Origin of the sequence: uncultured Tateyamaria sp. (assembly GCF_947488715.1) — a bacterium.
Lineage (GTDB): Bacteria > Pseudomonadota > Alphaproteobacteria > Rhodobacterales > Rhodobacteraceae > Tateyamaria.
Genome location: NZ_CANLAG010000004.1, coordinates 170,147 through 226,751 on the forward strand (window position 1 = coordinate 170,147; position 56,605 = coordinate 226,751).

General features: G+C 63.5%; 55 protein-coding genes, 1 tRNA gene and 1 other RNA gene (1 of these 57 only partly in view). 33 read left to right on the forward strand and 24 right to left on the reverse strand.

What is annotated here, in order from left to right; translation table 11 throughout:
* The 3 genes from Q0936_RS11280 to iolG all read left to right on the forward strand — a co-directional run.
* A protein-coding gene (locus Q0936_RS11280; RefSeq protein ID WP_299292659.1) for a 5-deoxy-glucuronate isomerase crosses the window boundary here: on the forward strand, nt 1-830 show its 3' portion. The gene continues 25 nt to the left of window position 1, outside the view; only the last 830 of its 855 coding nucleotides appear in the window; the start codon falls outside the window, past its left edge; its stop codon occupies nt 828-830.
* 135 nt (nt 831-965) lie between these two features.
* Nucleotides 966-1,793: a class II fructose-bisphosphate aldolase gene (locus Q0936_RS11285; protein WP_299292661.1), complete on the forward strand. Its 828-nt coding sequence runs from the start codon at nt 966-968 to the stop codon at nt 1,791-1,793.
* Nucleotides 1,794-1,797: 4 nt separating this feature from the next.
* Nucleotides 1,798-2,793, forward strand: a complete 996-nt coding sequence (iolG, locus tag Q0936_RS11290; protein ID WP_299292663.1) for an inositol 2-dehydrogenase — start codon at nt 1,798-1,800, stop codon at nt 2,791-2,793.
* Between the two features lie 3 nt (nt 2,794-2,796).
* Here the strand turns inward: iolG and hemN are convergent, their stop codons facing one another.
* The gene (gene hemN, locus Q0936_RS11295) at nt 2,797-4,149 is read right to left on the reverse strand and encodes an oxygen-independent coproporphyrinogen III oxidase (RefSeq protein WP_299292664.1); all 1,353 of its coding nucleotides are present in this window, start codon (nt 4,147-4,149) and stop codon (nt 2,797-2,799) included.
* A gap of 59 nt (nt 4,150-4,208) precedes the next feature.
* On the opposite strand from hemN, the gene fnrL reads away from it, so the two are divergent.
* From fnrL to Q0936_RS11375, 16 genes are all read left to right on the forward strand, one after another.
* Nucleotides 4,209-4,949, forward strand: a complete 741-nt coding sequence (gene fnrL / locus Q0936_RS11300) for a transcriptional regulator FnrL (protein ID WP_299292667.1) — start codon at nt 4,209-4,211, stop codon at nt 4,947-4,949.
* Between the two features lie 78 nt (nt 4,950-5,027).
* A complete protein-coding gene (locus Q0936_RS11305) occupies nt 5,028-5,435 on the forward strand; it encodes a universal stress protein (RefSeq protein WP_299292669.1) in 408 nt (135 codons plus the stop codon).
* A 153-nt stretch (nt 5,436-5,588) separates the two neighbouring features.
* The gene (gene ccoN, locus Q0936_RS11310; protein WP_299292671.1) at nt 5,589-7,190 is read left to right on the forward strand and encodes a cytochrome-c oxidase, cbb3-type subunit I; all 1,602 of its coding nucleotides are present in this window, start codon (nt 5,589-5,591) and stop codon (nt 7,188-7,190) included.
* A 12-nt stretch (nt 7,191-7,202) separates the two neighbouring features.
* Complete coding sequence (ccoO, locus tag Q0936_RS11315) at nt 7,203-7,928, forward strand: cytochrome-c oxidase, cbb3-type subunit II (protein WP_299292674.1); 726 nt, start codon at nt 7,203-7,205, stop codon at nt 7,926-7,928.
* A 9-nt stretch (nt 7,929-7,937) separates the two neighbouring features.
* A complete protein-coding gene (locus Q0936_RS11320; protein WP_299144378.1) occupies nt 7,938-8,129 on the forward strand; it encodes a cbb3-type cytochrome c oxidase subunit 3 in 192 nt (63 codons plus the stop codon).
* Complete coding sequence (gene ccoP / locus Q0936_RS11325; RefSeq protein WP_299292676.1) at nt 8,129-8,992, forward strand: cytochrome-c oxidase, cbb3-type subunit III; 864 nt, start codon at nt 8,129-8,131, stop codon at nt 8,990-8,992. Before Q0936_RS11320 ends, ccoP begins: the two co-directional genes overlap by 1 nt.
* Before the next feature lie 172 nt (nt 8,993-9,164).
* The gene (gene ccoG / locus Q0936_RS11330) at nt 9,165-10,595 is read left to right on the forward strand and encodes a cytochrome c oxidase accessory protein CcoG (RefSeq protein WP_299292678.1); all 1,431 of its coding nucleotides are present in this window, start codon (nt 9,165-9,167) and stop codon (nt 10,593-10,595) included.
* A 3-nt stretch (nt 10,596-10,598) separates the two neighbouring features.
* A complete protein-coding gene (locus Q0936_RS11335) occupies nt 10,599-11,054 on the forward strand; it encodes a FixH family protein (RefSeq protein ID WP_299292680.1) in 456 nt (151 codons plus the stop codon).
* On the forward strand, nt 11,051-13,174 hold the full coding sequence (locus Q0936_RS11340) for a heavy metal translocating P-type ATPase (RefSeq protein ID WP_299292682.1): 2,124 nt from the start codon (nt 11,051-11,053) through the stop codon (nt 13,172-13,174). The genes Q0936_RS11335 and Q0936_RS11340 overlap by 4 nt, the downstream gene beginning before the upstream one ends.
* Nucleotides 13,175-13,178: 4 nt before the next feature.
* On the forward strand, nt 13,179-13,454 hold the full coding sequence (gene ccoS, locus Q0936_RS20375) for a cbb3-type cytochrome oxidase assembly protein CcoS (RefSeq protein WP_363323267.1): 276 nt from the start codon (nt 13,179-13,181) through the stop codon (nt 13,452-13,454).
* A complete protein-coding gene (locus tag Q0936_RS11350; protein WP_299292684.1) occupies nt 13,427-13,807 on the forward strand; it encodes a VOC family protein in 381 nt (126 codons plus the stop codon). The genes ccoS and Q0936_RS11350 overlap by 28 nt, the downstream gene beginning before the upstream one ends.
* A gap of 74 nt (nt 13,808-13,881) precedes the next feature.
* Nucleotides 13,882-13,955: transfer RNA gene (locus tag Q0936_RS11355), tRNA-Gly, on the forward strand.
* Nucleotides 13,956-14,053: 98 nt separating this feature from the next.
* Nucleotides 14,054-15,865: an ABC transporter transmembrane domain-containing protein gene (locus Q0936_RS11360; RefSeq protein WP_299144401.1), complete on the forward strand. Its 1,812-nt coding sequence runs from the start codon at nt 14,054-14,056 to the stop codon at nt 15,863-15,865.
* Between the two features lie 69 nt (nt 15,866-15,934).
* Nucleotides 15,935-16,363 carry a peptidoglycan-binding protein LysM gene (lysM, locus tag Q0936_RS11365; protein WP_299144404.1) on the forward strand — a complete coding sequence of 143 codons (429 nt, stop codon included), beginning with the start codon at nt 15,935-15,937 and terminating at the stop codon, nt 16,361-16,363.
* 207 nt (nt 16,364-16,570) lie between these two features.
* On the forward strand, nt 16,571-18,469 hold the full coding sequence (locus tag Q0936_RS11370) for an acyl-CoA synthetase (RefSeq protein WP_299292686.1): 1,899 nt from the start codon (nt 16,571-16,573) through the stop codon (nt 18,467-18,469).
* 162 nt (nt 18,470-18,631) lie between these two features.
* Nucleotides 18,632-19,111, forward strand: coding sequence for a hypothetical protein (locus Q0936_RS11375; protein WP_299292688.1), 480 nt, complete (start codon nt 18,632-18,634; stop codon nt 19,109-19,111).
* 7 nt (nt 19,112-19,118) lie between these two features.
* Here the strand turns inward: Q0936_RS11375 and Q0936_RS11380 are convergent, their stop codons facing one another.
* The 7 genes from Q0936_RS11380 to Q0936_RS11410 form a co-directional block, all read right to left on the reverse strand.
* Nucleotides 19,119-19,955, reverse strand: coding sequence for an alkaline phosphatase family protein (locus Q0936_RS11380; RefSeq protein WP_299292690.1), 837 nt, complete (start codon nt 19,953-19,955; stop codon nt 19,119-19,121).
* Nucleotides 19,956-20,101: 146 nt separating this feature from the next.
* On the reverse strand, nt 20,102-21,736 hold the full coding sequence (locus tag Q0936_RS11385; protein WP_299292692.1) for an ABC transporter ATP-binding protein: 1,635 nt from the start codon (nt 21,734-21,736) through the stop codon (nt 20,102-20,104).
* A 70-nt stretch (nt 21,737-21,806) separates the two neighbouring features.
* Nucleotides 21,807-22,625 (reverse strand): ABC transporter permease, encoded by an 819-nt coding sequence (locus tag Q0936_RS11390; RefSeq protein ID WP_299292694.1) that lies wholly within the window; start codon nt 22,623-22,625, stop codon nt 21,807-21,809.
* A gap of 94 nt (nt 22,626-22,719) precedes the next feature.
* A complete protein-coding gene (locus Q0936_RS11395; protein WP_299165459.1) occupies nt 22,720-23,676 on the reverse strand; it encodes an ABC transporter permease in 957 nt (318 codons plus the stop codon).
* A 110-nt stretch (nt 23,677-23,786) separates the two neighbouring features.
* Nucleotides 23,787-25,382, reverse strand: coding sequence for an ABC transporter substrate-binding protein (locus Q0936_RS11400; RefSeq protein ID WP_299292696.1), 1,596 nt, complete (start codon nt 25,380-25,382; stop codon nt 23,787-23,789).
* 128 nt (nt 25,383-25,510) lie between these two features.
* Entirely contained in the window at nt 25,511-27,496 is a 1,986-nt protein-coding gene (locus Q0936_RS11405; protein WP_299292698.1) for a CocE/NonD family hydrolase, read from the reverse strand.
* Nucleotides 27,497-27,550: 54 nt separating this feature from the next.
* The gene (locus tag Q0936_RS11410) at nt 27,551-28,660 is read right to left on the reverse strand and encodes a DUF4147 domain-containing protein (RefSeq protein WP_299292700.1); all 1,110 of its coding nucleotides are present in this window, start codon (nt 28,658-28,660) and stop codon (nt 27,551-27,553) included.
* A 221-nt stretch (nt 28,661-28,881) separates the two neighbouring features.
* On the opposite strand from Q0936_RS11410, the gene Q0936_RS11415 reads away from it, so the two are divergent.
* From Q0936_RS11415 to Q0936_RS11430, 4 genes are all read left to right on the forward strand, one after another.
* Entirely contained in the window at nt 28,882-32,934 is a 4,053-nt protein-coding gene (locus Q0936_RS11415) for an Ig-like domain-containing protein (RefSeq protein ID WP_299292702.1), read from the forward strand.
* A 131-nt stretch (nt 32,935-33,065) separates the two neighbouring features.
* A complete protein-coding gene (locus Q0936_RS11420; RefSeq protein WP_299292704.1) occupies nt 33,066-34,418 on the forward strand; it encodes a TolC family protein in 1,353 nt (450 codons plus the stop codon).
* Entirely contained in the window at nt 34,415-36,649 is a 2,235-nt protein-coding gene (locus Q0936_RS11425) for an ATP-binding cassette domain-containing protein (RefSeq protein WP_299292706.1), read from the forward strand. Before Q0936_RS11420 ends, Q0936_RS11425 begins: the two co-directional genes overlap by 4 nt.
* Nucleotides 36,646-37,839, forward strand: coding sequence for an HlyD family type I secretion periplasmic adaptor subunit (locus Q0936_RS11430; protein ID WP_299292708.1), 1,194 nt, complete (start codon nt 36,646-36,648; stop codon nt 37,837-37,839). Before Q0936_RS11425 ends, Q0936_RS11430 begins: the two co-directional genes overlap by 4 nt.
* Nucleotides 37,840-37,903: 64 nt before the next feature.
* Here Q0936_RS11430 and dtd read toward each other — a convergent pair whose 3' ends face one another.
* The 11 genes from dtd to Q0936_RS11485 all read right to left on the reverse strand — a co-directional run bounded on the left by dtd (nt 37,904) and on the right by Q0936_RS11485 (nt 47,583).
* Nucleotides 37,904-38,350 carry a D-aminoacyl-tRNA deacylase gene (dtd, locus tag Q0936_RS11435; protein WP_299292710.1) on the reverse strand — a complete coding sequence of 149 codons (447 nt, stop codon included), beginning with the start codon at nt 38,348-38,350 and terminating at the stop codon, nt 37,904-37,906.
* Complete coding sequence (locus Q0936_RS11440) at nt 38,347-39,021, reverse strand: nitroreductase family protein (protein ID WP_299292712.1); 675 nt, start codon at nt 39,019-39,021, stop codon at nt 38,347-38,349. The genes dtd and Q0936_RS11440 overlap by 4 nt, the downstream gene beginning before the upstream one ends.
* Nucleotides 39,018-40,139 (reverse strand): TFIIB-type zinc finger domain-containing protein, encoded by a 1,122-nt coding sequence (locus Q0936_RS11445; protein ID WP_299292714.1) that lies wholly within the window; start codon nt 40,137-40,139, stop codon nt 39,018-39,020. The genes Q0936_RS11440 and Q0936_RS11445 overlap by 4 nt, the downstream gene beginning before the upstream one ends.
* The gene (locus tag Q0936_RS11450; protein ID WP_299144460.1) at nt 40,136-40,558 is read right to left on the reverse strand and encodes a hypothetical protein; all 423 of its coding nucleotides are present in this window, start codon (nt 40,556-40,558) and stop codon (nt 40,136-40,138) included. Before Q0936_RS11450 ends, Q0936_RS11445 begins: the two co-directional genes overlap by 4 nt.
* A gap of 42 nt (nt 40,559-40,600) precedes the next feature.
* Nucleotides 40,601-41,392, reverse strand: coding sequence for a ChbG/HpnK family deacetylase (locus Q0936_RS11455; protein WP_299144463.1), 792 nt, complete (start codon nt 41,390-41,392; stop codon nt 40,601-40,603).
* A gap of 99 nt (nt 41,393-41,491) precedes the next feature.
* Nucleotides 41,492-42,601: an SPFH domain-containing protein gene (locus tag Q0936_RS11460; RefSeq protein ID WP_299292716.1), complete on the reverse strand. Its 1,110-nt coding sequence runs from the start codon at nt 42,599-42,601 to the stop codon at nt 41,492-41,494.
* Nucleotides 42,602-42,621: 20 nt separating this feature from the next.
* Nucleotides 42,622-43,554, reverse strand: a complete 933-nt coding sequence (locus tag Q0936_RS11465; RefSeq protein ID WP_299144765.1) for a DUF2927 domain-containing protein — start codon at nt 43,552-43,554, stop codon at nt 42,622-42,624.
* 42 nt (nt 43,555-43,596) lie between these two features.
* Entirely contained in the window at nt 43,597-44,793 is a 1,197-nt protein-coding gene (locus Q0936_RS11470; protein WP_299292718.1) for a toxic anion resistance protein, read from the reverse strand.
* 18 nt (nt 44,794-44,811) lie between these two features.
* Nucleotides 44,812-45,708: a 5-bromo-4-chloroindolyl phosphate hydrolysis family protein gene (locus Q0936_RS11475; RefSeq protein ID WP_299292720.1), complete on the reverse strand. Its 897-nt coding sequence runs from the start codon at nt 45,706-45,708 to the stop codon at nt 44,812-44,814.
* A 144-nt stretch (nt 45,709-45,852) separates the two neighbouring features.
* Complete coding sequence (locus tag Q0936_RS11480) at nt 45,853-46,671, reverse strand: tellurium resistance protein TerC (RefSeq protein ID WP_299292722.1); 819 nt, start codon at nt 46,669-46,671, stop codon at nt 45,853-45,855.
* 114 nt (nt 46,672-46,785) lie between these two features.
* On the reverse strand, nt 46,786-47,583 hold the full coding sequence (locus Q0936_RS11485) for a pseudouridine synthase (protein ID WP_299292724.1): 798 nt from the start codon (nt 47,581-47,583) through the stop codon (nt 46,786-46,788).
* A gap of 57 nt (nt 47,584-47,640) precedes the next feature.
* On the opposite strand from Q0936_RS11485, the gene Q0936_RS11490 reads away from it, so the two are divergent.
* Both Q0936_RS11490 and Q0936_RS11495 read left to right on the forward strand, forming a co-directional pair.
* The gene (locus Q0936_RS11490; RefSeq protein WP_299292726.1) at nt 47,641-48,093 is read left to right on the forward strand and encodes a nucleoside deaminase; all 453 of its coding nucleotides are present in this window, start codon (nt 47,641-47,643) and stop codon (nt 48,091-48,093) included.
* Nucleotides 48,094-48,098: 5 nt separating this feature from the next.
* Complete coding sequence (locus tag Q0936_RS11495; protein ID WP_299292728.1) at nt 48,099-48,740, forward strand: ceramidase domain-containing protein; 642 nt, start codon at nt 48,099-48,101, stop codon at nt 48,738-48,740.
* On the opposite strand, the gene Q0936_RS11500 is transcribed toward Q0936_RS11495, so the two are convergent.
* Nucleotides 48,722-49,132 carry a VOC family protein gene (locus Q0936_RS11500; protein WP_299144486.1) on the reverse strand — a complete coding sequence of 137 codons (411 nt, stop codon included), beginning with the start codon at nt 49,130-49,132 and terminating at the stop codon, nt 48,722-48,724. The genes Q0936_RS11495 and Q0936_RS11500 overlap by 19 nt on opposite strands.
* A gap of 115 nt (nt 49,133-49,247) precedes the next feature.
* Here Q0936_RS11500 and gatC point away from each other — a divergent pair, with 115 nt between their 5' ends.
* The 5 genes from gatC to rnpB all read left to right on the forward strand — a co-directional run bounded on the left by gatC (nt 49,248) and on the right by rnpB (nt 53,065).
* Nucleotides 49,248-49,535 (forward strand): Asp-tRNA(Asn)/Glu-tRNA(Gln) amidotransferase subunit GatC, encoded by a 288-nt coding sequence (gatC, locus tag Q0936_RS11505; RefSeq protein WP_299144489.1) that lies wholly within the window; start codon nt 49,248-49,250, stop codon nt 49,533-49,535.
* Nucleotides 49,535-51,013 carry an Asp-tRNA(Asn)/Glu-tRNA(Gln) amidotransferase subunit GatA gene (gene gatA / locus Q0936_RS11510; protein ID WP_299292730.1) on the forward strand — a complete coding sequence of 493 codons (1,479 nt, stop codon included), beginning with the start codon at nt 49,535-49,537 and terminating at the stop codon, nt 51,011-51,013. Before gatC ends, gatA begins: the two co-directional genes overlap by 1 nt.
* A gap of 37 nt (nt 51,014-51,050) precedes the next feature.
* Nucleotides 51,051-51,878, forward strand: coding sequence for a hypothetical protein (locus tag Q0936_RS11515; protein ID WP_299292732.1), 828 nt, complete (start codon nt 51,051-51,053; stop codon nt 51,876-51,878).
* Nucleotides 51,875-52,543 carry an N-acetylmuramoyl-L-alanine amidase gene (locus Q0936_RS11520; RefSeq protein ID WP_299292796.1) on the forward strand — a complete coding sequence of 223 codons (669 nt, stop codon included), beginning with the start codon at nt 51,875-51,877 and terminating at the stop codon, nt 52,541-52,543. Before Q0936_RS11515 ends, Q0936_RS11520 begins: the two co-directional genes overlap by 4 nt.
* Before the next feature lie 114 nt (nt 52,544-52,657).
* An RNA gene (gene rnpB / locus Q0936_RS11525) (RNase P RNA component class A) lies at nt 52,658-53,065 on the forward strand.
* Nucleotide 53,066: 1 nt separating this feature from the next.
* Here rnpB and Q0936_RS11530 read toward each other — a convergent pair.
* The gene (locus Q0936_RS11530) at nt 53,067-53,435 is read right to left on the reverse strand and encodes a hypothetical protein (RefSeq protein WP_299292734.1); all 369 of its coding nucleotides are present in this window, start codon (nt 53,433-53,435) and stop codon (nt 53,067-53,069) included.
* A 182-nt stretch (nt 53,436-53,617) separates the two neighbouring features.
* Between Q0936_RS11530 and rpmG the strand changes: the two genes are divergently transcribed.
* From rpmG to Q0936_RS11545, 3 genes are all read left to right on the forward strand, one after another.
* Entirely contained in the window at nt 53,618-53,785 is a 168-nt protein-coding gene (rpmG, locus tag Q0936_RS11535) for a 50S ribosomal protein L33 (RefSeq protein WP_039682682.1), read from the forward strand.
* Between the two features lie 72 nt (nt 53,786-53,857).
* A complete protein-coding gene (locus Q0936_RS11540) occupies nt 53,858-54,370 on the forward strand; it encodes an AAA family ATPase (RefSeq protein WP_299292736.1) in 513 nt (170 codons plus the stop codon).
* Entirely contained in the window at nt 54,370-54,846 is a 477-nt protein-coding gene (locus Q0936_RS11545) for a GNAT family N-acetyltransferase (protein ID WP_299292738.1), read from the forward strand. The genes Q0936_RS11540 and Q0936_RS11545 overlap by 1 nt, the downstream gene beginning before the upstream one ends.
* A 7-nt stretch (nt 54,847-54,853) precedes the next feature.
* On the opposite strand, the gene Q0936_RS11550 is transcribed toward Q0936_RS11545, so the two are convergent.
* The 3 genes from Q0936_RS11550 to Q0936_RS11560 form a co-directional block, all read right to left on the reverse strand.
* The gene (locus tag Q0936_RS11550) at nt 54,854-55,315 is read right to left on the reverse strand and encodes a cupin domain-containing protein (RefSeq protein ID WP_299292740.1); all 462 of its coding nucleotides are present in this window, start codon (nt 55,313-55,315) and stop codon (nt 54,854-54,856) included.
* A 78-nt stretch (nt 55,316-55,393) separates the two neighbouring features.
* Nucleotides 55,394-56,173 (reverse strand): Bax inhibitor-1/YccA family protein, encoded by a 780-nt coding sequence (locus Q0936_RS11555; protein ID WP_299292742.1) that lies wholly within the window; start codon nt 56,171-56,173, stop codon nt 55,394-55,396.
* Between the two features lie 205 nt (nt 56,174-56,378).
* Nucleotides 56,379-56,594, reverse strand: coding sequence for a DUF1127 domain-containing protein (locus Q0936_RS11560; RefSeq protein ID WP_299292744.1), 216 nt, complete (start codon nt 56,592-56,594; stop codon nt 56,379-56,381).
* Nucleotides 56,595-56,605: the final 11 nt, after the last annotated feature.

Here is a 56,605-nt window from a genome sequence, read left to right on the forward strand (position 1 = left end):
AGAACAAACCCATCGTGGATGTGGGCGACGCCACCGTGCCGCTCAACTATTTCAACATCGTCAAGCTCAAGAAGGGTCAGGCGTTTGAATATGCCGTGCCGGGGTTTGAAACCTGCATCGTGCCCGCCACCGGCGCCGTCGACATCAATGTCGAGGGGTTCAAGGCCGCAGGCATCGGCGGGCGTGGCGTCGACGTCTGGGATGGCGAGCCCGAGGGGGTTTACGTCCCCACGGCCGCACGGGCCGAAATGGTCTGCACCTCGGACGAGGCCGAAGTCTTCGTGGCCGGGGCCAAATACGACAAGGTGCTCGACGCCTTCGCCGTGCGTTCGGACGAATTGGACCTCGTGCAATACGGCTCCGACGACACCAAAACCCACCGCAAGATCAAGCACATCCTCGGCACCAAGTACCACGACAAGGTCGGTCGCCTGCTGGTCTCCGAGCTTTTCACCGTGGGTGCTGGCGGCTGGTCCGGCTTTCCCAGCCACAAGCACGACACCGACCGCTCCGAGGGCGGCGAGATCATCGAAACCCGCCACGACGAGACCTACAATTTCCGCTTCCGGCCCAATCACGGCTCGGGCGTGCAGATGCTGCAACGCGCGGACGGGACGGCGGGCGACGCCTACCACATCGTCGACGGCTCCACGATCTGTCTCGACAATGGCTACCACCCCTGCGCGGCGCTACCGGGTTACGAGATGTACTATTTCACCATCCTCGGTGGCCTGAGCCAGCGCAGCCTGGTGCAATACTTCCAGCCCAGCCACGCCTACCAGATCGAAACGATCCCCGGCATCAAAGACATGATCGCCAAGTTCAAATGACGCCCGCCCTGTTTGCAGAAATGAGGGCAGCGCCCGTCCGCAGGCGTCGCGCAAAGCGCCCGCGCGTGGGGGCGGACGGGCGGTGCCCGGCGGTGCCCGCCGTGCAAGACATATGTTCAAATCGGGGTCCTGAAAATGCCACTCGCAACACTCTCTGACGTCCTCAAACCCGCCCTCGCCAACGGCCACGCTGTCGCGGGCCTCGTCACCCTCGGGTGGGAGGACATGCGCGCCTATGTCGCCGCCGCCGAGGCCGAAAACTGCGCGGTCATCCTTCAGGCCGGGCCGTCCTGCCGCGCGCACACCCCGCTGCCCGTGCTGGGCAAAATGTTCCGCCACCTCGCCGAACACGCCTCCGTGCCCGTCGTCGCCCATCTTGACCACGGCTACACCTTTGATGAATGCCGCGAGGCGCTCGGCAGCGGCTTTACCTCGCTCATGTTCGACGGCTCGCGCAAACCGCTGGCCGAGAACATCGCCGAAACCAAAGCTATCGCCGACATGGCCCACGCCGCCGGTATCTCCTGCGAGGGCGAGATCGGGTTTGTCGGCTACGACAATGGCGAGGCGTCGGCAGGCACCGACCCCGCCGAGGCCGCGCAGTTCGCCGCAGAGACGGGCGTGGACGCCATGGCGATCTCCGTGGGCAACGTGCACCTGCAAACCGACCAGTCCGGCGGGCTGGACGAGGCGCGCATCGCCGCCATTCAGGCACTCACCGACGTCCCCCTCGTGATCCACGGCGGATCCGGCGTGCCCGCCGCACAGCGCCGCGCGCTGGCCACCGGCACCAACATCTGCAAATTCAACATCGGCACGGAACTGCGCCAGGCCTTTGGCCATGCGCTCCGCACCGCCGTAAACAGCGATCCCGACCGCTTTGACCGGGTGCAGATTCTCAAGGACACCCATGACCCACTGGTCGCCGCCACCCGCACCGTCCTAAAAACGATGAAGGTTTAAGACATTGATTAACATCGCACTTCTGGGCTGTGGCCGCATCGGACAGGTCCACGCCCGCAGCCTGATCGGCATCGACGGCGCACGCGTCGCCGCCGTTTCCGACGCCATGCCCGACGCCGCAGAGGCGCTTGCCAAACGCACCGGCGCGCAGGCCATGGACACCGACGCCATCCTCGCCGATCCCGGCATCGACGCAGTGGTGATCGGCACACCCACGACCACCCATTACGACCTGATCCACGCCGCCGCCCGCGCGGGCAAGGCGATCTTTTGCGAAAAGCCGATCGACCTGTCGTCGGCCCGCATCCGCGACTGCCTCAAAGTGGTCAACGAAACCGGCGTGCCCTTCTTCATCGCGTTCAACCGCCGCTTTGACCCGAACTTTGCCGCCCTTCAGGCGCAGATCACCGCCGGGGCCATCGGTGATGTGGAAATGGTCACGATCCTGTCGCGCGATCCGTCCCCGCCGCCCATCGGCTACATCAAGACTTCCGGGGGACTTTTCCGCGACATGATGATCCACGACTTTGACATGGCGCGCTTCATGCTGGGCGAGGACCCGGTGGAGGTCTTCGCCCACGCCTCCTGCCTTGTGGACCCAGAGATCGGCAAGGCGGGCGACGTCGACACGGCGATGGTGTCCTTGCGCACCGCCAGCGGTAAACTGTGCCAGATCTCCAACTCGCGCCGCGCCACCTATGGCTACGACCAGCGGGTCGAGGTGCACGGCTCAGGCGGCATGCTGCGCGCCGACAATGTGCTGACCACCACGGTCGAGGTTTCGAACGCCGACGGCTTCCGCCGCGCCCCGACCGAGCCGTTCTTTCTCGAACGCTACGCCGCTGCCTACACCGCCGAGATGCTGCATTTCATCGACGTGCTCAAGGCAGGCACCCAGACCAACCCCAGCGGCATCGACGGGTTCAAGGCGCAGGTGATGGCCGACGCCGCACAAGCGTCCCATGAGACGGGCAAGCCGCAGGTGCTGGTCTTCGACTGACGCTCAGATCGCGGCGGAATAGGTGCGCTCGGCTTGTGTGTCCTGCGCGGGCGTGACCAGTTGCACGGTGATCAGCCGCACCAGTGGCTGCGCCCACCGCGCAATCTCCAGCCGCGCGCCGTCCCATGTCACGGCCCCCTCAAATCGGTCGGCAATGCGGGCGATGTCGGCCATGATGCCCGCATCCGCCCGTTGTTCTGCATCCAGTGTCGCGGCGTGATAGCACATCAATTGTTCGACTAGATCGGCCTTGCGCCGGTCATGCGTACTCAGCCCATATCCCCGCCAGATCGCGGGCGCGGCTGCGTCCACCTGGGCCGCGTATTTCCCGGTCATGGGGATGTTCTGGGCAAAGCCCTGCGGGTAGGTCGAGATCGCCGAAGCCCCCAGTCCCACCAGCCAGGGCGCGGTGTCGTCGGTATAGCCCTGAAACGACCGCCGCAGGGTGCGCGCGTGAAAGGCCCGCGCCAGCGGGTCGTCTGGTCTGGCAAAGTGATCAATGCCAATCTGAACGTACCCCTGACCCAGCAGCGTGCGCCGCGCCTGATCGAACAGCGCCAGCCGCGCCTGCGGCTTGGGCAGCGCATCGGTGGGGATCAGCGATTGCCGTTTCGACATCCACGGCACGTGGGCATAGCCAAAAAGCGCGATGCGCGCGGGCGCCATGGCAAGCGCCGCGCGCAGTGTCGCGTCCAGCGTCTGCGCCGTCTGGAACGGCAACCCATAGAGCAGATCAAAGTTCAGCGCGCCGATGCCGAGCCCGCGCAGGTCATCGACGACCCCTTGGGTCAGCGCCTGCGACTGTTCGCGCCCGATGGCGGCCTGAACCTGCGGGTCGAAATCCTGAATGCCGAGGCTCGCGCGTGACAGACCATGTCGAGCCAGCATCGCCAGCCGCGCTGGCCCCACATCCGTCGGGTCTACCTCGACCGAGAATTCGTCGATGTGGTCAAAGCCCCAGACCGCGCGCAGCCCGGTCAAGAGCCGGTCAAGGAGCGGCGCGGACAGGATCGTCGGCGTGCCGCCACCCAGATGCAGCCGCCGCACCCGCACGCCCGCGCCAAAGCCCCTGCGCACGCGCGCAGCCTCTGCCAGAACGCGGTCGACGTAAGGCGACAGCGGTGCGTCGTTGCGGGTGCCTTGGGTCCGGCAGGCGCAGAACCAGCACAGTCTGCGGCAAAACGGAATGTGGACATAAAGCGAAATCTCTGCATCCTCGGGGGCAGTGGATTGCCAGGTGCGCACGTGATCCGCGGTGATGTCCTCGCTGAACCAATTGGCGGGCGGATAGCTGGTAAATCGCGGCACCTTAGCGTCAAACAGCCCAAATCGGGATAGGTCGGATACATGTTTCATATGCCCATCGTGCCCTTATGCGGCGCCCTGCGCTTTGACCCAGATCAAAGGGGCGCGCGATGACTGTGTCATTGGCTGCGGCACCCTCTTGTTCCAGTTGTCCGATCCGGCACCGCGCGGTTTGTGCGCGCTGTGATGACGACGAATTGGTGCGGCTGAACGAGATCAAGTTCTACAAGACCTATGCCGCCGGACAGACCATCGCGATGCGCGGCGACGCGCTGGACGTGGTGGCGTCGGTGGTGTCGGGGACTGCCACGCTGGAACGCGCGATCGAGGATGGGCGCACGCAGATGGTGGGCCTGTTGCTGCCGTCGGATTTCATCGGCAGGCCGGGGCGGGCGACGTTGCAATATGATGTGACGGCGGTGTCTGACGTGACGCTCTGCTGTTTCCAACGCAAACCGTTCGAGGCGCTGCTGATCGAGATCCCGCATGTGCAGGAACGCTTGCTCGAGATGGCGCTGGACGAGCTGGACGCGGCGCGCGACTGGATGCTTTTGTTGGGGCGCAAGACCGCGCGGGAAAAGATTGCGAGCCTGCTGATGCTGATGGCCAAGCGGACGATGCACCCCGACGGTCAGGTGATGGGGGACACCTCGCGGCTCGAGCTGCCGATCAGCCGCGAGACGATGGCGAATTTCCTTGGCCTGACGATTGAGACGGTGAGCCGTCAGTTCACCGGGCTGCGCAAGGACGGGGTGATTGCGCTGGATGGCAACCGGGTGGTGCACATTCCCGATCTTGAGACATTGCTGATGGAAACCGGCGATGACAGCGACGGCGGACCGCTGATCTAGGCGGGATTGACCCACATCAACGCGAAGGCGCGCGCGGGCGGCTAGACCTCCTCTTGGACACCAAGAAGGAGGACCATCATGTATACCAATATCCTGATCCCGGTTGCGTTCGAGGAAGGGCGCGATGTCGACGGCGCCGTCACCGTGGCGCGCACGCTGGCCGCGACGGGCGCGCACATCACCTTTCTGCATGTGATGGAGCAGATGCCCGTTTATGCGACTGAGTTTGTGCCCGTCGATATGATGGCGCAAACCAAGGACAAGGTTGGCGCGCGTCTGCGCGAGTTGGCGGAGACGCTGGAGGGCGCGCGCACAGCCGTGACCGAAGGGCCCTCGGGGCGGGGCATCACCAACTGGGCCGAAGAGAACGGTGCCGATTGCATCATCATCGCCTCGCATCGGCCCGTGATGTCTGACCTGCTGTTGGGATCCACCGCGGCCTGGGTCGTGCGGCATGCGCAATGCGCGGTGCATGTGATCCGATAATCGCCGCCGCTTGATCCAGATCAACGCGGGCCGGGTCAGGCCACCCTATCACCCAAACTGCGAACAGGTGCGCTGTCCCCGCGGGGACAGTGCGAAGACGCGCAGGAAGCGCACAGCGAGGTTAACGCTGTGCGCATATGCAAAGGACAGACGATGTGGGACTACGTTAAACTCATTTTGCTGGGCCTTGTCGCCGTTTTGGCCGCCATTGGCGCGGATTGGGGACATGACCTGGCCTATAAGGTGCACGCGGCGCTGATCATGGTGATCGCGGCGGCGATGTTCATCTGGCAGGTGCGCCAGCTCGACACCGCGCCCAGCACGGCAGACACCAGCGGCTATATGGACGGGGTGATCCGCGCAGGCGTGATCGCCACGGGGTTCTGGGGCGTCGTGGGCTTTCTTGTGGGCGTGGTGATCGCGTTCCAACTGGCCTTTCCGGCGCTGAATTTCGACTGGGGCCAGCCGTTTACCAACTTTGGCCGCCTGCGCCCGCTGCACACAAGTGCGGTGATCTTTGCCTTTGGCGGCAACGCGCTGATCATGTCGTCGTTCTATATCGTGCAGCGGACCTGTGGCGCGCGCCTTTGGGGCGGGAACCTCGCGTGGTTCGTGTTCTGGGGCTATCAGCTGTTCATCGTGCTGGCCGCGACCGGTTATGTTCTGGGGGCCACGCAGTCCAAGGAATATGCGGAGCCGGAATGGTATGTGGACATCTGGCTGACCATCGTTTGGGTCGCGTTCCTCGCCGTCTATCTGGGCACGATCTTTCGCCGGCAGGAAAAGCATATCTATGTGGCGAACTGGTTCCTACTGAGTTTCATCATCACGGTTGCGATGCTGCATATCGTGAACAACCTGAGCATTCCGGTGTCTCTGCTGGGGTCGAAATCCGTGCAGGTGTTTTCGGGCGTGCAGGATGCGATGACGCAGTGGTGGTACGGCCACAATGCCGTCGGCTTTTTCCTGACTGCCGGGTTCCTCGGCATGATGTATTACTTTGTCCCGAAGCAGGCCGAGCGGCCGGTTTACAGCTATAAACTCAGCATCATCCACTTCTGGGCGCTGATCTTTCTCTATATCTGGGCGGGTCCGCACCACTTGCACTACACTGCGCTGCCGGACTGGGCATCCACCCTGGGCATGGTGTTCTCGATCATCCTGTGGATGCCCTCGTGGGGCGGGATGATCAACGGCCTGATGACGCTGCAAGGCGCGTGGGACAAGCTGCGCACCGATCCGATCATCCGGATGATGGTGATTTCGCTGGCCTTCTACGGCATGTCCACTTTTGAGGGGCCGATGATGTCGATCCGGGCGGTGAACTCGCTGTCGCATTACACCGACTGGACCATTGGGCACGTGCATTCCGGCGCGCTTGGCTGGAACGGGATGATCACCTTTGGCGCGCTCTATTTCCTGACGCCGCGCCTGTGGGGCCGGGCGCAGATGTATTCGATGAAGGCGATCGACTGGCACTTCTGGCTCGCGACCATCGGCATCGTTCTTTACGCCGCGTCCATGTGGGTGACCGGCATCATGGAGGGCCTGATGTGGCGCGAAGTGGATGCGCAGGGCTTCCTCGTGAACTCTTTCGCCGACACGGTCAGCGCCAAGTTCCCGATGTACGTGGTGCGCGGGCTGGGCGGGGTTCTCTACCTCGCGGGCGGTGTGATCATGGTGTGGAACATGTGGATGACCATCCGGGGCGGCAAGCCCGTGGCCGTCACCACCCCCACCCCCCAAGCCGCATAAAGGAGAGAGATCATGGGATTTCTTCAAAAACACCAGGTGCTGGAACGCAGCCCGACGCTTTTGTTCATCTTTTCGCTGCTGGTGGTGACCATTGGCGGCATCGTGGAGATCGCGCCGCTGTTCTACCTTGAGAACACCATCGAAGAGGTGGACGGCGTGCGGCCCTATAGCCCGCTGGAGCTGGCCGGGCGCGACATCTACATCCGCGAGGGGTGTTATGTGTGCCACAGCCAGATGATCCGCCCGATGCGGGACGAGGTGGAACGGTACGGGCATTATTCCTTGGCCGCAGAGTCGAAATACGACCACCCGTTTCAGTGGGGGTCAAAACGGACGGGGCCGGACCTGGCTCGTGTGGGCGGGCGGTATTCGGATGCCTGGCATGTGGACCACCTGAACGACCCGCAATCGGTGGTGCCGGAATCGATCATGCCGAAATACGCCTTTCTGGGCCGGACGGTGATCGACGGCGACCAGATCGCGGCGCTGCTGAAAACGCACCGCTTTGTGGGCGTGCCTTACACGGATGCGATGATCGACGCGGCAGAGGCCGATTTCCGGGCGCAGGCCGATCCGGATGCGGATTGGGACGGGGTGATCGAACGCTATCCCGGTGCGGTGGTCGCCAACTTCGATGGGCAGCCCGAACTGACCGAGATGGACGCGCTGATTGCGTATTTGCAAATGCTGGGCACGCTGGTCGATTTTTCGACCTTCACCCCCGATGCCAGCCGATAGGAGGCAAAGATGGAAACCTATACCTTTCTGCGTGAGCTGGCGGACAGCTGGGTGCTGCTGGCCATGGTGATTTTCTATGTCACCGCTTGCCTTTGGGCGTTCCGCCCCGGTGCACGGCCCGCCAACGAAGAGGCCGCGCGCATCCCCTTTCGACATGACGCTGCGGCCCCGGCCCAGCCCCAGGACCCGGAGGCCAAGTGATGGCGGACAAGGATATCGATCAGGTGACTGGCACCGACACCACCGGCCACGAATGGGACGGCATCAAGGAGCTGAACAACCCTTTGCCGCGCTGGTGGCTGTGGACGTTCTACGGGACGGTTGCGTGGGGGTTGGTCTATACGGTGGCGTTCCCGGCCTGGCCGTTGGTCAATTCGGCGACGGCGGGCCTCTTGGGCTATTCCACGCGGGCCGAGGTGGCCGAGCAGATTGCCGCGGTGGATGCGCAGAATGCCCAAGTGGCGGGGCGTTTGGCCACGGCGGATCTGGCGACGCTTGCGCCTGATGACCCGGCGCATCGCTACGGGGTTGCGGGTGGCGCGTCGGTGTTCGCCTCGCATTGTTCGCAGTGCCATGGATCGGGGGCGGCGGGGGCCAAGGGCTATCCCAACCTGCTGGATGACGATTGGCTGTGGGGCGGCGATCTGGAGGCGATCGAGTACACGGTGCGCCATGGCATCCGCAACGAGGTGGACGCCGATGCGCGCTGGTCCGAGATGCCGGCCTTTGGCGAGATCCTGGAGGACGCAGAGATCGCGGCCACGGTGGAATACGTGCTGCAATTGTCGGGGCAGGACCATGATGCGGGTCTGGCCGGGCAGGGCGCGGTGCTGTTCGAGGAACAGTGCAGCGCGTGCCACGGTGAGGCGGGCGAGGGGATCCGTGATCTGGGTGCGCCGCGCCTGAGCGATGCGATCTGGCTTTATGGCGGGGACCGCGAGACGCTGACGCAGACCATCACCTATTCCCGCTTTGGTGTGATGCCCCCCTGGGGCGCGCGTCTGGACGAAGACGAGATCAAGGCGGTGACCTTGTATCTGCACCAGTTGGGCGGCGGCGAATAGCCCCGCCCCTGCGTGGCGCGCGTTCGGAGGAGGGCGCGCCCCGGTTCCGGTCCCCGTCCTGTTCGTACCTAGCGGGGGCCGGAATTCTCTGATTTGCGTCGTGCCGTTGATCCAGATCAAGGACGCGGGCGGCGTGTCGGCCCATGGTCGGGCCACGAACAGGACAAATGACATGCCACAAGACGCAGCCCCTCCGCCGCTCTATGCCCCGCGCGAGCCTATCTTTCCGCGCCGGGTCAAGGGCACATTCCGCACGCTGAAATGGTGGATCATGGGGGTGACCCTCGCGATCTACTACCTGACCCCGTGGATCCGCTGGGACCGGGGGCCGAACCTGCCGGATCAGGCGGTGCTGATCGATATGGCCGGGCGGCGGTTCTATTTCTTCTGGATCGAGATCTGGCCACATGAGTTCTATTTCGTGGCCGGTCTCTTGATCATGGCGGGGCTGGGCCTGTTCCTCTTTACGTCCGCGCTGGGCCGGGTCTGGTGCGGCTATGCCTGTCCGCAGACGGTGTGGACCGACCTTTTCATCCTCGTGGAACGCTGGATCGAGGGCGACCGCAATGCGCGGGTGCGCCTGTGGAATGCAGGCTGGTCAGCGCGCAAGCTGCGCCTGCGGGTGACCAAGTGGGCCGTGTGGTTCGTGATTGCCATGGCCACGGGCGGGGCCTGGGTGTTCTATTTCGCGGATGCGCCGACGCTGGCGCGCGATCTGGTGACGTTTGATGCGCCGCTGGTGGCCTATTCCACCATCCTCGTGCTGACCGCGACCACCTTTGTGTTCGGCGGGTTCATGCGCGAGCAGGTCTGCAACTACATGTGCCCGTGGCCGCGCATTCAGGCGGCGATGATGGACGAAAGCACGCTGACTGTCGCCTATCGCCACTGGCGGGGAGAGCCGCGGGGCAAACACCGCAAGGCCGAAGGGGCGGACAAGCTTGGCGACTGCATCGACTGTATGGCCTGCGTGAATGTTTGCCCGGCGGGCATCGACATCCGCGACGGGCAGCAGATGGAGTGTATCACCTGCGCGCTGTGCATTGACGCCTGCGACGAGGTGATGGCGCGGATCGGCAAGCCGCGTGGCCTGATCGATTATCTCGCACTGTCGGACGAGGCGGCAGAGACCCAAGGGGCGCAGCCGCGCCCGATCTGGCAGCACGTGCTGCGCCCGCGCACGGTCCTTTATACCGCGATGTGGGCGCTGATCGGGGTGGCGCTGGTCTATGCGCTGTTTATCCGGTCGGACATCGACATGACGGTGGAGCCGGTGCGGAACCCGCAATTCGTGACCCTGTCGGACGGGTCGGTGCGCAACACCTACACGCTGCGCATCCGCAACCTGACGGCGGAGGACCGGGAGTTTCGCGTCATGCTGACCTCGGACGAGATCCTGCGCATCGATGTGGAGGCAGAGGGCCGGGTGCCCAACCATGTGGCCGTGCCCGCCAACGAGACATTGCAGGCGCGTGTGTATGTCATCGCCCGCCCGCAGGATGCCGCCGCCGCGCAAGCCACGACCGACCTGCGGTTGTGGGTCGAGGATGTGGAAACGGACGACCGGGCCGGTGTGGCCACCATTTTCAACGGAAAGGGCTGAGAGATGATCCGGGAGCTTAACGGCTGGCATGTGCTGGCGATTTTTGGCAGCGCGTTTGCGGTGATCATCGGGGTCAACCTGACGCTGGCCTTTCAGGCGGTCGCAACCTTTCCGGGATTGGAGACGCGCAATTCCTATGTGGTGAGCCAGGCGTTCGAGGCGGACCGCGCCGCGCAAGAGGCGCTGGGCTGGGACGTGCGGGCCGAGGTCGGGGGCGGTGCGCTGCTGCTGTCTATCGATGATGCAGTGGGGCCGGTGGTGCCGCATGTGACGGCGGCCACGCTGGGGCGCGCGACCCATGTGGGGGCCGATATCACGCCGGTCTTCCGCCATGATGGCCTGCGGTTCGTGGCCGATATTCCAGAACTGGCGCCCGGCAACTGGAACCTGCGGCTTGAGGCCGTGGCGCCGGATGGCACGCGGTTTCGTCAGCGCATCGTGTTGCGGGTGCCGGCATGACCATGGCCGCCTGTCCGGGCTGCATTGCGGGTGCGCCCATGGCCGAGAATCGCGCGCCTGCGGGCATGCCTACGCATATGCTTGTGCTGCCGACGATCCATTGTTCGGCCTGTATTCAGGCGGTGGAACAGGCGCTGGGCGCGCGTGACGACATCGTCGCGGCACGTGTGAACCTGAGTGCCAGACGGGTCGCCATCACTGCGACACCGGGGGCCGATCCCACACCGTGGATCTCGGCCCTTGCAAACATCGGATTCGAGGCGCATGAGGCCCGGCCCGGTGAGGTCCAGACAGAGGACGATGGGCTAATCCTGCGCCTTGGGGTGGCGGGGTTTGCGATGATGAACGTGATGTTGTTGTCCGTTGCGGTGTGGTCGGGGGCCAGCGACAGCACGCGGGATTTCATGCACTGGATCGCCGCCACCATTGCGATGCCTGCTGCGATTTATTGTGCCGACCCGTTTTTCCGCTCGGCCTGGCGGGCGCTACGGGTGGGGCGGCTGAACATGGATGTGCCGATCTCGCTGGCGATTGTGCTGGCCTGTGGTCTGTCGCTCTATGAGACGATGACGGGGGGGGCGCATGCCTATTTCGATGCGGCGCTGTCGCTGACGTTTTTCCTGCTGGGGGGGCGGGTGCTTGAGACTCGGATGCGGCGGGCGGCGCGCTCGGCAGCGGCGGATCTGGCCGCGCTGGAGCCGCACCGTGTGACGCGGGTCACGGGTCAGGGCCACCAAAGTGCGTCGGTCGAAGAGGTCCGCGTGGGTGACGTGTTGTGGTTGGCGGCGGGCAGCCGGGTGCCGGTCGATGGTGTGCTACAGGCGGCAACTGCGCAGGTGGATCGCAGTGCGCTGACCGGCGAAAGCGATCCGGTGGCCGTGGGGCAGCGGGCTGTGCTGACGGCGGGGGAGGTTGTGTTGACTGGCCCGGTCACCATGCAGGCGCGGGTGGATGCCAAGGGGTCCACGCTGCGCCGTTTGGTGGAATTGGCGGCGTCGGCGGAGGGTGCGCGCAGCCGCTACACCAGCCTCGCCACCCGTGCGGCCGGGGTCTATGCGCCGCTGGTCCACGGGCTTTCGCTGGCGGCGTTTCTGGGCTGGTGGTGGGGGTCGGGGGATGCCTATCACGCGCTGACCATTGCGATTGCGACGCTGATCATCACGTGCCCCTGCGCGCTGGGTCTTGCGGTGCCTGCGGTGGCGACGGTGGCCACGGGGCGGCTTTTCCGGGCGGGCGTTCTGGTGAAATCCGAGACCGCGCTGGAGCGGTTGGCAGAGGTCGACACGGTGGTTTTCGACAAGACCGGCACGCTGAGTGACAGCGCGTTGGTGCCGCCGGTGGACCTGTCCGATGAGGCGCGCGCGGTGCTGAAGGGGTTGGCCGAGGCATCCCGTCACCCGCTCAGCCGTAGCGTGTTGGGGCCGCTGTCGGATGTGCGCGCCGCCGCCATCGAGGACGTGGACGAGACACGAGGGCGCGGCCTGCGCGGCGTGTGGCGGGGTCAGCCCGTGGGGCTGGGTGCCGCCGATTGGCTGACCGGAGACGGGCAAGGCACCGTGCTGCAGGTTGGGGACTGCATCTATCCGCTGGCGCGGCGCGAGCAGGCGGTGACGGATGCCGCACAGGCGCTGGACGCGCTGCGGGCGATGGGGTTGGACGTGCATATCCTGACGGGTGACACAGCGCGCAACGCGCAACGTGTCGCCGCGACGCTTGAGGTGAGGCAGGTGCATGCCGGTGTCGGGCCAGAGGACAAACAGGCGCTGATCCAGTCGCTACAGGCGGGTGGCGCCAAGGTTCTGATGATCGGCGACGGGTTGAACGACACGCTGGCTTTGACCGAGGCGTGGGCGTCCATCGCGCCGGGCACCGCGCTGGAGGCGAGCCAGAACGCGGCGGATGTGGTCCTGTTGGGTCAAAAGATGCTGGGCGTGCCGCTGGTCCTGCGCATCGCGCGCAGTGCGCGGCGGCGCATTCTGGAGAACTTTGCGCTGGCGGCGGGGTACAATGCCGTGGCCATTCCGTTATCTCTTATGGGTTTTGCGTCACCACTGATGGCAGCCCTTGCGATGTCCTCAAGCTCGCTGACGGTCACATTGAACGCGCTGAGAACGAGGTGAAACGATGAATATCCTGATCATTCTGGTGCCGTGTTCGCTGTGCCTGGGGCTGGGCGCGCTGGCCGCGTTTGTCTGGACCCTGCGCCACGACCAATACGACGATCCTGCGGGTGATGCCGAACGCATCCTGCTCGAAGACCGCCCGCCGCGCAGCCAGAGCGCCACAGGGTCTGCGCGCGGGGATATCGGTTTGACGCCTCGGGGCGCAGGTTCCAAGATGGCGCACATCCCCGGATCAAAGGAAACGGCCCCATGCAGATCGAACGACTGGACCATGTGAACCTGCGCACGTCGCAACTGGACCACATGACGGCGTGGTACGTGGATGTACTGGGACTGCGGAACGGACACCGGCCTGACTTCGATGTGCCGGGTGTGTGGCTATATGCCGGAGACACGGTGGTGGTGCATCTGGTTGGGGTTGAGGGTGATCCCGGCGCGGGGTCTGAAACCGCGCTCAAGATGGAGCACTTTGCCCTGACGGCGCGCGGTGCGGCGACGTTTGAACAGCGTCTGACGGATCGTGGCGAGACATTCCGCAAGTCGCCGATCGGGGACACGGGCATGATTGCGTTCAACATCTGGGATCCGGATGGCAACCATATCCATGTCGACTTTGCCGCGGAGGAATGACGCGGCAACCGCGCAAAAGGCGTGTCGGTCATTCTTGACCCTGTGCCACGGCTGGCTTATGGAACGCGCACTGCGCGGGCGTTGTGTAGTGGTAAGACCTTAGCCTTCCAAGCTAATGACGCGGGTTCGATTCCCGCCGCCCGCTCCAAAATCCCGTTTCTTTGATCGACCTGCGCGGCCCTGTCCACTTGACCTGACAGCGGCGTTGCGTCCAAGTGCAATCCACGCGCATCGCACGGAGACCGCATGACTGATCAGACGACCGCCCCGCCGCCACCGAATGCCGGTGACAAGGAGCGTGAGAAATCCAAGCGGATCGGAGCCTTGCGCGCGCTGTTCCCGTTTTTGCTGCCCTATTGGAAGCTGATGGCTGCGGCCCTGGCCGCCCTGATTGCGACGGCGATCATATCGCTGACCCTGCCGCTGGCGGTGCGCCGTGTTGTGGACAATTTCGACACGGCAGAGGCGGCGGTTCTGGACCTCTATTTTCTCGCGGCCATTGGCATCGCGGGCCTGCTGGCGATTGGCACCGGCCTGCGCTACGCGCTGGTGACGCGGTTGGGCGAACGTGTGGTCGCGGACATCCGCAAGGCGGTGTTCAACCGCGTGATCGGCATGTCGCCCAGTTTCTACGAAAACATCATGACTGGTGAAGTGCTAAGCCGGATTACCACCGACACGACGCTGATCCTGAGTGTGGTGGGCTCGTCCATTTCCATCGCCTTGCGCAATGTGCTGATCTTTTTCGGTGGTCTGGTGCTGATGTTGCTGACTTCGGCCAAGTTGACGGGGCTGGTGTTGCTGATTGTGCCGGCGGTTGTGGTGCCGATCCTTGTACTGGGGCGGCGTTTGCGGGTGCTGAGCCGGGAAAATCAGGACTGGATTGCGGCCTCGTCCGGGCGTGCGTCGGAGCAGTTGAGCGCGGTGCAGACGGTGCAGGCCTTTACCCATGAGGCGGCCAGCCGGGCGATGTTCTCGGACGTGACCGAGGCCAGCTATGGGTCGGCCAAGCGCCGCATCACCACGCGGGCGGCGATGACTGTGATTGTCATTTTCCTCGTGTTTGCGGGCATCGTGGGTGTGTTGTGGATTGGGGCCAATGACGTGCGGTCGAACCTGATGACCATGGGCGCGCTGATCCAGTTTGTGATCTATGCGGTCATGGTGGCGGGCGCGGTTGCAGCCCTGTCCGAGATCATCGGTGAATTGCAGCGGGCAGCAGGTGCGACCGAACGGCTGGTTGAACTGTTGCAGACGGATGATGCGGTGCGGGATCAGGCGGCCCCGTTGGCGCTGCCGTCGCCGGTGCGGGGGCATATCGCGTTCGAAGACGTCCGCTTTGCCTATCCGGCGCGTCCGGGGATCAATGCGCTGGACGGTGTGACGCTGGACATTCAGCCCGGTGAAACGGTGGCCTTTGTCGGGCCGTCCGGTGCGGGCAAGACGACGATCATCCAGATGCTCTTGCGGTTCTATGATCCTCAGGCGGGGCGTATCTGTCTGGACGGTGTGGACGTGGCGCAGATGGCGCGCGAGGCGTTCCGTCAGCACATCGCACTGGTGCCGCAGGATCCGATGATCTTTGCTGCGTCGGCGGCGGAAAACATTGCCTTCGGCCGTCCCGGTGCCACGCAGGCCCAGATCGAAGCGGCGGCACGTGCGGCTGCGGCTCATGACTTTATCGTGGGGCTGCCGCAGGGTTATGACAGCCCGCTGGGAGAGCGCGGCGTGATGCTGTCGGGTGGTCAAAAGCAGCGCATCGCCATTGCGCGCGCGATCCTGCGGGATTCGCCGGTGTTGCTGTTGGATGAGGCGACCAGCGCATTGGATGCCGAAAGCGAGCGGGCCGTGCAGGAGGCCGTGGATGCCTTGGCACAGGGGCGCACGACATTGATCGTGGCGCACCGTTTGGCCACGGTGAAGAAAGCCGACCGGATCATCGTTTTGGACCAGGGCCGGGTCGTTGCCCATGGGTCACACGATGAATTGGTAGCCGAAGACGGGCTTTATGCCCGTTTGGCACGCTTGCAGTTCACAGATGGCATCGCAGCCGAATAATTCCCCTTAACCCACATGTTCGATCCGTGATCCACGGACGAGGCAACATGTATGAAAAAGGGGTTGGCTATGGGTTTGTGGAGTTTTGTCAAAGGCAAGGGCAAGAAGCTGTTTGGTGGCGCGGATGACGCGGAGCTGAACGGCGGTGCGCTGAAGGACGAAATCAAGGAATTGGGTCTGGATGACAGCGGCCTGGACATCGTGGTCGAAGGCGACACGGTCAAGGTCACAGGTGAGGCTGTCAGCCAGGAGATGAAGGAAAAGGTGATCCTTGCCGTGGGCAACGTCGAAGGCGTGGCCGCGGTCGAGGACGCCGTGCCAAGTGCAACGGACCCGGTATTTCACACCGTGGTGCCCGGTGACACGTTGTGGGGGATTTCGGCGTCGACGCTTGGCAACGGTGCGCGCTACGAAGAGATTTTCGAAGCGAACAAGCCGATGCTGTCTCACCCGGACAAAATCTATCCCGGTCAGGTGCTGCGTATTCCGCAGGACTGACCCAATACGCCAGAAAATGGCGGTGTGGGGCGGTGGGCCAAATTGGCCTGCCGCCTTTTTTGTGACCTTAGGTCACGGCATCTGACGCGGCGTCGGGCGGCGCGGGCGCGCCTTGGAATCCTTGAACATTGCGTCAATCCACCGCATCTTGTCCCGCAAGGAAGAGACATGACGCCAGACACTCAAGGCGCATCAGGGAGGATCACTATGACGTTTGCAGGAATCGCGGACCGCGACGCAATTCAGAACGAAATGCCGTGGGAAGAACGCGACGTTGCCAAGACCGTTTTCGGTATGCTGAGCGACACGGCGGCGAAGTATCCGACGCACAATGCGATCAGTTACCAGATCTTTTCGGACCCCAAGTCGAAGGCGGAAACGCTGACATGGACGCAGTTGCGCGACCGCACGGCGCAAACGGCCAACCTGTTCCGCAGCATGGGGATCGGACCGACGGACGTTGTGGCCTTTATCCTGCCCAATGCGACCGAGACGGTTCTGACCCTGCTGGGGGGTGAGGTTGCGGGCATTGTGAACCCGATCAACCCGCTGCTGGACGCCGAACAGATCGGTGCGATCCTGCGCGAGACAAATGCCAAGGTTGTCGTGACCCTGCGCGCCTTTCCCAAGACAGACGTCGCCGAAAAGACCGCCAAGGCGGTTAGCCTCGCACCCAATGTCAAAACCGTGCTCGAGGTCGATCTGCTGACCCATGTGTCGGGGCTGAAATCGTTCATCATCCCGCTGATCCGCCCCAAGATGGAGAAAGCGCCTGGCGTCACCTACAAGGACTTTAGCGCCGAGGTTGCCAAGCAGCCCACCACGCTGACCTTTGAGGACGTGCAGGAAGACCGGGTGGCCGCCTATTTCCATACCGGTGGCACCACGGGCATGCCCAAGGTCGCGCAGCACAAGTATTCGGGCATCGTTTACAACGGCTGGGTCGGGGCGACGGTGCTATTGAGTGCCGAGGACAACATTCTGGCCCCTCTGCCGCTGTTCCACGTGATGGCGGCGCAAGTGCTGTTGATGGGTGCGGTTGCATCGGGCGCGCACTGTATTTTCCCGACACCGCAGGGCTATCGGGGCGAGGGTGTGTTCGACAACATCTGGAAGCTGACCGAACGCTGGAAGATCACCTTTATCGCCTCTGTGCCCACGGCGATTGCCGCGATGATGCAGCGGCCCATTGATGCTGACATTGGCACGGTCAAGTCGACGTTCTCGGGTTCTGCGCCGCTGCCTCAAGAGCTGTTCAAGCGGTATGAGACAGCCGCCGGTGTCGACATTGTCGAAGGCTACGGCATGACCGAGGCGACGTGCCTTGTGTCGGGCAACCCCATCGACGGCGAAAAGAAGATCGGGTCGGTGGGCATTCCGTTCCCCTACACGGACGTGAAGATCTACAAAGGCACGCCCGAGGGTCCCATCGAGGCGGATCTGGAAGAGGTTGGCGAGATCTGTGTCAGCAATCCGGGTGTCTGGCCGGGCAACACCTACACCGAGGCCGACAAGAACAAGGACCTCTATTACAACGACAAATACCTGCGCACAGGCGATCTGGGCCGGGTGGATGCGGATGGGTATCTGTGGATCACGGGCCGCGCCAAGGACCTCATCATTCGGGGTGGCCACAACATCGACCCTGCCGAGATCGAAGAGGCGTTGCTGGGCCACGAGGCTGTGGCCTTTGCTGGCGCCATTGGGCAACCGGATCAGCATTCGGGCGAGGTGCCTTGCGCCTATGTGGAACTGGTCGATGGGGCATCTGTGACGCCGGACGAGCTGATGGCCTATGCCAAGCAGCACGTGCACGAGCGCGCCGCGCAGCCCAAGCATGTGACCATCATGGATGAACTGCCCAAGACGGCGGTGGGCAAGGTGTTCAAGCCTGACCTGCGCAAAGAGGCGATCACGCGCATCTACAACGCAACGCTGGCCCAAGCCGGTTTGAACGCCAAGGTTGTTGCGGTGATTGACGACAAGAAGCGTGGGCTCGTGGCTCAGGTCGAAGCCAATGGCGACGGCGACACGGCGATCCAGACGGTGTTGGGCGATTTCGTTCGCCCGTGGGAACCTGCGACGGCGGCAATTGCCGCTGAGTGATCCGCGTCCGCATCCGTGCGGAACCTGTGAGACGATAGAAAGGGTGCGCTTTGGGCGCGCCCTTTTGCGTATGGGCGGGGAACGCCTGTTCTGACGCAGATGTGAGCGGATGTGCGCAGTTGAGGTGGTAGACTGCGCCTCAACAGTTCCATCGGAGGCCCTATGCCAAAATCCAAGAAACGGGCCAAGGCCGCCCCTGCGTCCAAAGCCACTGCTGCGCAAACAGGTTTGTCACGGCGTTCCGTTCTGGGCGGCGGTGCGATCGGGTCGGCGCTGGTGTTGGGTGGCGGGTTCTGGGGGATCAGTTCGTTCCGAACCTATGCCGCTGAACATGATCTCAGCCGGGTGGGCGACGGGACGCTGGCGGTGGTCCAGATCCACGATCCGCAATGTCCGACCTGCACCGCGTTGCAAAAGCAGACGCGCCGCGCGTTGCGGGCCTTTGACGGCTGCGGGCTGACCTATCTGGTGGCGGATATCAAGACGCCCGAAGGTGCGGCCTTTGCCCGGCGATTCAATGCGCCGCATGTCACGCTGTTGCTGTTTGATGGGCAAGGTGGGTTGCACCGGCGGGTACAGGGCCTGCAACAGGCCGCCGCATTGGAAGAGGTATTCTCGGCCCACAAAGCCGCGTTGACCTGACGCGGGATCAAGTTAGGAAGGATGCCGCGCGCATGGTGTCCGGCACCGGTGCACCCAGCAGTGTGAGGATTGTGGGCGCCAGTTGGCGCTGGTCGATGATCGTGCTGGGGTCCGGCCCGCGGGCATCCCCGAAATAGTAGAGTGCGGTATCCTGTTGCAGCGCGCCGCGCCCGCCGTGGTGGCCGCGGTCGTCCTGTCCATGATCGGCGGTCACAATGACATCGTAGCCCATGTCGCGCCAGCGCGGGATGAAAGGGGCGAGCATTTCATCCATGACGAAACAGGCGGCATCCATGTCCTGACAGTCGTGAAAGAAGCGGTGGCCCATGCTGTCGAGGGTGCAGGTGTGCAGCAGCCCGTAGGTGAGATCGAAGCGACCGCAGAGATTGGTGAGCGTGCCGAAGAGGTCAACATCCGACGGTGTCATCTGGTTGGCGTGGCCGTAACCCGTCATTGTGTGGAAGCGTCCGTGGTTGATCGAGGCGCTGTCCGGTTCGTCATATTCGATGTCGCGGACCACGTCGAAGGGCGCGCGGTTGAAAAACTCCGACCAGAAGGAGTGTGCGACCGCGCCCGTTGTGCCGCCGCCCTTGCGGATCTGGGCAAAGACGTCCGGGTGTGAGAGGCGAAAGACGTTGCCGTTGCCGGTGCAGCCATGCTCTGCGGGTGCGACGCCGGTGTGGATGGATGCATAGCAGGAGGCCGAGATCGAGGGGATCACGCTGCGGTGGGTCCAGGTCTGGGCATCGCCGCTGTCGACCCACCCTTCGAGGTTGCCGAAGAGGCGGCGGAAATTGCGCAGCGGCACGCCGTCGAGGATGATCAGGAGAAGTTTCGTGGTCATGGCATTTGGGTCCCGGTTTCTGGGCCAAGCCTAGCGGTGTTCCGGAACGGGGTCACCTGTGCAGATGTGCAAATGGGGGTGCGGGGACGGCGGGGTGACGCTCTTTGGCTGCGCCAAATTCGCCCCACCCGCCGTCCCGCAGGCGCTTAGTTGCCGGCACTTTCCATCTTGCGGTTGGCGATCACATCCTCGAGCCAGCCGAGTTTCATTTCCGGCACCGAGCTGAGCAGCAGGTCGGTATAGTCGTCGAATGGCGGTGTGAGCACTTCGGACTTGGTGCCGTAGCGTTGCACGCGGCCCTGGTACATCACGGCGATGCTGTCGGCGATGGCCCGCACTGTGGCGAGGTCATGGGTGATGAAGAGATAGGCCACGTCCTCGACCTTTTGCAGGTTGAGGAGCAGTTTGAGGATGCCGTCGGCCACCAGCGGGTCGAGAGCGGAAGTGACCTCGTCGCAGATGATCAGCTTGGGCTTGGCCGCCAGCGCGCGGGCGATGCAGACCCGCTGTTTCTGGCCGCCGGACAGTTCGGCAGGGTAGCGATCCTGAAAGCCGCTGCCCAGTTCGATTTCGTCCAGCAGTTCCTGGATGCGTTTCTGTTTTTCCGCGCCCTTGAGGCCGAAGTAGAATTCCAGTGGCCGCCCGATGATCGTGCCCACGGTCTGGCGCGGGTTCATCGCCGTGTCGGCCATCTGGTAGATCATCTGGAGCTCGCGCAGGTCTTCGAGGTTGCGGGAGGGTTGATCCGGCGTCAGGGTGCGGCCTGCAAAGGTGATGGTCCCGTCGCGGGGGGGCAGGAGGCCGGTGATCACGCGGGCCAGGGTCGATTTGCCCGAGCCGCTTTCGCCCACCACGGCGAGGGTCTGGCCCGGGCTGAGATCAACGCTGACATTGTGCAGGACGTCGAAACTTGTGCCCTTGTAGCGGGCGGTGATGTTTTCGACGCGCAGCACCGGTTCGGTTGGTTGTTTTTCCTCGTGGGTGATGGAGCGGACCGAGACGAGGGCTTGGGTGTACTCTTCCTTGGGCGCGTTGATGATCTGGTTGGTGGTGCCGTATTCGACCATCTCGCCCATGCGCAGGACCATGATGTGATCGCTGACCTGTGCCACCACGGCGAGGTCGTGGGTGATGTAAAGTGCCGCCACGCCGGTGTCGCGTATGGCGTCCTTGATCGCCTTCAGGACGTCGATCTGGGTGGTCACGTCCAGCGCAGTTGTAGGTTCGTCGAAGACCACGAGGTCAGGTTCAGGGCAGAGCGCGAGCGCCGTCATGCAGCGTTGCAGCTGGCCGCCCGAGACCTGGTGGGGGTAACGGTTGCCGATATTGTCCGGGTCGGGCAGGCCCAGCTTGGCAAAGAGGTCCCGCGCGCGCTGTTCGGCGTCTGATTTGGAGAATTTGCCCTGAAGCACGGCGGCTTCGATCACTTGTTCCATGATCCGCTTGGCCGGGTTGAAAGAGGCGGCGGCGGATTGGGAGACGTAAGTGACTTCGGCCCCGCGCAGCTTGCGGATGTCGCCCGCCTTGGCTTGCAGGATGTCGCGTCCGTTGACGTGGACGGTGCCACCTGTCAGTTCGACGCCGCCTCGTCCGTAGGCCATTGAGGCCAGACCGATGGTGGATTTGCCCGCACCGGATTCGCCGATGAGGCCCAGCACCTTGCCGGCTTCGACGTCGAAGTCGACGCCGTGCACGATTTCGATGTCATGGGGTTTTTCACCGGGCGGGTAGACTGTTGCGCCGATTTTCAGGCCGCGGACTTGGAGAAGAGGTGTGGTCATTGTGGCAATCCCCCGGTGGCGCTGCCCCCGGACCCCCGGAGTTTATTTGGCAAGATGAAAGAGCGCCGGATCATCCGCGGCCTCCTTTCAGCGAGGTGGTACGGTTGAGGATCCAGTCGGCGATCAGGTTCACGCTGATGGCCAGCGTGGCGATGGCGACAGCTGGGTAGAGGGCCGCGCCGATGCCGAAATTGATGCCTTCCTTGTTCTCTTTCACGATGCCGCCCCAATCGGCCAGCGGTGGTTGGACACCGATGCCGAGGAAGGACAGGGTCGAGATGAAGAGCACCATGAAGATGAAGCGCAGGCCCATTTCGGCGACCAGCGGTGAGAGCGCGTTGGGCAGGATTTCGCGGAAGATGATCCAGGCGAGTTTTTCGCCGCGCAGGCGGGCCGCTTCGACATAGTCCATGACGGAGATGTCGACGGCGACGGCGCGGGCGAGGCGGTAGACGCGGGTGCTGTCCAGGAGGCCCATGATGACGATGAGGGTCAGTACCGTGGCCTCGATCGAGCTGAGGATCACGAGGGCCAGGATCAGTGAGGGGATCGACATGAAGAGGTCGACGAGGCGGCTCATCACCTGGTCGATCCAGCCGCCTGAGACGGCGGCGATGAAGCCAAGGACCGCGCCTGTGGTGAAGCTGAGGATCGTGGCGGCGGTGGCGATGAAGATGGTGGTCTGCCCGCCGTAGATCATCCGAGTGAGCAGGTCGCGCCCGATCTGGTCGGTGCCGAGCCAGTGTTGCGCCGAGCTTGGCTCCCACACGTCGCCCACGGCCTCGGCCATGCCGTAGGGGGCGATCAGCCCCGCGAAGATGGCGGCGAGGAAATAGGTGCCGGTGATGATCAGGCCGATGGCGGCGGAGAGGGGGATGTTTTTTAGCATTTGATGTGCGCCCAGATTTGCGAATGGGTGCCGGACCGCGCCTTTGCTGCGCAAAGACTCTCATCCGCACGAAATGAGTTTTGTTCCACAAAACTCATTTTGGGTGCCTCAGTCTCGGGTTGGCGAGGATCGACACCACGTCCGCCACGATATTGAGGATGATGTAGACAGCGGCGAAGATCACGCCGCAGGCGAGCACCACGGGCACATCTCGTTTGACCACGGCATCCACGAGGTATTGGCCCATGCCTGGGTAGGCGAACACCACCTCGACCACCACGACGCCCACGACGAGGTAGGCGAGGTTGATCATCACCACGTTCACGATGGGGGCGATGGCGTTGGGGAATGCGTGTTTGCGGATCACGGTGAAGGTCGTGAGGCCCTTGAGCTCGGCGGTTTCGATATAGGCCGATTGCATCACGTTGAGGATGGCCGCACGCGTCATGCGCATCATGTGGGCCAGCACCACCAGCGTCAGCACGGCAACGGGCAGCGAGATGGCGTGCAGTTGATCCAGCAGCGGCATGCCCGGCGAGACGGAGGCAAAGGACGGGGCCCAGAACAGTTTCACCGCGAAGAAGAACACCAGGATATAGGCGATCATGAATTCGGGCAGCGAGATCGAGGCCAGCGTGATGCCGGAGATCAGCTTGTCCGGCCAGCGGTTCTGGTAGCGCACCGCGATCAGGCCCAGCAGGATGGCCAGCGGGACCGAGATGATGGCAGCCCAGAAGGCGAGGAACAGGGTCGAGGACATGCGCCGCGCGACCTGTTCGCCGATGGGCAGCTTGTTGGTCAGGGCGGTGCCCATGTCGCCGGTGACGATCCCGCCCAGCCACTCGAAATAGCGGGTCAGGGCAGAGCGGTTCAGGCCCATTTCCTCGCGCAGGTTGGCGAGGCTTTCGGGGGTGGCGGATTGGCCAAGGATGGCCTGCGCGGCGTCGCCGGGCAAAATTTCGGTCAGACCGAAGATCAGCGCGGAGGCGGCGAGCAGCAGAAGAACCCCAAGGGCGAGGCGTTCTGCGACAAGTTTCAAAATCGGGTGCATATGTGCGGGTCCTGATGGCACCGGGCCAACCGCAAGCGCGGTGGGGTGCGGACGCGAAAGGGATCAAACGAAAACCGCGCCCGAAGATGTTCGGGCGCGGTGTGGTCGTTTTAGGCTTTCCAGGTCTTTTTGAAGGCGTACCAGTTCATCTGGGGGCCGTTCGGATCACTGGACCAGCCCTGTACCTTGGTCGAGACCGCATCGACGAAGTCATTGAACATCGGGACGATCAGGCCGCCTTCTTCGTTCAGCATGCGACCCATCTTGGAGTAGATTTTCTTGCGCTTGCCTTCGTCCAGTTCGGCGCGGGCTGCGAGCAGCATCTCGTCGAACTCGGGACGTTTCCAGCGCGTGTCGTTCCAGTCGGCAGTGGACAGATAGGCCGTGGTGTACATCTGGTCCTGCACCGGGCGACCGCCCCAGTAGGAGCAGCAGAAGGGTTGCACGTTCCACACTTCGGACCAGTATCCATCGTTCGGCTCACGCTTGATTTCCAGCGGGATGCCGGCGGCTTGGGCCGACTGCTGGAACAGGGCGGCGGCATCGACCGCACCGGGGAAGGCACCGTCAGCGGTGCGCAGGATGATAGGCGAGCCATCGTGGCCTGACTTCTTGTAGTGCTCGGCCGCTTTTTCCAGGTCGAACGCGCGCTGCGGGATGGTTTCGTCAAAGAGCGGGTACGCCGCGTTGATAGGAATATCGTTCCCGACAGAGCCGTAGCCTTGCAGGATCTTGTCGACCATTTCCTGACGGTTGAGCGCGTATTTCAGCGCCAGACGCAGTTCCTGGTTGTCGAAAGGTGCGGTGTCGATATGCGCGATGAACACATAGTGGCCGCGACCTGCTGTCGACAGCACGTCGATGGTGGGCGCGCGGTCCAGCAGTTTGGCGATCTTGGGCTCGACCCGGTTGATCGTGTCGACCTGACCCGATTGCAGGGCTGCCGTCCGGGCGGTGGCGTCGTTCAGAACGATGACTTCGACCGTGTCGTAGTGGGCAATGGTCGACTGATCGCCACCCCAGTAGTCGTCGCGGCGCTTGGCCACCATGCGCACGCCGGGCTCGTCGCTTTCGAGGACGTAGGCGCCGGTGCCGATGGCTGCCGTCGGGTCGTCAAAGCCACCGCCGGGTTGGATCATCAGGTGGTAGTCGGCCATCAGATAGGGCAGGTCAGCGTTGCCGACACCCAGCGTAACCTCGAACACGTCACCGTCGGTGCGCATGCTTTCGATGCCCTGAACGATGCCCAGAGCGCCGGATTTGGAATCTTCGTTGGAGTGGCGCTCCATGGTCTTCATCACGTCTTCGGATGTGACGGCCTGACCGTTGGAGAATGTGATGCCCTGGCGGATCTTGAAGCGCCATGTCTTGGCGTCGGCGGAGCCTTCCCAGCTTTCTGCGACGAGACCAGAGAGAGAGCCGTCGGCTTCGACCTCAACGAGGCCTTCGCCCCAAAGCTGGCCACCGGCGATCGGCACATCGGATGCCCATGTGGCGGGGTCTTGGCTGTTGGTGGATTCGCCCCCCTGCACACCCATTTTGAAAGTGCCGCCCGCAACAGGCGTCGCGGCCTGCGCCGTCCCGGCCAGCATCGACGTGGCGACAGCGGCGGTGACACCCAAGGCGGCGGCCTTGGTCATAAATTCACGACGTGACATCGTGCCTGCCGCAACGCGTGCGGACAGGGTTTCGAGTTCTTTCGACATTGTGGTCTCCCGGTTGGCGTCCCGCGTCTTTGCGCGGATTATGAGTGGTGATGCCCGAAGGTTAAGCATTTGCCGCCTGCTCGCAAGGGCTAATCCCCCCGTTGTGGCCGGGGCTGTCGCGGTATCACCTAGATTTCATTGCGTGGAATGGCGTCGGTGATCTCTCGGAGATGGATGCGTTTGTCGTTCTCGAAGGCTTCGAGACTTGCGCGCAGATGGAAATGGGTGGCGTCGGACCACATCTCGCTGTGGGTCTCGGTGCGCAGACGGACCCCGTCGCGCTCCAGCTCGTCGGTCCAGTGACAGGTGCCACGGGCCGACAGCGGGTCGTCGGGGTGGATGGACCAGCGTTCGCGGGCCACTGATCCCGAAATCAGACCATGGTCCAGATCGCGGACCTTGCCGAAGTCGTCTTCGATCACCAGCGTCACCATCCCGGTGGTCATATCCGTTTCTTCGCGGCGGGTGTGGGCCTCGGGGCGCAGGGTTTCCGTCTGCCATGGCGGGGCCGCATCGGGCGGTGGAAAGGTTGGCCGTGGCTGGTCGCCCGTGGGATGCGGGATCGACAGTGAACCGGCATTGATTTGCAGAGTTGCGGCCTGTGGGGCGGGCCAGACAAGTGGCCAGTAGGCCGTGCTGATCGCGATCGCGACGCGGTGACCGGCTGGTACGGTATACCCGATGTGGTCGAGTGCCAGTGCGATGTCCACGGGTGTATCCACGGGCATTGGCGCGGGGTTGGCCGACCCGTCGCGATGGCTGAGGTTCAGCACGCCATAGGTGATGCGCGTGCTGGCACCATCGGGATGGATGTGGTTCAGGCGGACCGCGATTTGTCCCTGCGGCTGCTCCGACGACAGGGTCAGTTGCACCTTGGGCGCGCCAAGGATGCTCAGATCCTGATCCAGCACCTCGCTCGTCCAGCAGGCCGACATCGCATCATCTGTGCGCTGGTCGCCCGGCAGTTCCGGGCCCAGCCATATGGCGCAGTATTCACCGGCAGCGCGTCCCGTATCGGCGGGTGAGGCCACTGTCGTCGGGGTCCGCATCGGCGCGTCGGGTCCCAGTGTGCCGCCATCTTTCAGATGCATTGTGGTGCCTGACTGCTGCGCGTTCTGCGCCTGCCCGACCCAATGGCCCGCACGTTCGGTGTACCACCGCGCCGGGCGTACGCCGTCCATCACATAGGCGCGCAGGTCCGGGTCGTCTTCGACGCCAGTGTCCACGCCCTTGAGCCAGCGATCCCACCAACGCAACGCCTCTTGCAGAAAACCGATGCGCGGTTCGGGCACGGCAAAGTGCGGGTATTTGTGGACCCAAGGTCCGATGATACCCTTGGCACCCGGCAGCGCGTTGACCAATTGCGGCACGGCGTTCTTGTAGGCGTCACCCCAGCCGCCCACGGCCATCACTTTGGCCTTGATCGTGTCGTAGCTTTCGATCACCGAGCCATGTTGCCAATAGGCGTCGCGGGTCTGGTGGCGCAGCCATGTGCTTGGCAGGAATGGCTCGTTCTCCAACCGCTCCAGCCACATCTCGCGCCAGTCGGGGCGCAGGGCAGGGTCGGGCGCGCGGGACGAGTAGCTCCACATCGTGGCGCCCCAGCCGAGGTTTTCATTCAGCAGGCAGCCGCCCTTGTAGTGGATGTCGTCGGCAAAGCGGTCGACGGTCGAACACAGCGTAATGATCGCCTTGAGCGCATCGGGTGCCATGGCTGCGACCTGAAGGCTGTTGAACCCGCCCCAGCTGATCCCCATCATACCCACGTGGCCGTTGCACCACGGCTGAGCAGCGGCCCATTTGATCACCGATACGGCGTCGTCCAGTTCGGTCTGGGTGTATTCATCCGCCATCAACCCGTGGCTGTCGCCATTGCCGCGCATGTCCACGCGCAGGCAGGCATAGCCGCGCGCCGCGAAATAGGGATGGGTGAGCGCATCGCGGCCGCAGGTGCCGTCGCGTTTGCGATAGGGCAGGTGTTCGAGGATCACCGGCACCGGATCGTCCGTCGCATCCACGGGCCGCCACATGCGGGCGGACAGACGGGTGCCGTCGGGCATGATGATGCCCAGATCGGCCTCTTCTTCGATGTCGCGGAGGGTGTCTTGTGTCATGCCCGCAGCGTTGAACGCCCCACCGCCCCTGTCAAGCGGCGTAACGGGCGATGCTCAGTCCGCCTTGTGCGCGATCAGCAGGTCCATGACATTGGTGCCGGTTGGACCGGTTTTGATCAGAGCGCCCCGATTGGCCAGCCAAGGGTAGGCATCCGCACGTGCCAGCGCGTCATGGCCGCTGTCGGTCCAGGTGTCGCCGTCGATCAATGCACCGGCGGCGTCTGTTGGTCCGTCGGTGCCGTCCGTCCCCGCAACGAGGATGCGCAGACCGGATGTGCCCGCGATCTCGCGTGCAAGCCCGAGGGCCAGCGCCATGTTGCGGCCACCCATGCCGGGCGCTTCGGGCAACTGGACAACGGGTTCACCGCCCATGACGTGCAGGCCGGGCGCACCCGCCTTGAGTGCGGCGGCGATGCGTGGGGCCAATACGGTGACATCATCATAGAGGGTTTCGGCGTTGGTCTGCGTCGTAATGGGGCTGGCGGCGGCCACGGCATCGCGGGCAATGGCGTTGCTGGCGACAATGCGGGCGGCAAAGTCAAATGGCGCATCTGCCGGTGCATCACCGATCCCTGACCCGATGGTTGCCAACCTGTCCCCTTCGACATCCGACAGCGCCAGCGTGGTGACTGTTGCACCGCCAAAGCCCGCCAACAGCTTGCCGCCCTTGATCTGTGACCTTTGGGTGCGCAGCGTGTTCATCTCTCCGATAGGCGCGCCAGAGGCCAACAGCGCATTGGTGTCAGCCTTGAGTGTGTCGAGGGTCATGCCATCCGGCAGCACTTCGGCGAGGGCAGAGGCACCGCCGGACACAAGCATCAAGAGGTTGGACCCCGGCTGTGCGCTCGCCACGGCCTCTTGCAATGCGCGACCTGCCACCATCGAGGCATCATCCGGCACGGGGTGCGCGGCCTCGATCACATGCGCATGGGCGGGGGCATCCGCGCCGTGGTGGTACTTGGTCACAATCAGGCACGGGGCGTTTGGCCAGGTCTGTGCCGCCGGTTTTGCCATGGCCACGGCGGCCTTGCCGACGGCGATGATGCGGTCGGGCGCAGGCAACGGATCGCTGTTGAGGCTGCGCGCCACGGCCCTGTCACCACGCACGGCATCCACACCAGCCCACCAAAGTTTCAGCAGATCGACCGCTTCCGACATCGTCATGTTCCCCTGTCACACCACTCGGACTGAGTCCGATTCGCCACAATATGTACCGGTAATTGCAGGAAATTGTGATAGCTGGCGAAAAAGACTCTAGCCCTGGATTCGTGATTCGCGTATCACTGTGGTCACAAAGAGTGGTCAGCACGGCGAAACAAGGCCGGCGACAGCGTAATCAAAGGGACCGCGAAAACGCGGCCTGAGGCGAGAGTGGTGGTGTTATTATGAAGGCGATTGATTTCGTCGTCCGCGATGGTGCGGGCGCATTGCAGCGTGGAGTCGTGCCAGAGGATGGAAACACCTCGATCGGGCTGACCAGCGGACAGGAAATCTCATTGAATTTGCGCCAGATTGATCTGGCGGGCCAGCAGCGGATCGGAAACGATCTGGTCATTACGTTGGTCGATGGGCGCACAGTGACGCTCGAAAACTATTTCAACGACGTGGGCGAGACGAACCGGTTGTTCATTTCGGCAGACGGCTACCTGAACGAGGTGGCCTTTGTTGAAACGACGGATGGTGAGTTGTTTGCACAGTTCGGGCCGACCGAGCAGTGGGGCAAGTGGAGCCCGTCGGATGATCTGATCTATCTTGGCCGCACCGAGGTCGCGCAAATTGGCGCGCCGGTCGGTGGCGACGAAGAGGTGTCGATGTTGGGCGCTGCCCTGCTCGGGGGCGGCGGTCTGGCCGGTCTGGGCGCGGGTGCTGCGGCAGTCGGTGGTGCCGCGCTGGTCGCTGGTGGCGGCGGCGGTGGTGGAGGCGGTGGTAATCCGCCCGCTCCGCCCGCAGATCCCACCGTGGACGGCGTGGGTACGACAACTGACGTTGGCGGCGATGATACAACAACCCACACCGTAACGGTGACAGGCACGGGCGAGCCCGGCGACACCGTCGAAGTGGACGCAGGCGGCGAAACCGTCACCACAGTGATTGGCGATGACGGCACATGGGAAACCGTGTTCGAAGGCGACACCTTCCCGCCGGACGGCACAATTGTTCCTGTTGTGGTTGTCACGCATCCTGATGGCACCGAAACAACGCTGACTGGCCCTGAATTCGTGATCGACACCGTCGGTCCCGCCGTGTCCATCGACACAGGCGTCGAAAGCGTGGGCCACGTGGTCAACGAAGAAGAGCTTGCCGGTGGTGTTACGCTGACAGGCACGGGCGAGGCGGGTGCAACGCTGGAAATCACCATTGAAGGTGTGACGCAGACCACAATCGTCGAAGACGACGGCACATGGGCCGCCACCTGGGAGCCGGGAACGCTGCCCGAGGGTGAGTACGGCACCGGTGTGACAATCGTGGCCTCTGACAGCTTTGGCAACACAACCACCGTGACCGACCAGCTGGTTGTCGACACAATTGCCGAACTGACGATCAACACGGCGACTGTCGAGGGCGACGGTACAGTCAACGCAGCCGAGGCATCGGATGGCATTACGCTGACCGGCACGGCACAGGCCGGATCGAGCGTCGAAGTGACGTTCAACGGTGTGACGCAAACCGCGACAGTGGCCGCGGACGGCAGCTGGACCGTGGATTTCGCTGCGGGTGACATCCCGTCGGGCGAAACCGAGGTGACCGTTTCTGCGGTGGCCACGGATGCTGCGGGTAACACAACCACCGCGTCTGGTACGATCATGGTCGATACCGTGACCGAGGTGACCATCAACACGGCGGGCATCGAAGGCGACGGCGTGATCAACGCGGCTGAGGCTGCCGATGGTGTGACGCTGACAGGCACGGCGCAGGCCGGGGCCAGCGTTGACGTTACATTCAACGGTGTGACACGGACCACGACTGCAGATGCCGACGGCAACTGGAGCGCGGATTTCACCGCAGCCGAAATTCCAACCGGTGAAACAGACGTGACAATCACCGCTGTGGCAACCGATCTGGCAGGCAACACCGCCACGGCCACCGGCATCGTCATGGTCGACACAGTCACCGAAGTGACCATCGCCACCGGCGCGGTCGAAGGGGACGGCACGGTGAACGCAGCCGAGGCGGCGGACGGCATCACGCTGACCGGCACCGCTCAGGCGGGTGCAACTGTGGCCGTGACGTTCAACGGGATCACCCGTGACGCCACCGTTGACGCCAATGGCAACTGGAGCGCGACCTACACTGCCGCCGAAGTGCCGACAGGCGAAACGCAGGCCACTGTGACGGCTGTTTCCACCGATGCGGCTGGCAACAGCGCGACAGCCGCCGGCACAGTCAACATCGACACCGTCACAGACGTGACCGTGAACACGGCCAATGTCGAAGGCGACGGCGTGGTCAACGCCGCCGAAGCCGCTGATGGCATCAGCCTGACCGGCACGGCGCAGCCCGGCTCCAGCGTCGAGGTCACCTTTAACGGTGTCACACGCACAGCCACCGTGGACGCGTCCGGCAACTGGACTGCCGATTTCCTCGCCAGCGAGATCCCGTCGGGTGAAACGCAGGCATCGGTTACTGCAGTCGCCACAGATGCGGCGGGCAACACCGCGACAGCAACCGGCACGGTCGACGTGGACACATTGGTCAACGCGCTTGGCTTTACCTCAACGGCAGGTGGGGCGGATGCAACGCTCAACGCGACCGAGGCGGCATCGGGTCTGGTGGTCACAGGTGTGACTGAACCGGGGTCCACCGTCGTCGTGCAGCTTGGTAATGCGACCAGCACCGCGATTGTGGCCGCTGACGGCACATGGACCGCCAGCTTTGCCAGCGGTGCGATCCCGCAGGGGACATACACCACCGAATTGGTGGCTTCGGCCACGGATGCGGCGGGCAACACCCGTGAGACAACCCAATCGGTCAGCGTCGATACCGAAGCCAGCGTTCTGACCCTCGACGGTCCGGTCGAAGGCGACGACATCATCAACGGCGCCGAAGCCAGCGACGGCGTGGTCCTGTCCGGCACCGCCGATCCGGGTGCAACCGTCAGCGTCACGCTGGGCGGTGTCACCCATCAGGTGGTCGCCAATGGCAACGGCGTCTGGCAGGCGTTCTACACCGCCGCTGAAATCACGCCCGGCACCTATGACGCCGACATCACCGCAACCACAACGGATGCGGCTGGCAACGTGGCCACAGTGACTGACACGGTCCACGTGGACACACGGGTCGACAACCTGTCGGTCGCCGCTGACGTGATCGAAGGCGACAATGTCATCTCCGAAGCAGAGCGGGTCGACGGCGTTGTTCTGACCGGCACAACTGAACCCGGATCGAGCGTCACTGTGACACTCGGGACCGAAACGGTGCAGGCCATCGTGGATGCCAATGGCAACTGGCAAGCGCCCTTCGCGGCCAGCCAAGTGCCACAGGGTGAATATGTGACTGACGTGTCGGTGACAGCCACCGACGTGGCCGGGAACGTGGCAACTGTGACTGACACCGTGCGCGTCGACACGCTGGTCAACCAGCTCGACATTCAGGACACGGTGACCAGCGACGATGTGATCAGCGGCCCAGAGGCACGCGACGGCATCGCACTAGGTGGTCAGGTAGAGCCGGGTTCGACCGTCATGGTCGACTTCAACGGCACGGTCCTTGCGGCCACTGTAGACGCGGCAGGCAACTGGTCGCTGGACATCCCGCCATCGGCCATTCCGCCCGGCGAATACGATGCCGCGATCACCGTGATGGCAACAGACTCGGTGGGCAACACCGAAACACTGGCCGACACGCTGCGCATCGACACCGAAGCACCCGAAGGTCCCGTCATCGCCAGCTTTACCCGCGACGGCGACGGCATCCGGGGCATCTCGACCGATCAGAGCGAAGGCGACCTTGCCGTGGCGCAGGTCAATGGCGACGGTTCCGTCACCGAAGTGGCGGCGACACAAGTCGACATCGACGTGCTGAACGAGACGAACTTCCAGTTCCAGACAAACGTGCCGGATGGCTCGCATCTGGTTGTCACCTCCGAAGATGCGGCGGGCAACACCCGCGGCACCTACGTGGTGCTCGACGATGAAAGCGCGAATTCCAGCGTGGACCTGTCGAACCCGGCGCTCGGCAACTACCAGATCGAAGCGGTGGAACTGCAATTCGCCGAAGAGGCCAACCTGACCATCACCGAGGCGCAGCTTGTCGGGCTGTCGGACAGCACCAACACGCTGACCATCCACGGCGGCAGCGACGACACGGTGACCATCGCAGGTGCAAACCTGACCGGGACCACCAACGTCGATGGCCAGACCTACGATGTCTATTCGCTGGGCACCGAAGGCACGGTCATCCTGGACGACGACATCACGGTCAACACAGCCATCGGCTGATAACGAAACTTTCACTGGGCAAGCAACAACAAGAACAAATCGAGCATTTTCCAGCAAGACAAGAGGCGCGGACCGGGTTCCGCAACCGCGCCCACCTCCAAAAAACGATAAACCCGAAACGGGGCAGGACTATGGGGCAAGGTGGTATCAAGGTTGCGGCGATGTTCGCCGCTGTCTCGCTCACGGCGGGATGTTTGGGAGAAACGGGCGGCGTTCCGTTTGTGTCCAAGTTAAGTGGCGGAGCGGATGCGCAGGTGCAGCCCGCAGGGGCCAACGGCACGAAAGTGGCCGCACTGGCGCAGACGCCCACGGCCAATGACGAAACTCTGAATGCGGAGAGCGTGGTGATCACGGGCCTGTTGGCGCGTCGATCGGTGTTGCCTGCGGGCAGTGCTTATGACCGGGTCTCGACCGCTGTGCTGGCCGCGAACGCGCGTGCAGCAGAAACCGAATTGCGTGCCGCACGGCTGCGCGCCCAAGCGGCGTCAAAGAACTGGCTGCCCACGATTGGCCCGCGTATCTCGTTGAATTCGCTGGGGGACATCATCACCCAGATCGTCGTGGATCAGGTGATTTTCGACAATGGTCGCAAGAAAGGCGAACGCGCCTTTGCCAAGGCGGACGTCGAAGTGGCGGCTGTCACGTTGGCCGAAGACACCAATGACCGTGTGGCAACTGGCCTTGGCCTCTACCTCTCCGCCGCCGAAGCGCGCGAGGTTGGTGCTCTGCACCGCACGACCCTGCGCGAGATGGAGCATTTTGAATACATCATGTCCGAACGGGTGCGTGGCGGCGTGTCCGACATGTCCGACCTGCACGTGATCCGCCAGAAACTGTCCGAGATCCGCGCCTCCATCGCCGCGAGCGAAGAGACATCGGCCACAGCGATTGCAGAGCTGAACGCCATGGCGGCGCAGCCTTTGGATGACGTTCGTGGGCTTGAGACATTGGCGATCAGCGCCCAGGCGGCTCAACCGCTGACCGTAACGCGCGCCGACGCCGAAAAAGAGCGCAGCATCGCGCAGGCCCAGATCGACAGGGCCAGCCAGCTGCCTGGCATCAATGCGCAGGCCACTGTGGGCGAAAACAGTGGCGCAGGCCTGACAGTGGGCGGCGCAAACTTTGGCCTTGGCACCGCCGCGCGGCTGAAATCCATCGAGGCCGCCAAAGAGGCGGCGGGTCGTCAGGTGGCGCAGGCCAATGAAGACGCAAACCGCACATTGCGCCGCCTTGAGGGCGACGTGACAGCCACTGGTCGTCAGGCCGGCGAGGCGCGCGGATTGACGGCGCAGGCCAAGGCGAACCTCGACCTCTTTCAGGAACAATACGAGGCCGGACGGCGTCAGGTGATGGATGTGGTGGGGGTCTATGAGACCTTTGCCCAGCGTCAGAACGCCGAAGTGGCCCTGAAATACGAAGCCCTGCGTTTGCAGGTAGAACTGGCCCGGGTTCAGGGCGTGCTGGCGGATGGAGATCAGATTTGACCGAGCGGCGCCCCTTTACCCTGACGATCACCAACGGCAACCGCGCCAGCATCAAGGCCGCGCCGACCAAGGAAACACCCAAGGCCGACAACGCCAACCGGTTCGAGGATCGCTTGCGCGCACGCGCCGACCTGTCGGTGGCACTGGCGGGCATTCTGGGCGTGAACACCGCCCGTACGGATGTCTACGAGGCACTGCGCGGTTCCACATCCCAAGGGGCCAGCGACGCGGTCGAGGCCGATGCCATTGCAAACGGCCTCAAGGCGGCGGGCCTGATCGCGCAGGTCCGCACCATCGAGGCGCTGACCGCCGATCAGTGGCCCGCGCTGGCCTATATGACCAGCGGTCAGGTTGTGCTGGTGCTCGGTCAGACGCGCGGCGATCTGATCATCTATGACAAGACCTGCACCGATAACCGCGCGCAGGTTGCGATGGCCGAGTTCGCGCCGTTCTTTGCCGGGCTTGTGGTCCGTGCCGAGGCACCTTTGGCGCGCGTGGCCGAAACACACAAGACCGAGGCCAAGCCCGCCCATTGGTTCTGGGGCCAGTTCTACAATTTCCGCAAGGCACTGGGCGAGATTGCGCTGGGGTCCTTCGTGGCCAACCTGTTGGCCGTGGCCGTCGCGCTGTTCTCGCTTCAGGTCTATGACCGTGTGATCCCGCACCAGTCCGAGGCGACGCTGTGGGTTCTGGCGGCGGGGGCCTGTCTGGCCCTGCTGCTCGAGGCGTTTATCAAGATCGCGCGCGCCCGCCTGATGGACGGGGCCGGGCGGCAGATCGAACTGTCGGTGCTGCGCCTGTTGATGAGCCGCGTGATGGGCATGCGGTCCGACCTGCGCGGCCAGTCGCCGTCCATGACATTCAGTGCGATGCGCGAGTTTGGGTCGGTGCGAGAGTTCTTTACCGCCTCGACAATCGGTACGATTGCCGACATCCCGTTTATCTTTGTCTTTCTCCTGCTGGTGGCGTCCATCGCCGGGCCGGTGGTCTGGGTGCTGATCCTGGGCGGTGTGCTGATGGTGGTGCCGGGGTTCTTTATGCAGAAACGCATGTTGCGCCTGACGCAGGAAACCCAAGGGGCTTCCGCCAAATCCTCGCGCCTGCTGCACGAGGCGATCTTTGAACGCGACACGGTGAAAACCCAGCGCGCCGAAGACCGCGTGATGCGCATCTGGCAGGAGTTGACCACGCTGAGTGCTATGAAATCCTCCGAGCAACGTCGTCTGGCCTCTGCGCTCACGTTCTGGAGCCAGGGCATGCAGCAAATGACCTATGTGGCCGCTGTGATTGCGGGTACGTACCTGGTCTTTGCCGGTCAGTTCACTGTGGGTTCGATCATCGCTGTGGGCATCTTGACCAGCCGCACACTGGCGCCGCTGACACAACTGGCGGGCACCATGGCGCGCTGGGGCAACGTCAAGGCTGCGCTTGACGGGCTCGATGCCATCGCTGACGCCCCGCAGGACACGGATGAAAGCCGCACTTACCTGCGCCGCGAGACGCTCAAGGGGCATTTCGAGCTGCGCGAGGTCCAGTTCCAATATGAGGACGATGGCGCGCCGACGCTGGACATTCCGGGTGTGCAGATCATGCCGGGCCAACGCGTGGCCGTTCTGGGATCGAACGGGGCGGGCAAGTCGTCGCTGCTGAAAATCCTGTCAGGCGTCTATGCGCCGACCAAGGGCCGGGTGCTGATTGACGGCACCGACATGAGCCAGATCGAACCCCGCGACCTGCGCCGGTTGATCGGCTATCTGGGGCAGGACGTGCGGCTGTTTTCGGGCACATTGCGCGACAACCTGAACCTGACCATGCTGGAGCGCGACGATGATCGACTCTATGCCGCGCTGGATTTCGCGGGCCTTGGCCCCTTTGTCAAAGGGCACCACAAGGGGCTGGATCTGGACATTCTGGATGGCGGCCAGGGCCTGAGCATCGGGCAGCGGCAGTCGATTGGCTGGGCGCGGCTGTGGTTGCAGGACCCGCAGGTGTGCCTGCTGGATGAGCCGACCGCGGCGCTGGATCAGACGCTTGAGACGACGCTGGTCAGCCGGTTGGAGACATGGATGGAGGGCCGTACGGCCATCATCGCCACGCACCGTGTGCCGATCCTGTCGCTGACCAACCGCACGCTGATCCTGCAAAACGGACGGATGACGATTGACGGACCGCGCGACGAGGTGCTGGCCCATATCGGCAAGGCTGTGCCGCTGAAAGGAAAGATCGCATGAGTGCCGCACCTACCAATGTGCCGACGCATCTGAGCGACCAACTGGGCACCGAGATGCGGGGGCCGTCGCTGGTCATCTGGCTGAGCGGTGCGGCAGTGCTGGTGTTTGTGCTGTGGGCGGCCTTCGCCTGGGTGGACGAGATCGTGCGCGGATCGGGCGAGATGATCTCATCCTCGCGCCCGCAGATCATCCAGAACCTCGAAGGTGGCATTCTGGCTGAACTGGCCGTGGCGGAGGGTGACGTGGTGGAGACGGGAGACGTATTGGCGCGCCTGCAAGGCACCCAGTTCCAGAGCCAAGCGGACGACCTTCAGGACCAGATCACCGCGCTGGCGGTGCGTCAGCTGCGGCTTGAGGCAGAACTGGCGGGGCAGTTCGATTTTGTGGTGCCGGGCGCGCTTGAGGCGCGGATGCCGGGCCTTGTCGCCAGTGAACGCGCGCTGTTGCAGGCGCGCCAGACTGATTTCCTGAGCCGCCGTGAGGGTGCGCAGCGGGTGCTGGATCAGGCGGAGAAGGAAAAGGCACTGCTGGAAGATCTGCTGGATCGCAAGATCGTGGCGCTGATCGAGGTGACGCGGGCGCGTAAGGCCCATGCGGATGCGCGGATCAAGCTGGACGAGATCATGACCCAGACCGAGCTGGAGCGGGCGCAGACCTATTCCGACACGCTCAAGGAGTTGGGCACGCTGCGCCAGACCTATAAGTCTGCGCAGGACCAGTTGAACCGGACGGTTCTGGTCAGCCCGATGCGCGGTATCGTGAACAATCTGAGCGTGACGACCATCGGTGGCGTGGTGCGGCCCGGTGAAGAGATCCTGCAGATCATCCCGCTGGACGAAGAGCTGTTTGTCGAGGCGCGCGTGGCGCCCAAGGACATCGCAGGAGTGCGGCCGGGGCAGGAGGCGACGATCAAGCTGAATGCCTATGACTACACCATCTATGGGGCGCTGAAGGGTGAAGTAAAGCTGATCTCGGCCGATACGTTCAAGGACGAGCGCAAGCCTGATGGCGATGCGCATTACAAGGTGACAGTGCGCGTGGATATGGATGCATTGACCGATCGCCAGCGTGGGATTTCCATGCGTCCGGGCATGCAGGCGGAGGTCGAGTTGCACACGGGCGCTAAAACCGTGCTGCAATACCTGATGAAACCGCTCTATAAATCGCGCGAGGCGTTCCGCGAGCCGTAGGGACGGGGCTGGTCTGTTTTGCGCCCTGCGGCGCAAAAGGCGCCCACCCGCCGACCCTTCGTTGTCACTTGTGTTCGGTGTCGAGCCAGATCGTGACAGGGCCGTCGTTGACGAGGCTGACGGCCATGTCTGCACCAAAGACACCGGTTTGTGTATCGATCCCCAGATCGCGCAGGGCTTGCGCAAAGTGGAGATACAGTGCCTCGGCCTCTTGTGGGTTAGCGGCGTTGGAAAAGCCGGGCCTGTTGCCGCGTGATGTGTCGGCGGCGAGGGTGAATTGGCTGACCACAAGTGCAGCACCGCCCGTTTGCAGAACGGACAGGTTCATGCGGCCCGCCTCATCCTTGAACAGTCGGATTTTGGACAGTTTGGTGGCCAGTGTGGACGCGGTATCCGGGGTGTCACCGGGCATGGCACAGACGAGAGTCAGCAGGCCCGGCCCACATGCGCCGACTGTCTTTCCATCGACCTGCACTTGCGCTTCGGTGACCCGTTGCACCAGCGCTCTCATCTCTTGCGCCAGTCGATGATGTCGTCAGCGGTGGCACGGTCGGTGCGAAAGCCATTGGCCGGGTGGTCGGCATCGGCATAGCCAAAAGAAATGGCGCAGAGGATCAGGCGGTCTTGGGCGATGTCGAAATGCTGGCGCACAAAGGGGGCTTGCGCCGCGATGGCCGCCTGCGGGATGGTGGCCACGCCAAGGGCTTGTGCCGCGAGGCAAAAGGCCGTGACAAAGCCGCCTGTGTCCATTGCGCCGTAGGGCCCCAATGCCTGAGGCGCAGTTACGATGGCCACATGGGGCGCGCCAAACAGGTTGTAGTTTTCCATCATCTGCCCGGCGGATGCCACGCGGTCACCTTTTTCGATGCTCACCGCGTCATACAGCTGGAACCCGCAGGCGCGGCGGCGGTCGCCGTAGACGCCGGGATAGCTCTCGGGCCAGGGCAAGTCGGGGGCAGGGGCGGTGGATTGGGCGCTGTCATATAGCGCTGCGCGGAACCGTTCGGTGGCAGCGCCGCTGGTGAGGATCAGTTGCCAGGGCTGCGCGTTGCACCAGCTTGGCACATGGCGGGCGGCGTCAACGATGCGCGTGATCGTATCGGCGTCCACCGGGTCCGGCCGAAAGGCGCGGCACGAGAACCGGGCACGCAACGTGTCATAGAGCGTGTCATATGCAGTCATTGCTGTGTCGCCACAACAAAGCCAATCGCTGCCGCAACAATCAGGCCCAGCACCACCGCAATGGCAATCTTGACTGCGGACCATGGGCGTTCGCCCTGCACGCGGCCGGTGCGTCCATTCACGACAAAGCGATAGGTTTCACCGCGGTATTTGTACGCCGCGAGCCACACGGGCAGCAGCACGTGTTTGAACGTGATGGCGCCCAGTTTGGTGTCGACCGAGTGGATCCGCTGGCGGTCGCCGCCAATGTCGAACTTGATGTCGCGGGCGATGATGCGGTCCATATGCGCGCGCGCCTCTTCAAAGCCGGTCTCGAGTTCGACGCCGTATCCTTCGGCGCGAAAGCCTGCGAGAAATTCGGGTGTGTAGGGCTCAAGCGCACTCAGATCCCAGGGTTCCAACGCGTCAGTGAACCGCTTGGGCAGGGATTTTGAGGCCAAAACAAGGACGTCGTCGAAAAAGCGGGCGACCTTGCCACGTGCTGGGCGCCAGCGGACCTTGGCCACGCGGACCTGTTCGCGTTTGCCGTCGCGCATCACGGTGCGGGTTTCATAGTAGACGGTACCACGCTCACCCGAATATGCGCTGCGTGTGTCGGCGTCGAAGGTCCAGTAGGGGACGTATATCCCCTGCATCGCGCGCCCCTTGCGGGCATAGTCCTGCAGACCGGACGGGGCGAACCACAATCCGCCCAGCCAGTCGGTCATGGCAGAGCGCGCAGCCTCTTGCGTGAGGGCAAAGGGCAGGACCCCACGCGGTTTGATATGCCGATGCGCGCCGGTGTCGGTCACGACAGGTGTGGCGCAGAACGGGCACTCGGTGGCGTGGATGTCGGCGTCAAACTCGACCTGCGCTGCACAATTGGGGCAGGTCGAAACGCGGGTTTCCTCGATCTCGGCGGCGGGCAGGTCCGCGGTGAGGGCCGCGCGGTAGTCCAGCTCTGCGATCGGCGCAATCGCGGCACCCTGCATCCCGTCAATGGCGCTGGTGTTGCCGCAGTGATCGCACGTCAGCGTGCCGGCAGCGGGGTCAAACCGGAAATCCGCCCCGCAATTGTCACAGGGAAAGCGGTGGTCGGCCTCGTCCTGCGGGCCGGTAAGGTCGGGCAAATCGGTCATAGGCTTCCGTGCATGATTTTGGGCGTGATCCGGCGCAGCGCGCCGTCCCCCAGCGCGGTGTGTCGCCACAGGTGGAAAATGGCGTGCAATGACGATGCTGACAACAGGTAAAAGTGCAGTTCCGGCAGGCTTGGGCCGGTCCATGCACCGCCCGAGGTCACCCATATCGTGATGGTCGCCGTGACCCCCAGTGCAACATACATCGCGCGCGACATCCAGGGGTGCGCGCGCCGCAAACCGCCGGTCAGTGCAGGGCCGGGGCCGTTCATCAGGCCGCGCACTGCCGCCAAGGTGCACATGCCCAATCCGGTCACGCCAAATGCCGAGGCCAGCACCGGCAGCGGGCCACCCGCAACCAGCAATATCAGCAAAACAAAGGTCAGCCAGTGCAGCGTGATGGTGGCGGAGCGTCGTGTCATAGCACGTATTGGTGCGCCATGCGCGCTGGCTGTCAACCCGCGCTAAAGGTCCGCATAGCTGATCAATTCGATGCCCAGCGCCTCAATCCGCTCTTTCACGGCCCTGTCCGTCAACACCTGAAGGCAGGTGGTCCGGTCCGCCAATACGTCGCGGTATCCAGCGTGGCCCGTCGCGGCAAGCTCGGGTGAGGCGACGGCCGGGTGGTCGATAAAGACGTATGTGCCGGGGGTCAGCGCCTCTAGTTGAGCGAGAAAGGCGTGGACACGTGCATCCGTTTCGCGGGGTTGCGGTGGATAGCCCTGAAACCGCGGTAGCCCATAACCAAAAGCATCATCGCGCAACCCATATTTCGCACATAGCTCGGCGATGACACTGCCCAATCGCGGGTCCAACAGTTTGAAATGTTGGGTCATGTGACAACTGATATGCGTTGCGTTGCGGAACATCCGGCGACCCAGCTCAATCTGCGCCACGCACTCCGCCGCGATCTCTTCGAAGGACCAGTCGTGATGGGCAAGACAGGGCCGCGCATCGCCGTCGCGCGGCATGAGCAACGGTAGAAAATAGCCGTCAGCATCCACGAGGCTGGGCGCATGGGTCAGGGGCCGCCAACGAACAGCGTCCCACTCGCTTGTCAGAGTGAGGTGAATGCCCACGTCAATGTCGGGACAGGCGTTCAACACCCGCCCGGCATGTGTGACCCAGGGGCCGGGGATCATCACTTCGACGCTGCGGGCAATGCCATCCCTGCAGGCTTGCATACAGCCAATGTTCGACGACCAGCTTGCCCCCGCATCATCGGCGCGCACCAGCAATCGCACAGCTTCTGTCATGGCCGTCTCCGTAAACCTGTCCTCAGGTCACAACCATGGCAGAACACCTGCACCCGCGCATCCCTGCGCAGGTGCCATAAACCGTCGCAGGCCTATTGGTCAGATGCCCGGAGGTGGTGGCGGCGGCATGATGGTGAACAGTTGCGCCAACTCGGTTACGTCCTCGGCTTTCATCCAGCCGTCTTGCCCAGCGGTCCACACATAGCTTTCGCGCGACAACTCGCCGGAGGCAGCCATGCGCCCCAATTGCGCCTTGGAAAACGGCCCCTTGGTCGCGCCATTTTCGGCCACGTGCCAGACATGTTCGACCGGGGGCGGTGGGGGGGCGGCAGCGGCGGGCTGCGGTGTGGCACCACGCCCCCACGGCCCGGCAGCGGCCTGACCCATCTGCAGGCCCATTGCAGCACCCAGACCGGCCTGCATCGCATCCGACGCGCCGCCACCTTCGCGGCCAATGGCCTCGGCGGCCTGGAACTGCATGTATTCGTTCAGATTTCCGATCACACCCATGGACGACCGCTTGTCCATCACCTCTTCGACCGCAGGCGGCAGCGAGATGTTCTCGATGTAAAGCTCGGGCAGGGTCAGGCCATATTCGGCAATCTGCGCGCTGATCTCTTTGGCGACAAGCTGACCCAATTCACGGGTGTTGGCCGCCATGTCCAGCACCGGAATGCCCGATTTGGCCAGCGACCGCGACATCTCTTGTACGATGATGTTGCGGATCTGATAGCTGATCTCGTCCATGGTGAATTCACCATCAGTGCCCACGATTTCGACCAGAAAACGGGCCGGGTCCGCGACCTTGACCGAATAGGTGCCAAAGGCACGCAGGCGCACGGGACCAAACTCGGGATCGCGGCAGATGATCGGGTTCTTGGTGCCCCATTTGAGGTCATTGAACCGCGTGGTGTTGACGAAATAGACCTCGGATTTGAACGGGCTTTTGAACCCGTGATCCCAGTGCTGCAACGTCGTCATGATCGGCATATTGTTGGTCTCGAGCATGTAGAGACCGGGGGTGAACACGTCCGCCAACTGCCCTTCGTGAACAAAGACAGCGGCCTGCCCCTCGCGCACTGTCAGCTTGGCACCGTACTTGATTTCGTGCGCCTCGCGTTCGAACCGCCATACCATCGTGTCACGGCTGTCGTCCACCCAGTGAATGACGTCGATGAATTCACCGGAGAGAAAATCGAAAATGCCCATATGGGTCTCCTTTGGTCGAGTCAGAGCGGGCCTTGGGTGGCCTCGCGCGCAAGAATACGGATGACGGGTCGCGCCTGTTCGAGTGACACGCCGGGGCTGAGCCGCGTGTCATAGAGCATGGCGAGCAGATGTTCGTCGTGATCGGTCAACAGTGCAAATTCGTCGTCGTCGTTAAAGATCGATGGCCGCGCACCGGGGCTGTCATTGGCAAGGCCGAGCCCTTGCGCCAACTCTTCGTGGATGCAACTCAGGCGCAGCAGATCCGGGTTCTCGGATCGGATCACGGCAACCGCTGCGGTATATGTCGACTGTTGTGCACCGCCTGCATAGGCGGCCACGGCGCAATAGGCGTCCTGGGGCAGGTCGCGCACAGCCGCAATATTGGTGCGGTTGACGCCGGCCAGCGCGGGCGCGCCTGCGTTCAGGGTCGCGGCGCGGTCGTCCTCCGACACGAAGAAGACCAGAAAATTCGGGTTGGAGGACACGGATACGGGATGACCCGTGACGGTGGCCAATCGCCGCGCATAGGCGATGACGTCATTGGTGTCGCGCGTCCGTTGGCTGGGCGGGACGGACGGCCCGAACCTGATCCCGATGCGCACGGGTTCTGACCAGCGGCGCAGGGCGCTGGCGGATCCTGCGCGCGCGCCAGCACTGGCGTATTCGTTGAAAAAGACGATCTGTTCGAAATTTCGCGCCAACATGTCGGCGGTAAAGGGCGTATCCGGCCCGCCGCCATCCTGCCGCAACAGACCTGCGGTCAGCTGGCTCGACTGCACCTGGGACAGATAACTGCGCAGGGCGGCACTTTGCTCTGACGTGGCCTGTACCACGGGGGCGGGCGGCGGTGGCGCCAGACCCGCAGGCCGCACACGCGGCGTCAAAACAGGCTCAACCGGCATAAAGAGGTCACAGGCAGCCAGAGACAGCAGGGCGGCCAGACCGCCCCACATCAGACCTTTGCGTTTGACCCGGCTGCCCGTCACCTGTCTGGCTCAGCCCGGCACGGCCGTGTCGGCGGTGTCGCCTACACCGTCCTTGCGCGCCTTGGCCGAGGCCAGCGTGTCGCGCAGATCGGCTTCCATCTTTTTGAGGTCCTCTTCGGCGGCGGCGCGCTTGGCCTTGCCCTCGTCGGCGATGCGCAAGCTGTCCTCGATGGTGCCGATCAGATCGGCGTTGGCCTGTTTCACCGCCTCGATGTCGAACACGCCGCGCTCCATCTCGGTGCGGATCGCCTTGTTGCTTTCGCGCAGGTTGGCGGCGTTGGCGGTCAGCAACTCGTTGGTCAGGTCGTTTGCGTCGCGCACGGCCGCGGCGGCCTCGGCGCTGCGCTGGATCGTGACGGCCTGTGCCAGTTGTGTTTCCCACAGCGGTACGGTGTTCACGAGGGTCGAGTTGATCTTGGTCACCAGGCTCTTGTCGTTTTCCTGAACCAACCGGATCGAAGGCAGCGACTGCATTGTCACCTGACGCGTCAGTTTCAGGTCATGCACCCGGCGCTCCAGATCGTCGCGCGCGGCACGCAGATCACGCAGCTCTTGCGCCACCATGACCTTATCATCCTCGGCCGCGGCCTCGACGTCAGCCTCCTTGGCAGGGATAACCGTTGCATCCAACTCAGAGATTTTCTCTTCGCCCGCAGCGATGTAGAGGGCGAGTTCATCGTAGAACTGCAGGGTCTTTTCATAGAGCAGATCGAGTGACTTGATGTCCTTGAGCAGCGTGTGCTCATGCGCCAGCAGGTTGTCGGTGATCTTGTCGATCTGCCCCTGCACAGTCTCGAACTTGGCCGTGAACTTGGCAAAGGGTGCGGCCCGGCCAATCAGCTTTTCCCAGAACGACCGCTCGCGGCGCACGTCCAGCTCGGAGATCGAAAAGCCGCGGATCGTCGTCACGATGCTGCGCAGGCTGTCACCGGCAGGGCCTACATCCTTGTTGCGCACGTCCTGCAGCATGGCTTGCGAAATCGTCTGCAATTCCGCCTGCGCGGCGGAGCCGAAGGCCACGATGGACTGGGTGTCGCCCATGTCGATCTCGTCCATGCGGGCACGGATTTCGGCGCCGACGGGTGCGTCTGCCTGCTCCAGCGGGACAATCGCGTTCGCGTCCTTGGGTTCTGGCAGGACCACGGCGGTCACTTCCTCGACTTGCGCCAGCGCGCTTTCGGCCTTTTGACGGATGGTATCAGACATGATGGGTCACCTTACTGTTCAAGAGTTGTCGTCGGGGGCAATGCGCACCCCTTCGCGTTGCAGCCGGTCGCGCAACACGTCGATTTCGATATTCAGATCGCTGCGGTCTTCGATCAGCAGATTGCGCGTGCGTGCCGCAAAGTTGTCGCTCAGATCATCCAGCAAAGTGGCGTAATCCGTGCGGGCCTTGTCATCGCGGCTGCGGCCGTAGATGTCGGCAAACTTGATCGTCGCGTCGCGCGCACCCATCAGGTACACGCCCAGATATTTGCGCGCCGCCGTCAGGTCGCGGGGGTCTTCTTCGACCGTGCGGATCAGGTCGCGGGCCACGGTCTGGAATTGCTCCAGCTTGCGCTCCATCTGGCGATCTTCGGCGCGTTTGATCGCATCGGTCATGCCGCGCAGATGCGCCTCCGCCTCGTCGACCACACGGGCCACGCGGTCTTGTTGAAAGGTGTCGATGCCTTCCATGCCCTTGTCACGCATCGGGTCCAGACCAAAGGCTGCGATATGCAGCCCCAGGCTTGCCGCGCCAAAGAGGATCGGCGCCACCAGCCCCGGCTCGGACCTGTAGGCGGCGATGGCGATGCCCACACCTGTCAGCACGGCGGAAAACAGTTTGCGCGGGATCGCAGGGCGTCGCGCGACCTTGCGGTCGTGATAGGCGGCCTCGGCCAGCAAGCCGCCGCGCAACAGCCATGCGCCCAGCGTCAGGATGCCCGCAGAGACCAGCCCAAGCGTCAGACCAATGGCCCCGTCATTCAGCGCCAGAAACACCATCGGCACCGCTGGCAGGAACATCAGGTTCGCGCGCGCGCCCACCGGATCGACCCGCGCCCGGTCATAGGCCGGCCGTTCCTGTGTGTCTGTTGCGGCCCCGTCGGGGCTGAATTTTCCGCCAAAGCGTTTGGCCATTGCGTCAAAGCCCTCCGAGCAAGCCGGTGGTCACACCAAGCATCAGCGCGAACAGCACCGCAAACGCGATCTTTTGAAAAGCCGTTGTTTCCATCGTGTCCCCCGAACAGATCACTCAAGTATAGGTGCTTTGGCGGTGCTGCACTAGTGGCGCGCGCCGGTGCGGCGTTCGGCGTTCAACTTGCGGGTATAGCCCGACTGGATCACCTCGACCGCGACCAGCACCAGAACCGAGAAATAGAAGGTCGTTTTGGACATCGGAATGACTTCGTAGCCAAAGACGCGCAACGCCAGCGTCTCGTCATGCATCGCATGGGCCGCGGCCTGTCCGGCCTCGCCCAAGAGGACCACGCCGACAATCAGCAGGATGAACAGGCCCAGCACCTCGTACATGCGGTTTTTTTCCAGAAACCGCGTCACCCCGTCGGCAAGCAGCAGCATCGCCAGCCCCGACAGCAGGATCGCGGTGGCGAGGATGATGAACACATCCGTAATGGCCAGTGCCGACAGCACGGAATCAAACGAGAAAATCAGGTTCATCAACACGATCAGCATCACCACCTGGGCTGCGGACTTGCCTGACTTGGCCTCCACATCCGTGTCCAGATGTTCGATGGTCAGCATGTGGCCGATTTCCTTGACGGCTGTGTACATGATGAAAATGCCGCCAAAGATGAACACGCAGGTGGCAAAGTTCACACCGCCCGTGATCACGCCCTCCCAATCCAGCACCACAAAGGGTTCGGCCATGGCGTCGATCAGCTGGATCATCGTGAACAGCAGCACAACCCGCAGCACAACGGCCAGAATGATGCCCCAGCGTCGCACGGCGGCCTGTTGCGCGACCGGCGCGCGCTGGCTCTCGATCGAGATATACAAAAGGTTGTCGAACCCCAGCACCGCCTGCAAAAAGCAGAGCATCAGCAGGTTGCCAAGGTTTTCAAGTGTCAAAAGGTCGGCCATGGATCGTTCCCCAGTTCCATACGCACGCAGCGTGTCAGTTCCCCGGTACAGGAATGTGACAGTGCGTCCGCGCGGGCAAGGGGGAATTCTGCGCCAAAGGGCGCAAATCTGGGCCTAGCGGCGCGGGCGACGGCGTTGCGGGCGGGTTTTGGTGGCAGTGCCGGTGGGCTTGACTTCGGGTTCCAGACCCAGCTGGTCGCGCACAATGCGGCGCCGCACTTCTTCGACCGCGCCGGGTTTTAGATCGCCCAGTTGGAAGGGGCCATAGCTGACCCGGATCAACCGATTCACCACCAACCCCACGGTTTCCATCGCGCGGCGGATTTCGCGGTTCTTGCCCTCGCGCAGACCCACGGTCAGCCACGCGTTGGCACCCTGCTGGCGGTCCAGCGTGATCTGCATTGGCTGGAACCTGTCGCCATCCTCCAGCGTGACACCCCGGCGCAGCGGCTCCAGTGTGGCGTCCGTAGGCCGCCCGTTGATCCGCACGCGGTAACGCCGCATCCACCCGGTCGAGGGCAGCTCCAGCTTGCGTTTGACACCCCCGTCATTGGTCAGCAGCAACAGCCCCTCTGAGTTGATGTCGAGCCGTCCGACCGACATCACCCGCGGCAAATCTTCGGGCAGGGCGTCATAGATCGTCTTGCGGTCTTTCTCGTCCCGGTCGGTCGTGACCAGCCCGATGGGCTTGTGATAGAGCCACAGCCGCTCCGGCTCCGGTGCCGCCAGCGGCTTGCCGTCCACGGTGATCCGGTCGGCATCCGTCACGTTCAGCGCGGGGCTGTCGATGACCGTGCCGTTCACGGCCACGCGGCCTGCGGTGATGATCTCTTCGGCACCGCGACGGCTGGCGATACCGGCACGGGCCAGCACCTTGGCGATGCGCGCGCCGGGTTTTGTGTCATTGCTCATGGGACGGGCAATAGCCGTGGCTTGCGTCCGGGGCAAGCGGCGTGGCAGGGACGGGGGATGGAGTTTCGGTCTTTCATGCAAGAGGCGCTGGACGAGGCGCGTGCGGCTGCCGCGCGGGGCGAGGTGCCGGTTGGTGCCGTGGTGGTGTCCCCGCGGGGACAGATCGTGGCGCGGGCTGGCAACCGCACCCGTGAGCTGTCCGACCCCTCCGCCCATGCCGAGATGCTGGCCATCCGCGCCGCCTGTGCTGCACTTGGGTCCGAGCGTCTGCCCGGCCATGACCTCTATGTCACTCTGGAACCCTGCGCGATGTGCGCGGCGGCCATTGCGGCGGCGCGTGTGGCGCGTCTTTACTTTGGGGCCAGTGATCCCAAATCGGGCGGGGTGCTCGATGGTGCGCGTGTGTTCACCCATCCGCAATCCCACCACACGCCCGAGGTCTACGATGGCTTGGCCAGCGCAGAGGCCGAGACGCTGCTGCGCCGGTTCTTTGCGGACCGCCGGGGGTGATGTGAATGGAACTGCTGCGCCAGATCGACGGCTATTGCGAACGGGTCGGGCCGGACTATTGGGCCGAGCCAGTGAATGCGGTGACCAATGCGGCGTTTGTCCTTGTCGCACTCTGGATGTGGGGGCGTAACGCAGGCGTGCCCATGGCGCGGGTGCTGAGCGTTGTCCTCGGCCTGATCGGGATCGGCAGTTACCTCTTCCACACCCATGCACAGGTCTGGTCGGCCATCGCCGATGTCGCACCCATCGGGGCGTTTATCCTGATCTATATCTTTGCGATCAACCGCGACGTCTGGGGGATGCGGACGGTATGGGCGGTGGGGGCCACGGCGCTCTTCGTGCCTTATGCAGCGCTGACGATACCGCTGTTTCAATACCTGCCGGTGCTGGGCGTGTCGGCGGGCTATGTGCCGGTGCCGGTTTTGATCCTGATCTATGCGGTCCTGCTCTGGCGGCGCGCGCCACGGCTGGCGCGTGGCTTTGTTATCGGGGCTACGATCCTGTTGGTGTCGCTGACCGCGCGGTCGGTGGACGAGGCGCTGTGCACACAGTTGCCGCTGGGCACGCATTTCCTGTGGCACATCCTGAACGCGGTCATGCTCGGCTGGATGATCGAGGTCTACCGCCGCTACGTCTCTGACACCTGATGCACTTCGATCACGTTGCCGTCCGGGTCGTAGAAAAAGATCTGGTCCCACCCCGCCACGGCCCGGTTGCCCCAATCGGCATAAGGCACGCCCTGCGCCTCAAGATGCGCGCGAAATGCGGCCAGATCGTCCGTCCGGTAGGCGATATGCCCATGGCTGACCGGGTTCACCATCTGGCCCGCGTTGAACCCGGCCAGCGGATCCTTTTGCGCCAGATGCGTCTGCACCGCGCCATCGGTGACAAAGGCCACGTCGCCTGCGTACCCCTTGCGCTTTTCCAGCGTCGGCAGGCCGTCCGTCTCCGTGACCAGCCCCAGCACGTCGCGATAGAACGCGTCCATGCGCGCCACATCGTCGGTGACCAGGTTGACGTGATGCAGTTTCAGCTTCATTTGCATGCTCCTCCGGTCAAATCTGGGCCAAAGCGGGACGCACGGCAAGGCCGGAGGCTTGAAGGCGTTCGACGCCCGCGCTAAAGCCCGTTGGAAACAGACGCAGAGGGTTTTGATGTCCATCGACGAAAACACCGCCGCCCGCGTGGCGAAACTGGCCCGGATCAAGGTCGAGGCCGATCGCCTGCCTGCGCTGGCGGCCGAGTTCAACACCATCCTCGGATTTATCGAACAGCTGGGCGAAGTGGACGTGGACGGCGTGGAGCCGATGACCTCTGTCACGCCCCAGCGTCTGAAGCGTCGTGTGGACGAAGTGACCGATGGAAGCCAGCAGGACCGTGTCCTGGCCAATGCGCCCGACGCGCGCGAAGGATTTTTTGCCGTGCCGAAGGTGGTTGAATAATGGGTGAGCTGAACAAACTGGGCCTTGCCGAGGCGCGCGATGCGCTGCGTGCGGGCGATGTCACCTCTGTCGAGCTGACCGAGGCATGCCTGACCGAGATCGAGGGCGCAGGCGCGCTCAACGCCTTTGTCCACAACACGCCCGAGATTGCGCGCGCCCAAGCGGCGGCGGCTGACGACCGGATCAAGGCCGGGGATGCGCCCGCGATGTGCGGCCTGCCCATCGGGATCAAGGATCTGTTCTGCACCAAGGGCGTGCCGTCCCAAGCGGGGAGCCGGATCCTCGAAGGGTTCCTACCCGAATATGAAAGCACGGTCAGCGGCAACCTGCTGGACGCAGGTGCGGTCATGCTGGGCAAGCTGAACATGGACGAGTTTGCCATGGGCAGCAGCAACGAAACCTCCGTCTATGGCAATGCGGTGAACCCGTGGAAAGTCGATGACCGCGATCTGACCCCCGGCGGGTCCTCGGGTGGTTCGGCGTCTGCTGTGGCGGCGGATCTGTGCCTTGCGGCCACCGGCACTGACACCGGCGGGTCGATCCGCCAGCCTGCGGCCTTTACCGGCATCACGGGCATCAAGCCGACCTACGGGCGCTGCTCGCGTTGGGGTGTGGTGGCCTTTGCCTCGTCGCTGGATCAGGCCGGGCCGATGACCAAATCGGTGCGCGATGCCGCCATCATGCTCGAGGCGATGTGCAGCCACGACCCCAAGGATTCCACATCCGCCGATCTGCCCGTGCCGAATTTCGAGGCAATGCTGACCGGCGACATCAAAGGCAAGAAGATCGGCATTCCCAAGGAATACCGCATGGACGGCATGCCGGAAGAGATCGAAACGCTCTGGGCCTCCGGCACCGAGATGCTGCGCGATGCAGGCGCCGAGATTGTCGACATCTCCCTGCCGCATACGAAATACGCGCTGCCGGCCTATTACGTGATTGCCCCTGCCGAGGCGTCCTCGAACCTCGCGCGCTATGACGGTGTGCGCTATGGCCACCGCGCCACGCTGGATCAGGGCGACGGCATCACCGAGATGTACGAAAAGACCCGCGCCGAAGGGTTTGGGGCCGAAGTACAGCGCCGCGTGATGATCGGCACCTACGTGCTGAGCGCCGGGTTCTACGACGCCTACTACAACCGCGCGCGCAAGGTGCGGACGCTGATCAAGAAGGACTTTGAGGACGTGTTCGCCCAAGGGATCGACGCCATCCTGACGCCTGCCACGCCGTCGGCGGCCTTTGGACTGGGTGAGGCGTCGGACGATCCGGTGCAGATGTATCTCAACGACGTGTTCACCGTCACGGTCAACATGGCGGGCCTGCCGGGCATCGCTGTCCCCGCGGGGACAGACGCCAATGGGCTGCCACTGGGGCTGCAACTGATCGGGCGTCCGTGGGAAGAAGGCGATTTGCTGAACACCGCCTATGCGCTCGAGGCACGCGCCGGGTTTGTGGCCAAGCCGCAGAAATGGTGGTAAAACCGGTAAAACGGCACCCAAAAAGGGCAGAGCAGAGATGAGTATCCGCAGTTTCGTGTTTATGGGCGCGATGGCCGGTCTGGCCGCGTGCCAGCCCGCGATCCCTGACAGTGGTGCCGGGATCGTTGATCCGGGTCGTGGGGTTGGGTTCGACAACCCCAACACATTGACCCAACGCGAGGCCCGCGCCGCTGAGCTGTCAACCGGCACAGTGCCAGCGGCACCAACGGTCGGCGCGCAGACGCTTCCGCCCGCCACCGCACGCCCTGTCCGCACGTCGGACGCAACTGCGGCCACCGTGACGTCGGCACAGCCCAGCACCAGCGCGCGCGCCGTGTCTGACCCGCAAGGTCTCGACGCCGAACTGGCGCAGATCGCGGCGCAAAACGACACTGCCGCTGCACGCTCCAACTCCGGCGAGGCCGTGGTCAACGCCAGCCCGTCCAACGCGGCACCTGTGATCCTGAACAATCCGGGCATCTCGGACGAAAATGACTTTGGCGCAGTTTCGTCGCGGCAATCCATCGAAAGCGATGCCGCGCGTATCCAGGCCAACCGCCAGCAGTACCAAGTGGTACAGCCCACCGCCTTGCCGTCACGCAATGGCAGCGCGCAACCCAATGTGGTGCAATACGCGTTGCAGACCAACCACGCGCGCGGCACCCAAGTGTACCGCCGGTTCAGCGTGAATGCGTCCGCGAAATTCCAGCGCAACTGTGCCGAATACAATTCCGCCGACGAGGCACAGATTGATTTTCTCGCGCGTGGCGGGCCGGAACGTGACCGCCGTGGCCTCGACCCGGATGGCGACGGCTTTGCCTGCGGCTGGGACCCGGCACCGTTCCGCCGGGCGGCTGGAAACTGACCCCGCACCAACACCCGTCACCCAATTGCGGGCCCCGTCGTGACGGGCTGATCCCGCGATTTGTCGTGCTGCACTATACGTCAATGGCCACTGCGGCGGCCGCGATTGATCGGTTGTGCGATCCGCAGGCCGAAGTGTCCGCGCACTACGTCATCTGCAAAACCGGGCGTGTCACGCAATTGGTGCCCGAAGGGCTGCGCGCGTGGCATGCGGGCAGAGGGCAATGGCAAGGCCTCGACGACATCAACTCGCGTTCGATCGGAATTGAACTGGACAATGACGGGCAGGGGCCGTTCACCGAACCCCTGATGCAAAGCCTTGAGGCCCTTTTGCAAGGGCTGTTGCAGGCGTGGTCAATCCCGCCCAACAATGTGATCGGCCATTCCGACATGGCTCCGGGGCGCAAGTTTGATCCAGGCCCATGGTTCGATTGGACACGGCTGGAGGCGCAGGGGCTGGCAGGACCGCGCAGTCAGAACGCGGGTCCAGACACGCCGAACCTCGACAGCTTTGCCGCAATGGCGCGCGCCGCGGGCTACACTGCGGACGTGGATGCGGAAACGCTGCTGGCCGCAACACGGCTGCGATACCGGCCCTTTGTGACCGGCCCTCTTGAACCGGCCGACTACGCCCCACTGGGACAGCATGACGATCAGGGCCAATAGCCTACTCCGTATTGTCACTTTGCCAAATAAACTCCCGCCGGAGGCTCCCGCAGGTGCCGCAGGCAAAACGGCCCCATTGACGCGCCCCCGTTGCCACACGTATGGGCAGCAGGCGCGGAAGGGCGGATGGCCGCTTGGGGACTAACACCCCGAGAGGAAAGTCCGGACTCCAGGAAGCAGCGGTGCCGGGTAACACCCGGGCGGGGCAACCCGACGGACAGCGCCACAGAAAACAGACCGCCTGACGCGCCCGCTTGCGGACGCAGAGGTAAGGGTGAAACGGTGGGGTAAGAGCCCACCGCCGGGCTGGCAACAGACCGGGCATGGCAAGCCCCACCGGGAGCAATGCCAAATAGGGACCGCGTGCCGGTTTGTCTTCGGGCAATCGGCGGGGCTGCTTCTGCCCCAGCAGGTCCGGGTTGGCAGCTAGAGCGGCACTGGCAACAGTGTCGCGAGAGGAATGGTCATCTCGGGGCGGGCAACCGCCCTAGACAGAATCCGGCTTATAGCCTTTCCGCGCGTTTCACTTGCTATAGATAAAACTCCGGCCCTTGCCGAAGTTGCGCGTGACGCGCACTTGGGACCCGGCCACTTCCCACAATTGGCAATCGGTGTTCTTGGCATGAGAGGTCAATGTCCGGCACCAATAACCATCGCGCCACTCCCAAGCGCCGCGCAGGGCTGCGCCGCCAAAACTGCCGCGCAGCGAGCCGTTGCGCCGGATCACGAAATGGTCGTCGCCGATGGTCAGCCGCTTGCCCACAATCAGGCTGCGAAACGCGTCTTCGGTCTTGATCACCTCAAAGTCCTGCGCGGTGGCGGGCGGTGCCGTGACGGCGAGCGTTGCGAACAGGGCGGCGGCAAAGGTGAAGGGGCGTATATAGATGTGCATCTGGTGTTTTCCTGAATATGACGTGTAAAATGCCACGCAGGCTAGTCAGGGACCGCGACACGCGCAAGATTTTCCGGGCCTCGTACCCCTTTTGCCGTTGACACGGGCTGCGCGCGCGGTAGAACGCGGCTTCACCATGTTGCACGGTCGGCGAACCGCCGCGCTGCCCCGAGGAGTATCCGATGGCCAAGCCAACCACGATCAAGATCCGCCTGAACTCGACAGCAGGCACCGGCCACTTCTATGTGACCAAGAAAAACGCGCGCACCATGACCGAGAAAATGGTCGTCCGGAAATATGATCCCGTTGCGCGCAAGCACGTGGAATACAAAGAAGGCAAGATCAAGTAAGATCGCCCCTCTTTCGAATTTCAAAGGCCGCGCCTCCGGGACGCGGCTTTTTTCGTTTTGGGATGGACTGTGATGCAACGTGTGATGATCGTGGGTGGGTCTGGATCGGGCAAAAGCACGCTGGCCCGCGCACTGGGCGCGCGCACCGGATTGCCGGTGCACCACATGGACCACATCCATTGGATGCCGGGATGGCAGCAACGCCCGCGTGATCTGCGGCGCGCGATGGCGCTGGAGGTGGAGCGGTCCGCGGCGTGGATCTTTGAGGGTGGTTTTTCGACCACCTATGACCACCGGATATCGCGTGCCGATACATTGATCTGGCTGGACCTGCCAGTGGCGTTGCGCCTGTGGCGCGTTACGCGCCGGCTGTTTGCCCACTGGGGGCAGAGCAGGCCCGACATGGCCGACGGCTGCGCCGAGGGCATCCACAGCGAGACTTGGGCGTTCTACCGCTGGATATGGGACACGCGCCAAACCGGGCGCATCCGGTTGACACAATTGCTGGCTGAGGCGCCGGATCATGTCACCATCCACCATTTGCAGTCACGCTCAGATGTTGGCCGATTTCTGGAGGATCTGTGATGATCATACGCCCCACCACGGATGCAGATCGGGGTGCTGTCGACGCCCTCTTGGCGCGGACCTATCCCAGTTTGCTCAAGGCGGATTATGCGCCCGAAATCCTTGATCATGCGCTGCCGATCATCAGCCGGGCGCGGCCCGAACTGCTGACCTGCGGCACCTACTACGTGGTCGAAGAGGATGGGATCGTCCTGGGCGCTGGCGGCTGGACGCCCGACGCCAAAACGCCCGATCTGGGGCATATCCGGCATGTGGTGACCGACATGCGTGCATTGCGGCGTGGCGTGGGGCGGCGGTTGATCGGCCATGCGCTGGACGTGGCGCGGGGCGCAGATATCGGCCGTATGGAGTGTTGGGCCACGCGGACAGCGGTGCCGTTCTATACTGCGATGGGGTTCGAGGACATTGGCCCGATTGACGTACCACTGGCGGGCGGTGTCATCTTTCCCTCTGTGCGGATGACACAAGCCTTGTGATGCGCCGCTAGGTGGGGCGTTCGGCGGGTTCTCCGCTGAGGGTGGTGTAACTGCGGGTGTCGGTTGTGCGGTCATAGGTCAGGACACGGTCATGGTCGGGATAGGTGACCGTATCGTCAGCCGCGCGTGTTCCGATGACCATGTAGCGCACGGGAGCGTCGCTGTGGTTGTGCATCGTATGGGCCACGGGATCACCCGCGCGCCAACACGCAGCGTCGCCGGGGCGTAGCACCGTCTCGGACCCGTTTTCGGTCAGGGTGACAGAGCCGGACAGGATCACCACCATCTCATCCTCGGTCATGTGCCAATGTGCAAAGGAACTGCGCGAACCGGGTGGCAATTCCTCGATGAATGCGCCGAATTGGCTAAGACCGCCGGTGTCGCTGAGCAGCTCTGCCCGGTAGGGTCCCAACGTGCTGTCGGCACCACCGGTTTCTGTTTGTGCGGTGCCTGCTTTGATCACGGTCATTGCCGACCCCCCCTTGCTGAAAAGAAAAAGGCCGGTCGCTGGGACCGGCCTTTGTCGTGTTTCGGAACCTGGTACAGGCTACTCTTGCTGGCCCATGAACATCAGCAGGAACTGGAACATGTTCAGGAAGGAGATGTAGAGGCTCAGCGCGCCGTCGATGGCCGCTTTGTCCAGCCATTCCTGATCGCCATGTGCGGCGTGCGCCACATAGGTGTTCTTGATGTCCTGCGTGTAGAACGCGGTCAGGCCAGCAAAGATCAGGATACCGATCATCGAGATCGCGTACATCATCGGGCCAGACTGCAGGAACAGGTTGATCACCATGGCGACGATCAGGCCGATAACGCCCATCATCAGGAAGGTGCCCATGCCGGACAGGTCTTTTTTCGTGGTATAACCCCACAGGCTGAGGCCTGCGAAAGCGATCGCCGTGACCAGGAAGGTCTGAGTGATCGAGTAGGGGGTGTAGACCAGGAAGATCGAGCTCATCGACACGCCCATGACGGCCGCGAAGATGAAGAAGCCCAGTTGTACTGCAGCCGAAGAACCACGACGCATCAGCGCGCCCCAGCCGAACAGCAGGAAGGCGAGTGGTGCGAACATCACAACCCAGCGCAGCGGCGTTGCATAGAGCAGGTTGCCCAGCGGCGTCAGGTACTGGCCCTCGCGCAGGGCGATGGTCGCGTTGGTTGGATCGGATGTGACAGCAAGATCGGCAATGGCCCATGCGGCCAGCGCCGTGATCAGCATGCCCACGGACATCGTGCCGTAGACTTTGTTCATGTGGGCACGTAGCCCGGCGTCGATCTGGGCGGCGCGTGTACCGGCCGCGGACCGGATCGTATTCAACTCAGCCATTATGACCTCCAAATTGATACAAATTTCCGCCGGGTGATCCGGCGGTCGCGGATTTACGCCCGCATTGCGTCAAATATCGGGTGCGCGGGGCTGTGTTTCAAGGCTTTTTCGCCTTGCGGCAGGCCCATGGCTGCGACATTCCGACCATTTTTGTCATAAATCGTCGGCGATGCGGCTCCATGGGGCTGCCGGGGCGCTTTGCCGATCAGTCGCGCCAGGTTGCGGGCACGTCCCAGATTGGCTTGCGAGCTTCTTGGGCGGCGGTTTTGGCGGTGACGCCGATATCATCCAAACGGTGCGCATCCAGCTTGGCCAGCGCACGGCGTGAACGCCATACGTTCAACAGGGCGCTCAGGGAAAAGGGCTTGGCCGCAGGAGCGGCAACGCGGGTGTGGCGGGCGGTGGTGTCGATCAGTGCCATGTCTTTAGTCT

Coding starts and splice junctions, on each gene's coding strand:
- Q0936_RS11470 (WP_299292718.1), bottom strand. CDS start 44,793: ATGTCTGATACCATCCGTCAAAAGGCCGAAAGCGCGCTGGCGCAAGTC.
- Q0936_RS11380 (WP_299292690.1), bottom strand. CDS start 19,955: ATGACCACGAAACTTCTCCTGATCATCCTCGACGGCGTGCCGCTGCGC.
- Q0936_RS11375 (WP_299292688.1), top strand. CDS start 18,632: ATGCCAAAATCCAAGAAACGGGCCAAGGCCGCCCCTGCGTCCAAAGCC.
- Q0936_RS11390 (WP_299292694.1), bottom strand. CDS start 22,625: ATGCTAAAAAACATCCCCCTCTCCGCCGCCATCGGCCTGATCATCACC.
- ccoN (WP_299292671.1), top strand. CDS start 5,589: ATGTGGGACTACGTTAAACTCATTTTGCTGGGCCTTGTCGCCGTTTTG.
- ccoS (WP_363323267.1), top strand. CDS start 13,179: ATGAATATCCTGATCATTCTGGTGCCGTGTTCGCTGTGCCTGGGGCTG.
- ccoG (WP_299292678.1), top strand. CDS start 9,165: ATGCCACAAGACGCAGCCCCTCCGCCGCTCTATGCCCCGCGCGAGCCT.
- Q0936_RS11370 (WP_299292686.1), top strand. CDS start 16,571: ATGACGTTTGCAGGAATCGCGGACCGCGACGCAATTCAGAACGAAATG.
- Q0936_RS11440 (WP_299292712.1), bottom strand. CDS start 39,021: ATGACTGCATATGACACGCTCTATGACACGTTGCGTGCCCGGTTCTCG.
- Q0936_RS11305 (WP_299292669.1), top strand. CDS start 5,028: ATGTATACCAATATCCTGATCCCGGTTGCGTTCGAGGAAGGGCGCGAT.
- Q0936_RS11400 (WP_299292696.1), bottom strand. CDS start 25,382: ATGTCGAAAGAACTCGAAACCCTGTCCGCACGCGTTGCGGCAGGCACG.
- fnrL (WP_299292667.1), top strand. CDS start 4,209: ATGACTGTGTCATTGGCTGCGGCACCCTCTTGTTCCAGTTGTCCGATC.
- Q0936_RS11540 (WP_299292736.1), top strand. CDS start 53,858: ATGCAACGTGTGATGATCGTGGGTGGGTCTGGATCGGGCAAAAGCACG.
- Q0936_RS11350 (WP_299292684.1), top strand. CDS start 13,427: ATGCAGATCGAACGACTGGACCATGTGAACCTGCGCACGTCGCAACTG.
- Q0936_RS11430 (WP_299292708.1), top strand. CDS start 36,646: ATGAGTGCCGCACCTACCAATGTGCCGACGCATCTGAGCGACCAACTG.
- Q0936_RS11560 (WP_299292744.1), bottom strand. CDS start 56,594: ATGGCACTGATCGACACCACCGCCCGCCACACCCGCGTTGCCGCTCCT.
- Q0936_RS11460 (WP_299292716.1), bottom strand. CDS start 42,601: ATGGGCATTTTCGATTTTCTCTCCGGTGAATTCATCGACGTCATTCAC.
- Q0936_RS11475 (WP_299292720.1), bottom strand. CDS start 45,708: ATGGCCAAACGCTTTGGCGGAAAATTCAGCCCCGACGGGGCCGCAACA.
- Q0936_RS11530 (WP_299292734.1), bottom strand. CDS start 53,435: ATGCACATCTATATACGCCCCTTCACCTTTGCCGCCGCCCTGTTCGCA.
- Q0936_RS11550 (WP_299292740.1), bottom strand. CDS start 55,315: ATGACCGTGATCAAAGCAGGCACCGCACAAACAGAAACCGGTGGTGCC.
- Q0936_RS11515 (WP_299292732.1), top strand. CDS start 51,051: ATGAGTATCCGCAGTTTCGTGTTTATGGGCGCGATGGCCGGTCTGGCC.
- ccoO (WP_299292674.1), top strand. CDS start 7,203: ATGGGATTTCTTCAAAAACACCAGGTGCTGGAACGCAGCCCGACGCTT.
- ccoP (WP_299292676.1), top strand. CDS start 8,129: ATGGCGGACAAGGATATCGATCAGGTGACTGGCACCGACACCACCGGC.
- hemN (WP_299292664.1), bottom strand. CDS start 4,149: ATGAAACATGTATCCGACCTATCCCGATTTGGGCTGTTTGACGCTAAG.
- Q0936_RS11385 (WP_299292692.1), bottom strand. CDS start 21,736: ATGACCACACCTCTTCTCCAAGTCCGCGGCCTGAAAATCGGCGCAACA.
- Q0936_RS11340 (WP_299292682.1), top strand. CDS start 11,051: ATGACCATGGCCGCCTGTCCGGGCTGCATTGCGGGTGCGCCCATGGCC.
- Q0936_RS11405 (WP_299292698.1), bottom strand. CDS start 27,496: ATGACACAAGACACCCTCCGCGACATCGAAGAAGAGGCCGATCTGGGC.
- rpmG (WP_039682682.1), top strand. CDS start 53,618: ATGGCCAAGCCAACCACGATCAAGATCCGCCTGAACTCGACAGCAGGC.
- Q0936_RS11555 (WP_299292742.1), bottom strand. CDS start 56,173: ATGGCTGAGTTGAATACGATCCGGTCCGCGGCCGGTACACGCGCCGCC.
- Q0936_RS11485 (WP_299292724.1), bottom strand. CDS start 47,583: ATGAGCAATGACACAAAACCCGGCGCGCGCATCGCCAAGGTGCTGGCC.
- Q0936_RS11395 (WP_299165459.1), bottom strand. CDS start 23,676: ATGCACCCGATTTTGAAACTTGTCGCAGAACGCCTCGCCCTTGGGGTT.
- Q0936_RS11285 (WP_299292661.1), top strand. CDS start 966: ATGCCACTCGCAACACTCTCTGACGTCCTCAAACCCGCCCTCGCCAAC.
- Q0936_RS11480 (WP_299292722.1), bottom strand. CDS start 46,671: ATGGCCGACCTTTTGACACTTGAAAACCTTGGCAACCTGCTGATGCTC.
- Q0936_RS11360 (WP_299144401.1), top strand. CDS start 14,054: ATGACTGATCAGACGACCGCCCCGCCGCCACCGAATGCCGGTGACAAG.
- Q0936_RS11455 (WP_299144463.1), bottom strand. CDS start 41,392: ATGACAGAAGCTGTGCGATTGCTGGTGCGCGCCGATGATGCGGGGGCA.
- dtd (WP_299292710.1), bottom strand. CDS start 38,350: ATGAGAGCGCTGGTGCAACGGGTCACCGAAGCGCAAGTGCAGGTCGAT.
- lysM (WP_299144404.1), top strand. CDS start 15,935: ATGGGTTTGTGGAGTTTTGTCAAAGGCAAGGGCAAGAAGCTGTTTGGT.
- Q0936_RS11490 (WP_299292726.1), top strand. CDS start 47,641: ATGGAGTTTCGGTCTTTCATGCAAGAGGCGCTGGACGAGGCGCGTGCG.
- Q0936_RS11420 (WP_299292704.1), top strand. CDS start 33,066: ATGGGGCAAGGTGGTATCAAGGTTGCGGCGATGTTCGCCGCTGTCTCG.
- Q0936_RS11335 (WP_299292680.1), top strand. CDS start 10,599: ATGATCCGGGAGCTTAACGGCTGGCATGTGCTGGCGATTTTTGGCAGC.
- Q0936_RS11495 (WP_299292728.1), top strand. CDS start 48,099: ATGGAACTGCTGCGCCAGATCGACGGCTATTGCGAACGGGTCGGGCCG.
- Q0936_RS11500 (WP_299144486.1), bottom strand. CDS start 49,132: ATGAAGCTGAAACTGCATCACGTCAACCTGGTCACCGACGATGTGGCG.
- Q0936_RS11445 (WP_299292714.1), bottom strand. CDS start 40,139: ATGACCGATTTGCCCGACCTTACCGGCCCGCAGGACGAGGCCGACCAC.
- Q0936_RS11450 (WP_299144460.1), bottom strand. CDS start 40,558: ATGACACGACGCTCCGCCACCATCACGCTGCACTGGCTGACCTTTGTT.
- gatA (WP_299292730.1), top strand. CDS start 49,535: ATGGGTGAGCTGAACAAACTGGGCCTTGCCGAGGCGCGCGATGCGCTG.
- Q0936_RS11320 (WP_299144378.1), top strand. CDS start 7,938: ATGGAAACCTATACCTTTCTGCGTGAGCTGGCGGACAGCTGGGTGCTG.
- gatC (WP_299144489.1), top strand. CDS start 49,248: ATGTCCATCGACGAAAACACCGCCGCCCGCGTGGCGAAACTGGCCCGG.
- Q0936_RS11410 (WP_299292700.1), bottom strand. CDS start 28,660: ATGACGATGTCGGAAGCGGTCGATCTGCTGAAACTTTGGTGGGCTGGT.
- Q0936_RS11465 (WP_299144765.1), bottom strand. CDS start 43,554: ATGTGGGGCGGTCTGGCCGCCCTGCTGTCTCTGGCTGCCTGTGACCTC.
- Q0936_RS11545 (WP_299292738.1), top strand. CDS start 54,370: ATGATCATACGCCCCACCACGGATGCAGATCGGGGTGCTGTCGACGCC.
- Q0936_RS11415 (WP_299292702.1), top strand. CDS start 28,882: ATGAAGGCGATTGATTTCGTCGTCCGCGATGGTGCGGGCGCATTGCAG.